The following is a 57,671-nucleotide window of genomic DNA, read 5'->3' on the forward strand; positions in this document are numbered from 1 at the left end:
CTGACCGCAGAACTCGAAGGCTCCGGCGTCGAAAGTGCTCACCTGCTGGCGGCTACGGAACCGAGCATTCCCCGGTTCCGTAGCTCCCATTAGGCATCGATCCGAGCCTTGAGAATCTCCGCGCCGCCTGGGACCGCAGGCATCCAAGGCCCACGACCCTACGGACATCTCCCGTTGCCAACGATCACCGCATCGGGTGAATCCTGGCGGCACAACACGCACGGCACGCAGTTGTGGCCGGCTCGCTCCGCGGTCAGGGCCCGCGGTGACCGGCACGTTGAACATCCACCGCTGTCAGTCCGTATCCCCTGTCGTAGCCGCACCCCTGGCCGCTGGTGCGGACAGAAGGAGACCGGATACGGAGAGGCGGCGCGTGCCCCAGCAACCCGAGCAGTCAGAACGACCGCAGGAAGGACGTGCCGTCCGCGACCTGACAACAGTCCGCCGGGCACGGGACGTTGTACTCGCTTCCACCATGGTTCTGCTGGCCACGGCTTGCGGCGGCGGTGAGGACGGGCGTTCGGCGAACAGTGTCCCGTCGAAGATGTCCGCCGCTCCCGCCGTCGGCGTGGTGGCGCCCGCGAAGGTCGAGGTGATCGCCGGCCTGACCGGCTGCAAGGCCAATATCCGCGTCGAAGCGGACGAACTGCGCGAGGGGCTCTGCCACACGAAGCTGGGCGACTACATCATCACCACCTTCCCCGAGGAGAAGTACCAGCAGAGCTGGCTGGAGACCGCCGCCATGTACGGAGGCAGGTATCTCGTCGGTACGCGCTGGGTGGTCGCCGCGAAACCCAAGGTGCTTGAGCAGTTCCGCTCCAAGCTCGGCGGCGCCATCCAGCAGATGCGAGGCATGGGCCCCGCGGCCCCGTCCCCTGACCAGGTCCGACCCGGCCGACGTCTCCGTTCTCAAAACCGCCCCGGGACAGATCACCCTCACCTTCAACGAAGACGTCAGCCTGGCGACGGTTCCCTGCGCGTCCTGTACCCGAAGAGTCGGCGAGTCGACCTTGGACAGGTCAGCTCCTCCGAAAGTCACCCGATCTCGGGAGCGTTCACCTTCTCTGTCGGCCGTCCCTCCGTCGCCGCCCCGGTGGCGACGGAGCTCAGCTCCTCGCCCTCAAGGCCATCGCCGTACTGTCCGTGCTGACCGTGGCTTCCTTCTCCCGGCAGTGACTGCCCAGCTTGTGCACGAGGGAGTGCCGGATTCCGTGTCGGCAGTCGCGCCCCAGCGGTACGCGTCACGCAGGGCGCGGGCGTTGGCGCCTCCATGGGCCGATACACGGGTGAGGTCACGGACGATGCCGCCGGACGTCGGCTGCGAGCCGTCCGGCCGGCGGCCCCGCCCGCCCGGCTCCCCGTTCGGGTCCGGCAACCGGCGAGGTCTGCGCCGATCGGTCCTCGCCGAGGCCGTCCTCGGTGCCGTGGTTCTGGCGCTCACCACGCTGCGACACGGTGGAGGCCCTGGTGTACGGGTCGGACGGAGGCGTCACCGCGGTGCCCGAACTCCGTCTCACGCTCACGCAACAGGCCCAGGAGATCGGCCCGCTGGACGCGAGGCTCGTAGACCGAGGAGGCTACTGGTCCGCCGACCGCATGCGGCTTCCCTACCGCGGCACCTGGACCGTGCGTGTCACCGTGCGCCTCACCGACATCGACCAGGCCACGGTCAGCAAGAACATGACCATCAAGCCGCCGCCCCAGAGACACGACAACCCAGGATCAGCTCGGCGACGGGGCGGAGCGTCGCTTCAACAGCCACCACGCGCCGCCATCCAGGGCGAGCAGTGCCACGACGATCCCTCCGATGATCAGACCCGTCGAGCTGCCGTCCTCCTCACTGGCTTTCGCGTCGGTGTCGGAGCCTGCGGCTGCGATGTCCGACTCGGTGGCCGACGGGGTCGGGCTCGGGGCCGCGCTGTCACTGGGGCTCTCGCTGGGGCTGGGGCTGGGGCTCTCCGGCTCGGCGCCCGGGGCCGTACCCATGGTCGGCGTCCTGACCAAGTGCATCCGTACCGACATGGACTGCGCCGACGTCTGCGACGCCACCCCGTCGGTCCTGTCCCGGCACACGGGCTACGACGCCAACATCACGCGGGCCGTCCCGCAGGCGTGCGCCACCGTCTGCAAGGCGTGCACCGACGAGTGCGCCGCGCACGCCGACATGCACGAGCACGGCAGGGTCTGCGCCGATGCGTGTCGGCGCTGCGAGCAGGCGTGCAACGAACTGCTCGCCGGCCTGGGCTGAGACAACGGCAGCACCACACCCAGGCAGCACAATGCCGGGCGGCTCCCAGGTCTTCTGGGGGCCGCCCGGCGTTGCAGCGGCGGTGCGGGTCAGTGGTAGGCGTGGACGACGGCGTGGCCCTTGCCGCGGCCGATCATCCACTTGTTGACCGGCGTGGTGATCACGAACGCCACGGCGAAGCCGCCGAGCAGCGCGTACCAGAACAGCCCGTCCGACAGGTGCGCGTCCATCGCTCCCGGCGTCAGCGCGATGATGCCGTTGTCGACCGATTCCATTACGTGCCCGTGCCGGTCTTCGTGCTGGACCAGATCGGGTCCGCCTCCGCCGGGCGGCTCGGTGCGCGGTGTCAGGGTGGCGGCCTGCCAGGTCGCTGATCTCCAAGGGATCGGCGCGGGTACCGGGCTAGGCAGTGAGGGGCCGTCGCGCCGACGGCATCGGGCAGCCGTGCGCGGAGCGTCCGCTCCAACAGTTCCGGATCCGCCGTCGGGGCCGGCACGCCCCGGGCACCGGATCGGGAGAACACCGCCAGGGCTGGGGAACTGCGCCCTCGACCAGTTTGAGCGCCCCCAGGTGCGCGTTGCCGATGCCGGACTCCACGGCGGCCTCGGTCCAAGCGGCGGAGCATGGTCTTCCCGGTCGGCGAGATCTTCGCCGTGAACGAAATGTTGTCGACGCCGGCGTCCACGAGCGCCCCCCGTACCCGTGTCACCACCTCGATCTCGTCCCGTATGTCCTCGACCCGGTCGGCACGACCGGGCGGCGGCACGCTCCGCCGCGGGGGCAGACTCCAACTGTTCCGCCCGAAGCGTCCCGTCACACGAGCAGCCCGTCCCGTGGCACCGCCGTCCCGCAGCAGCCGCAGGACGGGCTCCCAGGTCCCGAAGTCGCACACGGAGGGCACGTCGGCTGCCGGCGGCGCAGCAGAGTTCCGGTCAACCATGCACAGGCCGTACGCGGCCCCACTGGCAACGGCAGGGTCAGGACGGTGCTTTCGGTGACGCGAACACGGGCGGGGGCCACCGCGTTCAGCTCTCGCCCGGTTTGAGCACCACGAAGTCCGCGTTCCCCGGGCCGAGGCAAACGGCCACCCGGCCGGCGCCCTCCCCGTCCTCCGGACCCATCTGCACAGCCGCCGTCCTCGGCGACCTTGGCGACGGCGGCGGTGACACTGTGAGCGGCTCGGCACTCAGCTGCGATGCGCCGTCACGGCGATGGCGGGCAGCACGGCCAGGGCGAGGATGCCGCCGGTCAGGGCGAGGACGGGGTAGCTCGCGGCGCCGACGACGATGCCGGAGGCGAGACCGCCGGCGGCCCCGGCGACGGCGATGGAGACGTCGACCAGGCCCTGCGTCCTGGCTCGGTTGGCCAGGGGCACGGTGTCGGTGATGATCGCGGTGCCGGAGACGAGGCCGAGGTTCCAGCCCAGCCCGAGCAGGGCGAGCGACAGGGCGAGCAGGGCAACGGACCCGGCCGGCGACATGGCCGCGAGGAGACCCGCGGCCAGCAGGGTGACACCGGAGGCCGCCGCGACCCTGAGGCGCCCACACCGGTCGATGAGCCAGCCGGTCAGGGGCGAGGGCAGGTACATGGCGGCGACGTGGATCGCGATGACCAGGCCGGAGGCGGCGGTGCCATGCCCGTGGTCGTGCATGTGGATCGGCGTCATCGTCATGATCGCGACCATGACGAGCTGGGTGAGGATCATCACCAGCGCACCCAGGACCACTCCGCCGTCTGGTGCCGGCGTGGTGGCCGTGCCGCCCGTGGGCTGTACCTCGGCGGCGAGGGTACGGGCCAGCAGCAGCGGGTCGGGACGCAGCCAGAGGGCGAGGACGAGGGCCGCGAGGGCGTAGGCGGCACCGGAGAGCAGGAACGGCCCGGCCAGGCTGGGGATGCCGAGGCCATCGGCGAGGTCGCCGGTGGGGGCGGCGAGGTTGGGTCCGGCGACGCCGCCGAGGGTGGTGGCGACCAGGACGGTGGACACGGCCCGGCCGCGGCGGTCGGAGGGGGCGAGGTCGGCTCCGGCGTAGCGGGCCTGGAGGTTGGTGGCGGTTCCCGCGCCGTAGACGAACAACGCGAGGAACAGCAGTACGGCGTTGTCGGTGGCGGCGGCGGTGATGACGCCGGCGCTGCCGATCGCGCCGGTGAGGTATCCGGCGGCCAGTCCGGGGCGGCGGCCACGGGCCTGGGAGATGCGGCCGACGGCGACGGCGGCGAGCGCGGAACCGGCGGTGAACAGGGCACTGGGCAGACCGGCAAGCCCGGTGGAGCCGAGCATGTCCTGGGCCAGCAGCGCACCGACGGTGATACCGGCGGCCAGACCGGCACCGCTGAGGACCTGGGAAGCGACCAGGACTCGCAGGATGCGGCGCTGTGCCGGGGCGACGGCGGGGGGTATGCCGGTGGTGTCGGGGGCGGTGCTCGTCACGTGCCTGCTTCCGGTAGGACGGCTGCCCTGCCGGGCGGTATGCGTGGGGAAGTACCCTGCGCGCGTTTCGAAAGGTCAGCTTTCGAAAGGTCTGTGCCCCTCTGCGCCATGCCGGTCAGCATACTTTCCCGGGCAGGACGGCAGGCCCGGAGAACTCTCACAGAGCCGGTACGTCGTCCCACAGGCCCGGCAGCGCGTCCCCCGGGGCCGGCTTCCCGACGCCGTCCGCGTCGTCCGCCGCACCGGGGTGCAGGACCTGCTCGGCCCAGATGATCTTGCCGTCGGAGGTGTGCCGCGTCCCCCACCGCTTGGCCATGTGGGCGATCAGGAAAAGTCCACGCCCGCCCTCGTCCGTCGTGGCCGCCCGTCGCAGATGCGGTGAGGTGCTGCTGCCGTCGGCCACCTCGCAGATCAGGCTGCGATCGTGCAACAGCCGTACCCGGATGGGCTCGGAGCCGTACCGGACGGCGTTGGTGATCAGCTCGCTGAGGATGAGCTCAGTGGTGAACATCACCGCGTCGAGTCCCCACTCCTCCAACTGCCGGGCGCACGAGGCGCGTACCCGGCCGACCTCCGCCGGATCCTTCGGTACGTCCCACTGGGCGACCCGGCCCGGATCCAGCAGCCGGGTGCGGGCCACCAGCAGCGCGATGTCGTCGCTGCGGGCGGCGGGCGGCATGCCGGCGACCACCGCCTCACAGGTCGCCTCCGGGCTCCGTTCCGCCCCCTCCGGCCCCACGCCGGACAACGCGTCGCGCAACCGGTCAAGGCCGGCGTCGATGTCCTGGTCCGGGCCGGCGATGAGACCGTCGGTGAAAAGAACCAGACTGCTCCCCTCGGACAGTTGCAGCTCCGCGGTTTCGAAGGGCAGCCCGCCCAGGCCCAGTGGCGGGCCGGCGGGAATCTCGGGGAAGTCCACGGTGCCGTCGGGACGGATCACACCAGGGCCGGGGTGACCGGCCCGGGCCACGGTGCAGCGGCCGGTGACCGCGTCGTACACCGCGTACAGACAGGTGGCCCCGGTGATCGGCGCGCTGTCACCGACCGCGGGCTGGTTCTCGTCGCTCCGGATGACCAGATCGTCCAGGCCGGCCAGCAGCTCGTCGGGCGCCATGTCCAGGGCGGCGAAATTGTGGATGCCGGTGCGCAGCCGGCCCATCGTGGCCACGGCCTGCAGACCGTGGCCGGTCACATCGCCGACCACCAGGGCGACCCTGGCTCCCGGCAGGGGAATGACGTCGAACCAGTCGCCGCCGACCGCTTTGGCGGGCAGATAGCGGTGTGCGACCTCCAGGGCGTCCTGCTCCGGCAGGCCGCTGGGCAGCAGACTGTGCTGCAGCGTGACGGCCGTGGTGTGCTCCCGGGTGAAGCGGCGGGCGTTGTCGATGCTCACCGCCGCGAGGGTGACCAACTCCTCGATGAGGGAGACATCCTCCTCGTCGAAGGGCTCGGGCTTCTCCGAGCGCCAGAAGGAGGCCATGCCGAGGATGATGCCCCGGGCCCGGATCGGCACGGTGATCAGGGAGTGGATGCCATAGCCGACGATCACCTCCGCCAGAGCCGGGTCCTGCTCCTGCCATCCGGAGTACGCGGGCAGCTCCGCCTCCAGCACCGTCCGGCCGCTCGCGAAGCCGAACGCCTGCGCGGTGTTGGGTGCGAGGCTGATCAGCCGGCCGAGCGGATAGAGGGGGTGGCCGTCCCGGATGCCGCTGAGGGCGATCCTGCGCATGTCCAACCCTACCGGCTCCTCGCCGCGCAGTACGGGCTCCAGCAGATCGACGCTGGCGAAGTCGGCGAACCGGGGGACAGCCGCCTCCGTCAGCTCCGCGGCGGTGCGCACCACGTCGAGGGTGGTGCCGATCCGTACACTGGCGTCGTACAACAGCCTCAGCCGTGTCCGCGCCGCCTCGGCCCGGACGGCGAGCGCCTCCAGCTCGGTGGTGTCCCGCAGCGTCGCCACGCTGCCCAGACCGCCGTAAGGGCTGGTCGGCCGCACACTGACGGCCAGCAGCCGATCCCCGGACGCGTGGAGCTCGTCGGTGGGACTGCGGCCGGAGGTCAGCAGCGCGACGAGGCCCTCGTCCAGGCCCAGCTCGGTAATGCCGCGCCCCTCCGCCTCCGCGGGCAGCCGCAGCAGCCGCCGCGTCTCGTCGTTGGCCAGCAGCAGCCGGCCGTCCTCCCCCACGATGAGCACGCCCTCCCGGGCCGCGTGCAGGACCGCGTCATGGTGCTCATACATCCGGGCCATCTCGGCGGGATCCAGATTGTGCGTCTGCCGCCGCAGCCGCCTGCCCACCAGCGCCGAGCCGACCGCGCCCAGCGCGAGCACCACGGCCGCGCCCCCCAGCAGGGCCGGGAGCTGGCGGTTGACCACGGTGCTCACGCTTTCGACGGTGATCCCGACCCCCACGGTACCGACAGCCCTGCTGTCGGCCGTGGTGACGGGGACCAGCGAGAGCACGGAGAGCCCCTCGGTGGTCTCCTCGACCTCCGTTATGGGCTGCTTCGGTACCTCGCCGCTGCCGAGGACGGGCTCTCCGATGAGGTCCGGGTCGGGGTGCGTGTAGCGGATCCCGTCCGGGGAGTACGCGACGATGAGATCCACGCCGGTCTCCTGCCGGATCTCCTCGGCACGCGGCTGCAGCGCCTCGCTGGGTTCGGCGCCCGTCATGGCCGCCGCCGTCCCAGGAGCGTGCGCGAACGTCTCGGCGACGGCCAACGACCGGTCCCGGGCCTCCCGCGTGTTCTCGCCGCGGGCCTCGAGCACCAGCGTCACGACGGCGGCGACGATCAGCAGTACGACGACCACCAGCTGCAGCAGCAGCACCTGACCGGCGACACTGCGCACCCCGAGGATGGAGCGCCGGGAGTGCCCCCGGGATGCTTGGGACGACGGGTCCGCAGGCCGACCCAAATGCCCGTACATATCCTATTTGTATCACCAGGGCGGTGGCCGTTCATGACGATACGGAAGCGTCCCGCTCGGGTGCTCAGGGCGTGTGAGGCGGTCGCAGCGCACTGAGCGCAGGAAGATCCGACATCAGGGGAGACAGCACCTGATCAGGGCTTGGCTGCGGTCCGGGCTCAGCGGCGGGAGTCTGCGGGGTGGCGGGTGCGGCCCAGAGCCAGCCCGCCGAGGATCGTGGCGGTCAGCCCCACCACCAGGGCCACGAGTGCTCCGCCCAGTCCGTTGCCGGTTCCGAGCCCACCGTTGGAGGTGGCCACGACCAGCCCTCCGAGTGCCATGGCGATGGGCCCCGCGACCAAGGCCACGATGGCCCCGCGCCGCCCGGGGCCGGTGCTGGTCCGGCCGGCGTAGCGGGCCAGTGCCCACCCGCCGATGATCACGCCGGCCAGCGCCACCAGAGCGGCTGTGGTGGCACCGAGCCGACCGGCGCTCATGTCGAGAACGCCGGCGGCAGCCGGCTGGACGGAGGCGTGCACGGTGGCCGGTGCGGCAAGCACGAAGGGGACTGACATGAGGTGCTCCTGCTTCTCCTACGACGGGGTGTGGCCTGAGCATGTGCGCCTGACCCGCCGCTGGTCGTCCCGCAGGCGCAGGCACTTCGCGCTGCCGCCGGCGGCGCAACCAGCTGCCGCGGATGCCGCAGGCGCTGCGTGGGTACTGCGGGCGCAGTAGAAGAGCGTTCGTCCGTGAGCGGGACTCGCTCGTCGCGGCATCTGGCTAGGGTGCGCGCATGGACAAGGGACGGTTCGGTGTTCCGGCCGGTGCCAGAGACTGGGCGGTCGCCGTCGGCGTGGCGGCGGCGCTGCTGGTTGCCGGGCTGTCGGGGCAGCGCTCCGCCACGAACCTCGACCTGCTGCTCGGCTACGCGCTGCTGGCCGGCGGCGGTCTTGCACTGGCCGCCGGCCGGCGGGCTCCGGTTGCCGTGCTGGCCGTGACCGGGCTGTGCGCGGTGGGCTATCAGGCAGCCGGTTTCGACGTGCCTGTCGTCGCGTACCTGTTCGCGGTGTACGCCGCCATGCGGGCCGGCCACCGCATCATCACGCTGGCGGCGAGCGTGGCCATGCTCGCCGCTCTCCCGCTCGCGGCCCTCGCCTCCCTCCACGACATGGGCGAGGCGTACGCGCAGTCCCGCGGCGCCCTCGAGCTGGCCTGGCTGGTCGCCGCCGGCGCCGCCGGGGAGGCTCTGCGGCAGGCCGAGTGGCGGGCGGACGAGGCCGAGCGCACCCGGGAGGAGACCGCGCGACGCCGCGCTGATGAGGAACGCCTGCGCATCGCACGGGAGTTGCACGATTCACTCACTCACCAGATCTCGATCGTCAAGGTGCAGTCCGAAGTCGCCGTCCACGTCGCTCGCCGGCGCGGCGAACAGGTACCGCACGCGCTCCTCGCGATCCAGGAGGCCGGGCGTGAGGCGACCCGGGAGCTGCGCGCCACCCTGGAGGCACTGCGCGACGACGACACCACCCCGCCGCACGGGCTCGACCACGTCCCGGAGCTGGTGGAGCGGGCCGGCCGAACCGGCCTGGAGGCGACGCTGACGATCGAAGGGCAGCGGCACGACGTACCGGCGGCGGTGAGCCGGACCGCCTACCGGGTCGTCCAGGAGTCGCTCACCAACATCGCCCGGCACGCCGCCGCCGCTACCGCGTCGGTCCGGATCGACTACCGGCCCGATGCCCTGGTCGTCCGAGTCGATGACGACGGCACAGCCAGGCCGGGCACCGCGCCGGTGCCCGGCGTCGGGCTTCTCGGGATGCGCGAACGCGTCACCGCCCTCGGCGGCCGGCTGCGGGCCGAACCGCGCAGCGAGCGCGGCTTCACCGTCCAGGCCGAACTCCCCATGGACCAGACGTCATGATCCGTGTCCTGCTGGTCGACGACCAACCGCTCATCCGCAGCGGATTCCGCGCGCTCCTCGACCTCGAGGACGACATCGAGGTGGTGGCCGAGGCCGGCGACGGACAAGAGGGCCTGGCCCTCGCCCGGAGGCACCTCCCCGACATCGCACTCATCGACATCCAGATGCCGGCCATCGACGGCATCGAGGCAACCCGGCGCATCGCCGCGGATCCGGCGCTGGCCGCGGTGCACGTCGTCATCCTGACCAACTACGGCATGGATGAGTACGTCTTCCACGCCCTGCGCGCCGGAGCCGCCGGATTCCTTGTCAAGGACATCCTGCCGGAAGACCTCCTGCACGCCGTACGCGTCGCCGCCCGCGGCGACGCCCTCCTCGCGCCCTCCCTCACCCGCAAACTGATCAACCGGTACCTCACCCAGCCTCCCCACGCTGCCGCCGGGTCGGGGCTGGACGAGCTGACCGCCCGCGAACGCGAGGCCGTCGCCCTGGTCGCGCGGGGCCTGTCCAACGGCCAGATCGCCGAGCACATGGCGATCAGCCCGCTGACCGCGAAAACGCACATCAACCGGGCCATGACCAAGCTCCACGCCCGCGACCGTGCCCAGCTCGTGGTCCTCGCCTACGAATCCGGCCTGGTCACCCCGCCCAACCGCTGACGTCGCCGGTCGCCGCACGCAGCCTGCCTGGCAGCAGCGGAGCGGTGTCGAAGCCCGAGCCGGGTTCGACGGCCGTACGCAGGGATGCCGACAGCGACGGCGAGATCGGCCAGGGTTGGCAGGGGCGACGTGCGGGGCGAGCCGCAAGCTGAGCCGTCGCCCCGTAGGCACGCCCCTCCGAAGCCGCCCGAGAGGGTCACGCATCGTCCTCCGATATCGACTTCCGTGGGGTGCGCGGCCCTGCCGCCGAGAAGTGAGCCATGAGCAAGCCACCGACCGCCACCGGCACGCCGGACGAACGGAATCGGCGACTGGGGGTGTCCGACGCCGTCGTGATCGGCTTGGGGTCGATGATCGGCGCCGGGATCGGTATCAGGCCCACATGGTGTGGGCGAGGGCGGTGCCGGCGAACGCCGCCCCCAGCGCCGCGGGTCGCGGCCGTCGCACACCACACCGCGCCCAGCGCCGCGAGCAGCGTCAGCCGCCCAGACACCGGTGCCGAAGAACGGGCGTACCAGCCGGTGGGCGGCCCGCACCTCGGTGACGGCCACCATGAACACGCCTGTCACCGCGCAGCCGGCCACGTTGATGCCCAGCGTCGTCCAGGGGAACGCGTCCGGCGCGGTGAGCCACAGCAGTTCGGCCCGTAGCGGGCGCAAGCCCCGAGCGCCCCGCCGGCCGCCACCACGGCCAAGACCGGCCCCTGCCCGGGCAGCAGCGCGCTGGGCCGCGGGCAGGCACAGACGGTCCGGCGACAGAGGCGCCGGCCGTATGAGGGTCGGAGGCTGACATGGGCTCACCTCTCCTACTCGTGTGGCGGCGCCCGGAGTTCGTGGGCGCGCGTGGTCACGAGCAGGGACCATTGGCGGCAGCGGCACCGCGCTTTCGGGTACGGCGGAGGCCACCGCAGCTCGGCCACCCATCCGGGCTGCCCGCCGCTCACCAGGTGAACCGGCAGCGTCGTCCAGCCTGGCCGGCCACGGCCTCCGGAGCCCCGCTGTGAATGGTTGGCGGAACAGGGGGCCGGGCAGAAGGAGCAACGATCCACCAGGCCGTGTGCCCGCCGAATCACCGAAATCCTCCCGCCCCGGACCCCGACAGCCACCAGGCCGCAAGAACGCCCTGCCAACCCCACGCCACGACGTGCATACAGTCCGCAAGACAGGCGCCGCGAAACCGGGAAGGAAGAAGGCCGCCCCCGCCACCGCGGCGGAAGGCGGCTGTCGGCCGTGCGGGATCAGCGCGGGTACATCGACGCGCCCGCCGTGCGGCGGATCTCCGGCAGTGCCGAGTAGAGCGTGGCACCTGGGCAGAGCGTGGCGTAGCCGTCGCGGTGACCGGAAATCGTGTTGAGCGTGGCCTTGTCGCCGGTGTTCCAGACGCCGGTGTCACCCGCGGCGGTGAGCGTCACCTTCGCCTCCGGGTCGACGCCGTGCAAGCCGAGCTTCCACGCGGAGATGTCGGCGATCGCCTGCTTGGCCGCAGCCGTCGGCGTACCGCCGTTCTCGTAGTCGCCGAGGAGCGAGACGCCGGACGAGTAGCCGTTGAAGCCGTAGGTGTGGGCTCCGCGGACGGGCTTGTCGACGCCGCCCGCGCGGCCCTCGAAGACCGTGCCGCACTTGTCGACGAAGAAGTTGTAGCCGAGGTCGTTCCAGCCGTTGGTCTTCACGTGGTACGTGAGGATGGCCCGGATGATGGCCGGCGACTCGGCGCAGTCGTAGTCGTTCGTGCCGGCGGTGTGGTGGACGAAGACCGCGTCGACCTTGTCCAGGTAGGAGGGCGGGTCCGCGACGAGCGACTCGTCCGCACCCCAGCCGGCCCGGCTGACGATCGTTGGTTCGGCAGGGGCGGTCGGCTCCGGCGGATCCTGTGTGGCCGTCTCGGAGGGCGCCGGTGTCGTGGGTTCGGCGGTCGGGGCGGTGCTGGGTTCGGCGGTCGGCTCCTGGCTCGGGGCGGGAGCGCTCGGCTCGGCGGTCGGCTCCGGCGGATCCTGTGTCGCCGTCTCGGAGGGGACCGGGGGCGTGGGCGAGGCCGGCTGTTCGGTGGCCGGGGCCACGGCCGACTCCGTGGGGATTCCGGTCGGTTCGGGCGCGGTGCTCGGCGCGGTGTCCTCGCCGGGGACCGTGGGGCTCGGTGCGGCGGTGTCCGTCTTCTCTGGCTTGGCGGACGGCTTGCCCTTTCCGTTCCCCTTGCCGCCCTTCGTCCCGCCCGGGTCGATCATGTCGAGCCGCAGCGCGTCCGGCACCGCGGTCTCCTTGCCGCCGGCCACGACTCGTGCTTCGACGGCGTCCGACGGCCCCACCCACAGCGGCTCCGAGGCGCCGCGGACGCCTGAGGCGTCGCCCTCCCTCGTCTCCGGGGCCCGGATGCCGAAGTCGAGATCGCGCCAGTCGGTCCAGGCGCCGTCGTCCGCGCTGCGGGTGCGTATCTGCGCGGTGCCCTCGAAGTCGTCGGCGCTGTCCTCCCATGAGACGCCGACGAGTGAGAACAGCTGCGTCTCAGTGCGGGGCAGTTCGCGCTTCTTCGCGTCCTTGCCCGCCAGCGCCAGCGTGTGCGCCTTTGCTGGTCGGGAGCTGTCACCGGTCCCGGTGTCCCCGGAGCCGCCCGTGACGGTCACGGCCGTCACACCGGTGCCGGCCAGGACCACGGCTCCCGCCGCCAGCCAGATGGTCCGCTTCGACGTGCTTGCCCGCCGCGCGCGGGTCCCTCTCGGACTCATGCCCATCCCTCGTGAAGCTGCTGTGTGATGATCAGTTGTCGGTGGCGGGCAGTTCGCCCGCGCAGGTGGCGCGCCCGAATTCGCTCATGGCCGTAGCCCTTTGGACGTGCTTGCCGCGGATCGCGAGCGTGCAGGCCGCCTGTCCGCCCTTCTCGCCGAGGACGATGGCCACGGTCGGGGCCTTGCCCAGCGGCACCTGGACGGTCTGCTTCCACGGCAGTTCGGCGTCCCGGACGACCGTCACCTTGCCGTCCTCGTCGCGGCCGAGGTACGAGATCTCGACCGGGCCCTCGCCCGTGACCTCGTACGTCACGGCGGCGGTCGGCACGGTGGGTGCCTTCGGCTTCTCCTCCGTGTCGAGCACGCCGTAGCCGACGAGGCCGCCGCAGGCGAGCAGCAGGACGGCGGCGATCGCCACCCCGGCCCGGCTGTCGCCGGTGCCCTTTTCCGGGCTCTTGTTCGCCGTCCCGGTGTCTGCCGTTTCCGTGTTCGTCGTTTCCGCAGCCGCAGGTTCCGCAGCCGCAGGTTCCGCAGCCGCAGGTTCCGCATCCGCGGGGTCCGCGTCTGCGGCTTCCGTATGAAGCGTCTCGACGGACATTTCCTCCGGCTCTGGGCTCTCCGTGGATTCCTTGGATGGCATGACCGAGTCCCGGCTTTCGGTGGGTCGAATCGATTCTGTGGTCGAACCGGGCGGTTATACACCACGCGGAGAGAACCGCGCGAACGACGGGACAAAAGGGGTGAAGTGAGCGCCTTTCAGGGTCGGGTTGCCCACAATGTCCATGGGCTTGACGGGGTGTCACTCACGTGGTCAATAATCCGCTGCCGCGCCCGTGAACTGGCCTTTCGGCTGCTCGCATGCGGCTGCACAGCCATGCTCAAGGCCGGGCCGGGACTCTCCGCTCCGGCTCGTTCGGCGTGCCCGTTTCGCGCTCGTCGGGGGTCGGCCGCCGATGTCGAAAGGTAATGACGTGAAGGTCCCCTACAGGAGATATCTCTCCTGTCTGGTGGTCGCGGCGGTGGCAGGCACGCTACTGCCGCAGGTCGCTTACGCGGCCCCGCCATCAGAGCCCGAAAAGGACGATGGTAAGGGAATTGTCGAAACCGTCACCGACTGGTTCGGAGAAGACGGTAACGAAAGCAAAGAACTGCCCTCGTACGGCAACCACGGAATAGCCGACCGGCAGAAGCTCGCCAAGGGAAAGAACGATCCGAAGGCGAAGCGGGTCAAGGAGCTGACCTCCCGCCGGACGCCCACGGCACGCTTCTGGCAGCTCTCCGACGGCCGGGTCGAGGCCGAGCTGTCGGCCGCGCCGACCTCGTACAGGGAAACGGCCTCCAAGACCTGGAAGAACATCGACACCCGGGTCGCGGAGACCAAGGCCAAGGGTTTCGAGTTCGCCAACACGGCCAACACCGGCCGCAGCTGGTTCGGGTCCGACCCGGACCGGCTGCTCCGCTTCGAGGCTGGTGACGGCGGCCGGTCGGTCACGCTCGGGCTGGAGGGCGCGGGAGCCCGCCTCAAGCCGGAGGCGAAGGGCGCCACCGTCACCTACAAGGGGGCGGCGAACGGCGCCGACCTCTCGTACCAGGTCGGCCCCGGCCGGGTGAAGGAGAACATCACCCTCGCCGAACGGCCCGCCGGCCCGGTGAAGTACACCTTCACCCTGAACACCGAGGGCCTGACCCCGAAGGCCCGCAAGGACGGCTCGATCGCGTTCTTCGGCGAACTGCCGAACACCCCGGTGCTGGTCATCCCGGCGCCGTACATGACCGACGCGAAGAAGTCGGCCTCGTCGCCGTACGGGTACGAGTACAGCGCAGCCGTCACCCAGAAGCTCTCCCGCGACGGCGATGGCGCCGGCTGGAAGCTCACCGTCACGCCGGACGCGAAGTGGCTGGCGGCGAAGGAGCGCCAGTACCCGGTCGTCATCGACCCGACCATCACCATCGCGCCCTCGCCGTCCGGTTCGCAGGACACGATGGTCCTGTCCGACCAGCCGGGCGTGAACTTCAACTCCGCCTGGAACCTGTCCACCGGCAAGACCTCCAGCACGGCCCAGGCCCGTTCGCTGCTGAAGTTCCCGCTGGACGAGATCCCGGCCGGCGTGAAGGTCGACGGGGCGCGGCTGGGCGTCTACTTCGACCAGTCGCACACCACCAACGGCAACGATGTGACGATGGAGGCGCACCGGGCGACCGGCGCGTGGGACGAGTCGACGGCGACATGGTCCAACACCTCGGGACTGTTGGGCGAGCTGTCCGGCACCAGCGTCCAGGCCGACGACGGCGACGCGGGTACGACGGCGGCCACCGGCACCTGGCCCGCCTCCGGCTCGACGCTGACCCAGTACGCGATCGGCCAGGACTACCACTACAACAAGGACGCCGTCGCCGGGGACAAGTACACCTGGCAGCCGAAGGTCACCGACACAGCCTCCTACCGTGTCGACGTGCACTACGTCGCGGCCACCGACCGGGCGACGAACGCCCCGTACACGGTGACCCACCGCGACGGCACCCAGACGTTCACCGTCGACCAGTCCGCCGGCACCAACGGCGTGTGGACCTCGCTGAACGGCGGCACGCAGCTGCCGTTCGACAAGGGCACCGTTGGCAAGATCGTCCTTGGAGACGGTCCCGCCTCCGCCTCGACCTCCGTCATCGCGGACGCCGTCCGCCTGGTGAACCCCGCCCAGATCGTCAAGAACAAGGGCGAGTACAACCAGTGGCACGAGTTCCCGGTCGCCGACACGGTGCAGAAGTGGGTCGACGGCACCGCGAACCACGGCTTCATCCTGAAGGCGAAGGACGAGTCGTCCACCGGGCCGCTCGGCGGCCCCCGCTACGAGGCCGGTGACGGCTACTACGGCGGCGAGACCTCAAGCATTCCGCGGCTGACCGTCACCTGGGGCCGCGTCGGCACCGCGCTCGACTCGCCGACCGTGGTGCACTCCACAGGCCCCGAGCTGCACTGGCCGACGTACAAGAACACCGCCGGGGACACGGGCGCGGACATCGTCGAGTACCAGCTGCACCGCTCCACGCAGCAGGACTTCACGCCCTCCGCGGCGACACTGATCGCGCCGATCGACAAGGCGGCCACCGCGTACACCGACACCACCGCGGTGCCCACCCCCGACTCCTCGTCCAGCGAGATCGGGAAGTCGTACTACTACCAGATCGTGGTCAAGACCGAGGACGGCGACCTGCTCGGATCCCCGACCCGCGTCGTGGGCATCCCCAAGGCCGGCCGGACGATGAAGATCATCCAGGGCAGCCAGGGCGGCGTCACCGACACCACCCTCTCCTCACAGCAGCCCACCACCAACCAGGACACCATCCAGTCCTGGGACGTCGGCCAGAAGTGGCTGAGCGTCGGCAACAACTCCGGCACCTACGGCAAGACCCGTGCCGTGCTGAAGTTCCCCACCAGCGACATCCCGGCCACCGCCACGGTGCTCGACAACCGGATGTACATGTGGGGCGCCGAGACCACCACGGGCAGCAACGGAGCCATCTACGAACTCCACGCCCTGACAAGAGACTTCGCCGAGACCAGCGCCACCTGGAACAACGCCACCTCCACCACCGCCTGGACCAGCGCCGGCGGTGACATGAACGCCGCCGTCTCCGACACCGTGGCCAACATGTCGGACGTCGGCCGGCACTGGTGGGACGCCACCAGCCTGATGCAGAGCTGGGTGAAGACCCCGGCCGGCAACAAGGGCGTCGCGGTCAAGCTGAAGGACGAGTCCACCACCGGCCCGCAGGAGCGCAGCCTGTTCCTGTCGGCGGAGGCCGCCGACCCGCAGCTGCGCCCGTACATGCAGGTCATCTACGTCGACTCGACCACCTCCTCGACGTACTACGCCCCCACAACCCCGTCCCGGATGACCCCGAACACCACCTACACGGTGGACTTCACGGTCACCAACACCACGTCCTCGGCGTGGGCAGCGGGCGAGCGGGAGCTGTCCTACACCTGGAAGCTCCCCGACGGCACGGACGTCACGACCGGCGGCAACCAGCTGGAGACCCCGATCCCGGCCCTGCTGCCGGGCAAGTCGGCCACCATCCAGGCCCAGGTCGCCACCCCGATCAACTCGGACTCCGGCAACAAGCGCAACGAGTACGTCCTCGGCTGGGACGTCCGCGAGGTCTCCGACGGCAGCTGGCTGTCGGCGGGCACGGGCGGCATCCCGGCGCTGAAGCAGAACGTGGCGGTCGAGGACCCGACCTCCAACCAGCTCGGCCTGGAGAAGTTCTACTCCTACACCGGCAAGAACACGGGCGCCGGGTCGACGGTGATGACCAACCTGGCGTCGGGCAACAGCGTCTGGTCGTACAACGCGTTCACGAACCCGGGACGGGGGCTCACCACGTTCGCCCGGTTCGCGTACAACTCGCAGGACACCTCGGACACGGTTGCCGGACATGGCTGGTCGTTCCAGGCCGCCGGCCCGATCCGGCTGGGCGCGCCCCTGGACTTCCACCCGAATCCGAACCCCACGGAGATCCGACTTCCGGACGGTGACGGCACGACCCATGTCTTCCGCTGGGACGCAACGAACAGCGTGTGGAAGGCGCCGGCCGGTGTCCACTACAAGCTGGAGGCCAAACCGGCCCTGGACTGCAAGCCCACCAAGGACCCGGTCCCGGACGCCTGGACGCTGACCCGCCCGGACGGCACCCGCTTCCTCTTCGGCTGCGACGGCTACATGACGTCGACCGTCGACAAGAACGGCAACACCCAGACGTTCACCTACGAGGAGCGCAAGTCCAACAACAAGCCGACCAAGTTCCTGAAGTACATCACGGACCCGGCCGGCCGCACGTCGCTCACCGTCGAGTACTACAAGAAGGGTGACGCGTCCTACGAGTACATCGACGACTCGGGCGCGAAGGTCACGGACTCGAACCTGACCAACTCCAAGATCTACGACCACGTGAAGTCCATGACGGACATCTCGGGCCGCAAGATCGCCTTCTACTACACGGACAAGGGCCTGCTGGGCCAGTTCACCGACGGCCTGGGCTCCAGCCAGCCCAAGGACTTCACGTTCACCTATGACGCCACGCAGGGGAACAAGAACGTCAAGCTCGTCAAGGCCACCGACCCGCGCGGCAACGGCACGGCCCTGGCGTACTACGCCCCGCAGGCCGGTGACGACCCGAAGTACCACTGGTGGACGAAGACGATCACCGACCGTCTTCAGGGCACCACCGGCTTCGCCTACGCCGTGAACGCCACGAATCCCAAGTTCACCGACACCAGGGTCACCGACTCCGAGTCGCACGCCACCGACTACGTGGCGGACGACTTCGGCCGCCCGGTCCAGACGACCAACGCCAAGTCGGAGACCACGCGGATGTCGTGGGACGCGGACAACAACGTCACCTACCTGGAAGAGGACAACGGGGCCAAGACCGCCTACTGCTACGACCAGAAGACCGGCTACCCGCTCTGGTCACGCGACGCGGAGAACAACAAGGCGGGCGTCCCATCTGCCGCTGACTGCGCTCCGGGCGTCTACCCCGCAAACTCCTCGCAGTACACGTACCAGACCCGCGCCGACGGCTTCGCCGCCGATCTGGCCACCAAGACCTCACCCGAAGGCCGCAAGTGGCAGTTCGGCTATGACGCCTTCGGCAACCTCAAGACGGTCACCGACCCCAAGGGCGTCGCCACCACGACGGCGGGTGACTACACGACGTCGTACGACTACAACACCCACGGCCAGATGACCAAGGCGACCGACGCCAACGGCAGCCCGACGACGAACAGCGACTTCGGCCCCACCGGTTACCCGGCCACGATCACCGACGCGCTGAACAAGTCCACGTCGTTCGTGTACGACGAGCGCGGCCAGGTCCGGGAGACCACCGACGCACTGGGCAAGAAGACCACGCAGGCCTACGACACCTTCGGGCGTCCGCTGGCCAAGGTGGTGCCGAAGGACCAGGCGGCCGGTGACCTGATCACGTTGGCGGCGCCTGAGTACGACGCCAACGACAACGTCACCAAGGCGACCGCACCCAACGGCGCGGTCTCGACGGCGGTCTACGACGCGGCGGACCAGATCACCTCGGACACAGCGCCGAAGGACACGGCCACCTCCGCCGAGCGCAAAACCGTCTACACCTACGACAAGGTCGGCAACCTCAGAACGACGACCGAGCCCAAGGGTGTACTGACAACGGCGGACACCACCGACCACGTCACCACCAACTTCTACGACGAGATCTACCAGCTCACCTCCGTGGTGAACTCCGCGCAGCACAGGATCTCCTACGAGTACGACAACGTCGGCAACGTCACCCGGATCGTCGATCCCAGGAAGAACGCCACGACGGACACGGCCGACTACCTGACCAAGACCGCCTATGACCTGAACCACCGGGTCACCACGGTCACGGACGCCGCCGGCAACTCCATTTCGACGACCTACGACAAGGACTCCTTGGCCGTCCAGTCCAAGGACGCCGAGGGCAACATCACCTACACCGACTACGACGAGCGAGGAAAGCAGAAGGCGGTCCGGGCCCCTCACGAAGGGACCACGTTCCGCGAGACGCAGTACGAGTACGACCAGGTCGGAAACACCACCAAGGTGATCTCACCGCGTGGCGCGGCCACGGCCACCGCGGACGACTTCACCCAGCGGACCGAGTACGACGCGCTGAACCGCCCGGTCAAGCAGTTCCAGCCGTACGACCGGAACGACCCCCGTTACAACGACCCCAACGTCTATACGCAGACGGTGTACGACGCCGTGGGCCGTGTGTCGAAGAAGTCGCTGCCGCCGTCCGAGGGCCAGACGGTCCGCAACGACACGGCCCTCGAGTACTTCGACAACGGCTGGACGAAGAAGTCCACCGACCCGTGGGACATCACCACCACCTACGACTACACCGAGCTCGGACAGCAGAAGGCACGCACGCTCACGTCGGCGGGCGGCTCCTCGGACCGCACCATGACGTGGTCGTACTACCCCGACAGCAAGCTGAAGTCCAAGGCGGACGACGGTGTCCCCGTGGGCAAGTCGGTGGTCCTGGTGGACAACTCCGACAGTCACCACACCTCGGCCACGGGATCGTGGGCCAAGGGCGACACCACCGGGCAGCAGGGCTACGACCACCGGACGCACGCGGTCGGTACGGGGACGGACGCCTTCACATGGACGCTGAACATCCCGAAGGACGGCTCGTACACCGCGTACGTGAAGTACCCGAAGGTGACCGGCGCCGCCACGACGGCGAAGTACACCCTGTCGCAGGGCGCCACCACGCACCCGGCGGTTACCAAGGACCAGAGCGCCGCCACCGGCACATGGGTCTCGCTCGGTTCCTACAGCCTCAAGCAGGGCAACGACGCCAAGCTGAAGCTGGACCAGAACAGCGCCGGGACGGTCGTAGCCGACGGCGTGAAGCTGGTGCGGGACACAGCCGGCGAGACGGACACCGAGAAGAAGTCCTTCGCCTACGCCTACGACGTCAACGGCAACCTGACCTCGATCGACGACACCTCCTCCGGTGCCCGGATCGACGCCTACACGATCGCCTACACCGGCCTGAACCAGGTCGACCAGATCACTGAAGCGCTCGCCGGGACTGAGAAGAAGACCACGTCGTACACCTACGACAGCAACGGCAAGCCGGAGACGATCACCCACCCCGACCAGTTCTCCAAGTACACCTACGACCTGCGGGACCTGGTCAAGACGGTCTCGGTCGGCAAGTCGTCCTCGGACACTTCGCCGAAGCTGACGTCGTACACGTACACCGACCGGGGCCTGAAGCTCCAGGAGACCAAGAACAACAAGAACACCGTCGACTACACCTACTACCTCAGTGGTGCGGTCAAGACAACCTCGGAGAAGAAGCCGAACGGCACCCTCGTCTCCTCGCACACCTACACCTACGACCCCAACGGGAACAAGGCGCAGGACGTCGCGAAGAAGATGAACGCCGACAGCAACTCGGCCTATCTCGAGTCGACCACGGACTACACCTACGATCCCGCGAACCGGCTCGCCAAGTCGGTCAAGACCGGTAGCGGCGCGGGCACCGAGACCTACGTCCACGACGACAACGCCAATGTCGTCAGCCAGACGGTGAAGGGCACGTCGACGACGTACGCCTACGACCGCAACAGGCTGGTCTCGGCAACGGTCGGCGGCTCGACCGCCACCTACAACTACGACCCGTTCGGCCGTCAGGAGTCCGTCACCGGTGGCGGAAAGGTCATCGAGCGTTCGGTGTACGACGGCTTCGACCATGTCGTCGAGTCGCAGAAGGCAGACGACAGCGGCACGCTGAAGTCGACCAAGTACTCCTTCGACCCGCTCGACCGGACGGCGTCCAAGACGGCCGACGGCAAGACCACCGACTTCACCTACCTCGGTCTGTCGACCGAGGTGCTCGGTGAGGAGGTCTCCGGCGAGCTCACCAAGTCGTACCAGTACAGCCCGTGGGGCGAGCGTCTGTCTCAGGTCAAGCACAACACCGACGGCACCAGCGAGGACAGCTACTACGGCTACAACTCGCACACCGACGTCGAGACCTTGACCGACAAGGACGGCAACTCCAAGGCCACCTACGGTTACACCGCCTACGGGTCGGACGACGAGTCCGAGTTCACCGGTATCGACAAGCCCGACGCCGGCGACCCGACCAAGGAGGCGTACAACCCCTACCGCTACAACTCGAAGCGGTGGGACGCCCACTCGGCCACCTACGACATGGGCTTTCGGGACTACAACCCCGGACTCAACCGGTTCACCAGCCGGGACATGTACAACGGCGCCCTCGCCGACATGGGGCTCGGTTCCGATCCGTACACCGGGAACCGGTACGCCTTCACCGGTGGCAACCCCACCAGCTTCGTCGAGTTGGACGGCCACATCTTTGGCTGTGACTGGTGCGGCGACGTCATCGAAACGATCGGCGACGCCGTCGTGGGCGGCGCCAAGAAGGCGAGGGGCGGCTGGACCTCTGTCGTCGACACCTTCCTGACGGGGATCGGGTGGTACAACGAGACGGCCCCCAACGGCTACGAGTCCGAGCCCACGGACGACCTCAGCAAGGGGCGGCTCATCACGCCCGAGGAGAAGTGGGACTGGGTTCCGGGCGTGGCACGGTTCCCGTTCACACAGGACAACTGCACCGACGACCAGAGCGCGGTGTTCTACCAGCCGCTGGACAAGTACGACCGGGCACAGGGGGTGCGAGCCTGTCTGAACAAGGGCGACTTCAGCTGGATCAACGACGCCGGCCAGACGATGGGAGACTCCGACTCCATGATCGCGGGATCTCCGGTTCCGCGGCCCATGAGGAACCACCCCGAAACCAGGCCTCCCGGTTTCGTGGATGGTGTGGGGATGAACCGCGGCCACCTGCTCGGAAACCAACTGGGTGGTAGTGGTACGGACCGCCGGAATCTCGTCTCCCTGTACGGCAGGCCCAACAGATCCCAGATGAAGAAGGTGGAGGACCAGGTCGCCGCGATGGTGAACAGTGGCCAGACGGTTTACTACGAGGTGACCGCCCACTACACCGGACGCAATGGTGCCCCCGACCACCTGACCATCAACTGGCTGAACATGGACACCGGAGAAATTCCAGCCGAACCAATAACGATTTGGAATACTCCCACAGGGATGAAACCCTGAGCTAGTATGCCGAATCGGTAAGCCTACAATGGGCGTAGGTGACTGGGTGTAAACGAAAGTCACCTACGCCCTCACTCTTGAAAGGTATTCCTATGTGGGTACAGCGCCTGATCGAGTTGACCCGGTGGGAGCCGCTGGGGCTTTCCGTCGGCTGGGAGTCGATCGAGTCAGAGCTCCAGCTCCCGCTGCCGGCGGACTACAAGGAGCTCGTCGAGGCATTCGGTGGAGGTACGTTCTGCGAATCCGTATTCTTTCTCGCGCAGTCGGACTCCCCCGCCTTCGACTTCGTCACCCAGTGGCGAGCTTCTCTTTCGGCGAGCGAAGCCGATGATCCGCACCCCGCCTACTCGCCGGGACGCAATGGGGTCATCGAGTGGGGGGCGACGGAGTGGGCCGATCAGTACTGCTGGCTTGTCGATGCTCAACATCCCGGTAAATACCCGATTCTCGCCCGAGGTGACGCCGGGGAGTGGCGTAAATTTGAGATGTCGACTTCAGAATTCCTCTACAGGGTCCTTACGGATTCCGATTTCAAGCCCTTCGGGATCGTGCAGTACGCCCTTGAGCCGGAGTTCCAGCCGGGCCGCTCGGTCGGAGACATGTGACCATCAGCGTAGTCGCCGGTTTCTCAGGGAGCAGTGATGGAGGTGGCGTTGGTGCGGCAGCGAAGTGAAGGTCGCGGACTGAGCGTCGCCGGCTGGGTGCTTGTGCCGGTCGGGCTGGTACTGCTGCTCGGCGGCATCGGGTATGACGGTGGCCTCGCAGACGAGCAGGTCACTATCACGGGCGACGCGATGCAGCCCACCTATCGTCCGGGCCAGCGGTTGGCCATCGAGCGCATCGACGAGGACGAGATAGGCCGGGGCGATGTCGTTCTCGTCAGGGTGCCGGGCCGGTACGGGGGTGCACCGGTCGTGCAGCGGGTGATCGGCCTGGGCGGAGACCACGTGGAGTCCCGCGACGGTGCGCGGGTCGCGGTGAACGGCAGGCAGATCGACGAACCGTACGTGATGCGCGACAAGTTCGGCCGGGCGGGAGCACAGTACGACGTGACCGTCCCGGAGGGGCGACTGTTCCTGCTCGGGGACCACCGGGCCAGCGCGAATGACTCGCGCTACTTTCTCAGCGAGCAGTCGGGCAGCGTCGCGGCCTCCGACGTGCGCGGCCGTGTCCGGGAAGTGCCGGCCCTGCCGTGGGTGATGCTGGCCGTGGGGGTTTTCGGAGCCCTGCTGACGCTGGTCGGGACCGGGCTGGGAATCGGTGGGTACGTGACCGGGCGGCGTTCCCGAAGAGCAGGTGCGGCGGTGCCGTCATGGCCCGTGGACTACTGATCGTTTCAGAATGCGGTTCGGGGGCGTCTCCAACAGATGATGCTGCAGGCGAGTGCGAGGAAGCCCGGATGCAGGTCGGCGCTACCACCCAGCGGGTCTTGCCCTGTCCGGAGCCGTGCGGGGCACCTGGACGGGCGATCTTCGGTGTGATCCCTCGGCCGCGAAGAAGCCTGCGGTACTTGTCGAAGTCGTAGCCGCGGTCGGTGAACAGCCGACGGGGCCGTCCGCGTTGGCTCCGGATGCCTGGAATGGCATCGAGCAGCGGGATGAGCCGACTGACATCGTGACGACGCCCGCCGGTCAGTGACACCGCGAGCGGGGTGCCGTGCCGGTCGACGATCAGATGCTGTGGACCGCGCTGCGAGCGAGTCGTGCGACAGCCTCCCGGAGGACTACGTGGCGGTCATGAAGGAATTCCCCGGCGGGGTCATCGCGGGCGTGCGGGTGTTTCCCGTCGTGCAGACAGGCGCCGACAGCGCAGCGAGCCGGGCGGCCCCGGCTCTGCGCCGGCTGAACGAGGATCGGCGGTTCCTGCAGTGGGGAGAGGTGGAGGGCCGAGCGGCCGGTTGGCTCACTGCCAAGGACGATCCTCAGGACTGGCGCGTCGGCTACATCGAGCCGGACGGCTCCGCCCTCATCTGCCTGGAGGACGAGACCTTTGCCACCTTCCTGCAACGCCGACTGCAGGGCAACACACGCGACTGAGCCGCGCCCGTTCGACCCGCCGGGATCGGCGGCCTTGCCTGATGCGCGCGTTCCTTGCGAGCAACCGAACAACCGGAGGAGACCGTTGCCCTCGAGACATGACTTCGCGACCTGGGAGCCGTTGCTGCGGCTCGTGCAGTCCTCCAACGCGGAGCAACTTGCCGTGCCGGGCGGCCATGTGACGGGCCAGATCAGCCACGGCAGTTGGAGTGTGCCCGTGTGCCAGCCCCTCCCCCTGCCAGGACGTGCCGCCCAGGTCGATGACATGCAGGACGAGTTCACCGCAGTGGAGCGCGTGCAGAGCGCGCTCAAGGCCGACGGCGTGGACACCGTCTCCTTCATGGTGGAGAGCGCGCCGGACGGGAAGACTGTGCTCAGCGTGTTCGACGCGGGTCCGGCCGTGGAGCCGGGCTTCGGCAGTCCCTACCTGGGTGCGCTGCTCCTGATCGAGGGAGCCGTCCCCGAGCCCTGGCGCCGCCTTCCCGAACCGGCGCCCGCCACGGGGCCGTCGGCGTCGGTGGACCTGGCGCTGCTGGAGCGGACACTCCGCGAGCGGATGCCCGACGCCATCGGAGCGACGGAGGCAGAGATCGCCGAGGCGGAGGCGCGTCTCGGCATCGCGCTGCCCGAGGAGCTCAAGGTGCTCTTCCGGGTGACACGTGCGCGGGGGGAGGACGGGGAGGGAGCCTACGAGGCGATGGAGCGCATCGGCCACGCGGTCGGCTGCGAACTCTTCGCACTGGACCGGCTGTATGTCGCGGATGTGAAGTCCCGTCCCTGCCCCTGGCGGTTCGCGGCGATGGACGCGGTCGTCACGGCTCCGGACGCCGCGGTACAGGATCTGGTCGGCTCTCCCGGCTGGATAGTCTTCGGCGACAACGGTGGAGGCGACCGGGTGGCGGTCGATCTGACACCGGGGCCGAGCGGGCACGTCGGGCAGATCATCATGCTCGACCACGAGCGGAACATCGGTGCCGAACTGCGCGCCGACTCCCTGACCGACATGGTGGTGAACCGCCGCAACGACTGGTACTCGGGACGTGCCTGGGACCATCCGCCGGTGGTGGCCAGGGTGAATGTCCGAAGCCTGGACAGCGTGGAGGCCGCCGCGCACCCCGATCTGGAGGTGCTCGGCATCGGCGTATGGGAGGGCGAGCCGCTCAGCCTCGAGCCGGTCGTCGGTCTGCCTCGGCTGCGGACCCTCAGCGCCTACCCGGGTACGCTCGCCGACCCCGCTGAGATCGCCCGGCTGACCGGCCTCGAGTACCTGGAGCTCGGGCCCGAGGAGTGGCGCGCCCTCCTCGACGCCGACGCCGTCCCACGGGGCCTTTCGGCCGCCGCCATCGAGGTGCAGGGCGAACGGCACCCGCTCCCGATCGTGGCGCTCGCCAACGAACTCCTCGCCCTGTGGGGCCGCCCGCTGATCACCAGGACCGTCCTCGAAGGCCGCCTGGGCACCGAGGGGTAGCCAGTGCGCCGCCCCGGCCGGTCGATCACCTTTCGGCCAACGGGGTCCGTAGGGTAACCCCTCGCGGACCCGTTCTCGTGTCTCATTCCGAGGTGATCATGACAGGTGCTGGTGGAGAATTCTCCTGGATTTTCGAACTGGAGGAGGATTACATTGTCCCGACGATTTCCCTCATCGAGGCAGTCGATCGTGACGATGTGATCCGGCGCCTGGGTGGAGATTTGGCTGCGACGCGGAGCCTGACGGCTCTGGAGGCGCTGGAGTTGGCCGACGATTCCGAATTCGCGGGTGTCGGGCAAACGGGAAATATTGCCTACACAATCGAAAGCATCGGATACGTCGCAGCGGTTCCCGGGGCTTTACGTGACTTGTCGCGAGGTGGCCGATGTTTCAGCGTGCGTTTCGATGTGAATGGAGCCGACAGCGTCCACTATGCGGTCGACGGCGACCTGGTCGTGTACGAAGAGTACGACGGGTCAGTGAATGCGCTTCGCGCTGATGACCCTCGTTGGAGGGCCTCCTGGTGTGACGGGCTTCTCGATGCGGAGGGCCTGTGGGGTGCGAACATCCTTGCTCTTGCGGAGAAGGTCATGGGAACATCGGTTCGGCGGTCCTGGTTCAGCGAGCCCCTGATGACGGTCGAACTCCCGTCCGCTACACGGTACGTGGGCACACCGTACTGGGACATCCCCTGATGGGGGTTGATCGGGTGATTTGGAAACAAGCCCTGACCAAGAGGCAATAGGTTCGGTTCGTAAGCCGCGCGGAGGGGTGCAAATGGAGTGGGTTGATCGTCTGGTGGCGGTGACGGGTTGGAGCGCCGAGCCCGGCGACCCCGACTGGTCCGGCACCGAAAGTGCCCTGGGTACTCCTCTGCCGGCTGACTTCAAGGAATTGCGCCGCCGCTTCGCGCCATGGGGTGCCTTCAGTGACCATGTTCTGGTGCTGGCGGCGCAAGGAGACACGGAATCGGTTCTCTCGAATCACGAGTCGCTGCTCAGGTCCGTGCGCGGCAACCCCGAAAACCGGCGGGTTTTCGAACCGTTCGGGGTTCTCGGCGTGGACGCTGAGCACAAGGGAAGCGGTCTTGTCCAGTGGGGTTATTCCTTCATCGAGGAGGAGTGCTTCTGGCTGGCCGACGCCTCTCAGGAGCCGTCGAGCTGGCCCGTGGTGGCGCGAGTGGATCCGTTGGAGCCCTTCCAGCGTTTCGACATGACCGCCTCGGAGTTCGTCTACCGGGTGCTCACCGAGGAGCATTTCTCTCCATTCAGCGTTGCGGCGACGGTCGGGACGCCGTACTACCGATCCTTCTGAGCGGTCCGGCATCGACGGAATATGCTCCGGCACAACGGCAAAGGCACATACCTTCGAAGATCTGAAGAATCTGCTCGGGGAGCCAGCGCTTCATGTCGTCCGCCCCGGCATGTTCTGCGGATCGGGCTGAGCGTGGTCAAACGCAGCGACGACACGATGGGCTTCACGGTGCTGCCGAAGAGGTGGCTGGTCGAGCGAACGTTCGCGTGGCTGATGCGCTCACGCCGACTCGCCCGTGACTACGAAGGCCGCACCGACACCTCGGAAGCGATGACCCGGTGGTCGATGAGCATGGTCATGAGCCGCCGACTCGCCCGGCGAACACGCTGATTCCACCCTATTCAGGTTCAGGACAGGGGTTCGTAGAACGGACGGTCAGGCGCGAGGTTGCGCGAACACACCGTCACGTCCTCACCTCTGAGATACGCCAGCAGCCATTCAATGAACGTCATCTCATGGAGAGTCCAAGCCGGACTGTCAAGCTCCTGAACCAGGATACGCCAGGGCGATGAGGGTCCATCTGGAACACGAAGGAAAACCCATTCTCCCGTCGTCGCCGACGCCACCGGCATCAACTCCCCGGGACCCGCTCCTGCCGGACTGGGCAGGAACTCTGCCATGTCCTCCTCCCGCCACATCTCGAGATCCCCCCTGATGGTTTCTCCTAGGCTGTGCAGAAGATGGCCGGCGGGGTGCTCCAGGTACAGCTGCCCGTTGATCTCGATCGAGCCGTAGGCGTTCACTATCTCGCGGAAGTCGGCAGGGAATTCGATGCCGAACTCCCGCTCCATCTCGATCCATGGCGCCGGATCCGACCAGTTGAACCAGGGCTCACCCAACAGGGCCTTGACCTCCGAAAGCGTTGCCACCACCGAGCCCCTTCTCCCAGGTTCCGGGCGTCCCGGCCGGAACCCCGCCCCGGTAGCCTACGAGCCACCGAGCTGCCCGGCGACCATGCTGAACGCCCCCGGGCGCTCCTCGGCCAGCCGGCCTCGCGCGACCAGGCGCTTCGCCTTCGACCGCACCCCCTCGACCTTCGCAGGGACCGCGTCCAGCCCGAGCGCCACTGCCAGCTGCCGACAGTCCATCGTCTCCCCACCCCCGGTCCCGCCAGCCAGGACATCCACGAGTCGGCGGTAGTCCGGCGCAAGCACACCGACATCGAGGCCGTCTCTCCACACCGGCACGACCGATCCCGGCACAGCCGCAGCGGTCCGCACCGGCCGCTCGCTTGCCACGACCGGCGGCACCTCATTGCCTCCGCGCGCCTCAGTTAGTACCAGTCCGACCGTCTCCCGGGCGATCACGAACCGCTCCCACACGGCTTCCGCCTCGCGCAGCTCGGCCTGAAGAGCTTCCACCCGCTGCCGAGCGGCACGCTCGCGCTCCTGCAACAGCCCCACTACAGACGGCATCCCGACACCTCCACCGCACAGACGACATGGCACTTCGTTTCTGCCGCCGGCGTCACGGCTCTATGCCTCACCAGCGGGAACACACCCGCCACTCCCGGAAAGACAACGGCTTCTTAGCCCGGCTTCTGTCAAGGCCCGCCGGCCCGTGTGTCGGGCCGTGAAGCGTCTCAAGGTTCATGCTGCTCCGAAGGAATGGAGCAGGAGCGTGGGTACTCGTTGCGAATGCGCCGCGTTCATGTCCGAGAGGTGGAGAAAGGGGTGGATCACCTGGAGCAGGGATTCGCCGGGCGCTTGGACAACGAGCGGTATCAGGAGGAGGTCAACCCTGGGGTGCTGTGCAGCCTCGGCGAGGACTGGCAGATGGTGAACGTCCTCCTCACGTGTGATGAGGACTTCCCGCCGACGGGGGCCGAGTGCCTGCCGGTCCTCGGCGGGGAACACGTCGCGCCTCTGGGCGAGCACGTCGACCTGCTGCTCGAGAGCCCCGAGAGGGTGAGGGCCGCGTATGAGTTCCTCGACGGCGTCGACGACCAGGACCTGCTCCGCCGGCACCGGTCCCAACTGGACGGCAGGGTGGTCGGCACGGCGCCGGACTGGATGGTCGAGGGCCTCTTGGGACGCATGGCGTACTTCGCCGGTTCTACCAGAGGGCCGCCGCCGCGAACGAGGTCCGTGGCCAAGCAGGTCTACGCCTGATGCGCAGCGGGGAGCGCTGATCACCCGGGCCGTCGTCGAAGGTTCGCTCGGCGAGTGAAGTGCCGGGTAGGTACCGGGTAGGGGAGGTCAGCGCGGATGTGCGGAGCGCGTTGCAGGTTGCGAGGAATGTCACGTTAGTCCGCTGGTTTGACCGTCGTCTGTTTGTGCGACTAAAGCTTTCCTGGTCAGGGCGGGGTGCGTCGGTTCACACCGGGCCGGGAGGTACATGAGACCGCCGAGCGCCTGGGGCCGTCCGGGCCACCCGTACGATTCATCGGCCCGCCGCACCGCACAGTGCCGCGCAGCGCCGTTCAGCCAGGGAGGACGGTCTGCCGTGGGTCGGCAAGCACCGCGTCGGCGCAGATCGGTCCCATCCGGCGATCGCGGCCGAAGACGCCGCGCGCGTGCCGGCAGCAGACACGCGGGCAACGGCGGTGCGGCACGCGGGGTGTTGATCGGCGCATTCCTTTGCGCCATGCTGGGCGGGGGAGTAGCCGTCGCGCACTGGCAGGACACGCAGGCCGAGTCGGTGGCCGAGGACACCACCTCCCCCCTGACGGCCCGGCCGGGCTCTTCCGGCAGCGCGTCCCCGAGCAGCAGTCCCAGCCCGTCCCTCAAGAGCAGCCCGTCCCCGAAGGCCGCTGCTTCCACGTCGCCGTCACCGTCGTCCTCCCCGGAGGACGACACTGTCGACGTTCCCGCCACCGGCCCCGGTACGTTCACGACGGCCCGCACCGACGGGGCGGCCATCGGCAGCGGAAGCCGGGTGGTGCGCTACAGGGTGATGGTCGAGGACGGCATCGACATCCGGGCCGCCGACGCCGCCGCCGAGGTTTCCTCGATCCTCGCTGACGAGAGGGGCTGGACCCGCAGCGGTACGCACTCGTTCCGGCTGGTGAGCTCCGGGTTCTACGACCTGGCGGTGAAGATTGCCACGCCCGGCACGGTCGACCGGATATGCGGGGCCGCCGGTCTCCAGACCAGGGGTGAGGTGAACTGCCGGGTCGGGGAGAACGTGGTCGTCAACCTCAAGCGCTGGGTGCTGGGTTCGCCGGAGTTCGACGGGCCGATCGGCGACTACCGCGCGCTGATCATCAACCACGAGGTCGGCCACGGCATCGGCCGGGGCCACGAGACCTGCCCGGGGCCGGGCGAGCCCGCCCCGGCGATGATGCAGCAGATCAAGGGCCTGAAGGGTTGCGTCGCCAACGCATGGCCCTACAACCGGTCCGGCGCGTACCTGGGCGGCCCAGCGGTCCCGTGACCCGCGGACACGGCGCCGGTGAGTCGGTTCTCGCTCTCAGGAGCGAGTCTGTCGCGCCTGGGCGCTGTGCCTCGTGCAGGGTGACTGATCCGCCCGGCCGGTGGCGGCCCTGGCCGACCCCGATACGTACCTTCCTTGCGATCAACGGAATGAAGGAGGTCACCGATGCCCTGGAGGCATGAATTCCCGACCTGGGAGCCGTTGCTGCGGCTCGGGCAGTCCTCCAACGCGGAGCAGCTCGCCGTGCCGGGAGGCTATGTGACGGGCCAGATCGGGCACGGCGGCTGGAGTGTTGCCCGTGCAGCAGCTCCGCCTGGCAGAAGGGCTCCTCCGGCTGGAAGGCGCAGTTCTTCACGAGCGCCGACAGGGTCGGGTCGAACGGCGTCGTCCCCGGCTCGACGCGCAAGCAGAGCACGGACACCACGCCGTCGGGCACATACACGATCACCGAGGGCTTCGGCGTAGCGGCCGGCGGCACCGCTATGCCGTACACGAAGGTCAGCGACAGCCACTGGTGGGTCCGAGATCCGAAGTCGAAGTTCTACAACTCCACGCATACCGAGCCAGGGCGCGCAGACTTCCCGCTCACCGAGTCCGGCGAACGTGGCAGCGAACACCCCGCCAACTACGCGACGCAGTACGCCAAGGCGTTCGTCATCGAACTCAACCGCTGACCCGCCATGCCCGGCCGCGGTGCCGGGATCTTCCTTCATGTCAACGGCAAGGACCCTACTGCCGGTTGCGTGTCCGATCCAAGCGCGACGATGGACCGGTTCATCGGCTGGGTCGCGCCATCGGCGCAACTGCGTATCGCCATCGGGTGAGCCGGGAGCAGGCGGAGTGACTGGTGTCACATCCGCTGCCCGTGATGTACGCCCCGCGCAGGTCGCTGGGATCTATATGGATCTGGACTTCAAAGAGTTGCCCGGCGCGTCCGGCATGCGCGTGTACGTGAACACGGTCGTGGGCGGCCTGGCGGCCCGCGGTCGACTTCCTTTCGACTATTCCGTCACCAGCCTGCGCCTCGTCGACTTCATCATCGACGGCGCGCGACGCGGCAGTTCCGACCGTGTGGTGCGGCCGATCGGTCTCCTGCAGAACCTCGGCGCGTACACAGGTGAGGTCATCGTCCGCAGGGCCGGCGCGCAGTGGGTGGATCTGAGCCCTCAGCAGCGGGAACTGTTCGGGCAGCCCGTCGGCGTCCGGATGCCTGACGGGCGGGTGTGGAATCCACTGGGGAAGGTGGTCAATCGCTTCGAGACAGGCGGGCCCGAGGAGTCGGTCCAGCGGTTCTACCTGATGCTGCACGGCCGTCGGACCGTCACAACGGCCCGAAGATCCTGCCCCGTGTGACGTTTTCGTGTCGGTGTACGCAGATCTCAAGGGGGCTCGCCCTGCGACACGGGCACGGTGTGCGGTGCCGAGGCAGCACGAAGAGGGAAGCGTGGGGGAGTACGACGCGGAGCTGGGCACGGCTGTCGAGCGTGCGCAGCGCGGCGACGAGGACGCGTTCGCGACGGCATACCGGCTGGTGCAGCCAGGACTCCTCGGTTACCTGCGCGGGCTGGTCGGCGACGAGGCCGAGGACGTGGCCGGGGAGGCGTGGCTGGAGATCGCCCGCGACATCGGCCGGTTCCGCGGCGACGGCGCGGGGTTCCGGGGCTGGACGGCGACCATCGCCCGGCACCGGGCACTGGACCACCTGCGAAGACAACGGCGGCGCCCGCAGATCTCGGTGATCGAGGCGGACGTGCTCGAGGTGCCGGACGTGAAGGACACCGAATCGGCGGTGTTGGAGACCTTCTCCACCCGCCAGGCGCTGGACCTGATCGGCGGCCTTCCGCGCGATCAGGCCGAGGCCGTACTGCTACGGGTCGTCGTGGGTCTGGACGGCGTCTCGGCCGCGCGCGTGCTAGGCAAGCGCCCCGGCGCAGTACGATCCGCAGCACACCGCGGACTCAAGAGGCTGGCGGGACGAGCGATGAGCCGCCGCGAAGGATGAGCATGGCACCGGAACGGGAAGACCCCACAACCCCAGAATTGACCGCACTCCTGAAGTCGGCGGCCCGCGGCGGTGAACTCGACCCCGCGGCGCATCAGCAGGCGCTCAGGGCCTTCCGTGCTGCGCGGGACGACGGCAGCCTGTTCGATCGTGCTGTGGACGTGCGGCCCCAGGACGACTGGCGGGCTGCCGAACGGCGCCCTCTCGCGGCCGGTCCCTTCCGCATGCCCTCGCTCAAGGTGCTGCTCGCGGCGGCGGTCGCCGCCCTCGCTCTGGGAGGCGTGGCCGTCGCGGCCGGGACAGGGGTGATTCCCTCACCCTTCGAGCGCGGCGGTGGCGCGCGGCAGGACGCGCCCACGACACAGCAGCCAAGTGACCCACCGTCCCGGACAGTTGCACCGGAGGGTCGGCTGCCCGCGCCACCATATCCCGATCCGTCGGTGGGCCGCTCGCGACACCCGGGCCCGGGGCCCGATGCCGAGCACGCTGACACGCGCGCCCATTGCAAGGTGTACCTGCGTGCAGTGGAACGCCAAGGCACCGCGCCTCGCGGCCGGTCCATGGCGCGCCTCGAGGAGAAAGCCGGCGGCGCGGCGGAGGTCCCCGCTTACTGTGCCCGGCTGACGGGAGACACGGCCAAACCGGCAGGGCCGGACAAGGGCAAGTCTGCGGATGCCGCGAAGAAGAACGAAGGAGCGCCGGGGCAGTCGCTTGACAACGGGTCGCAGCAGGACCGCCAGGCGCCGAAGAGGATCGAGGACGAAGAGGAATGACGGTGCCCGTGCGAGCAGCACGGAGGACAAGCCCGGCCGGGCCCGGACATGAAGGACGACCGGGGCCGCCACCCCACACGGCATGCAGGGCCTCCTGTGCCGGGCTTCCCGGAACACCGACGCGGTGCGAGGCGACGTTCCGGGTCATCAGCGGTGCCGAAGGTATGCAGAGCCACTTCACGCAGCAGGGTGTATGAGGCCACGCCACCGGTGCCGGCGATCGCCTCCCGCCGTTCGGCGGTGTACCACGCGGAAACCCTCCGATACTGGTCGGCGGTGTCCACGCTGATGCCACGCCCCCGGACGAAGTCCTCCAGGGCCTGACGCGTGTTGGCCGCACCACCCGTTGACCCCATCGGCACCTGCGCCAAGACGAGGTCGCCCTTGGACAGCCTTGCGGCGCACACCGCTGCCACGCCAACTGCCTCGGCAGGTCGAGCTGATCTCACGGTGCCGCCCGGGCCCGCATCGCCGACGGTACGGATCTCAGAGGGTCCGCATGAATTGACCGGGCAGCCGGGGACTCCCTCGGCCGTGAGGGGGTCGCCGCTGCTGCTCTATGCGTTCACGCTCCGATTCCGGGAACGACAGAACCGCCAGGACACAGAGTCACCGAAGAGACGCCTGCGCCATACATCGTCATTTAGTACCCGACGGAGGGGAAAGAGTGACGACCCACCTGACCGTGTGCGTTTCGGTGTGGCGTCCGCCACATTCAGGCAGGTCACGCGCGGTGGACGCAAAGGACCCTGATCTGCATTCCTGCAGGTCAGGGTCCTGATCCGAAGTGCCCCCGGCAGGATTCGAACCTGCGCACACGGCTCCGGAGGCCGTTGCTCTATCCCCTGAGCTACGGGGGCGTGTCCGTCGCGTTCGGTGTTGCTCGCGGCGACGGGTAGAACACTACCAGCTCCCCCGGAGTGGTCATGAACGGGTTTTCGCGGGTCGTGGGGCCTGTCGGGGCACACGCGCGGGGCGTTGTCCCCCGCAGGGGTGGAAGTGGGGAAAAGCCGGACGCGGTGGCCGGTCCGGACCTACTCTCGAGTGGTGCCTAGGGCGTCCGGCCGGGTTCTTGTTGTGGACGACAACAAGGTCATCCGGCAGCTGATCAGGGTCAATCTCGAGCTGGAGGGCTTCGAGGTCGTGACCGCGGGCGATGGTGTCGAGTGTCTGGATGTCGTCCATCAGGTGCGGCCCGACGTCGTCACGCTGGACGTGGTCATGCCCCGCCTGGACGGGCTCCGGACCGCCGCGCGGCTGCGTGCCGATCCGCGTACCCAGGAGCTTCCGATCGCGATCGTGAGTGCCTGTACGCGGTACGAGGTCGACGCGGGGTTCGCCGCCGGGGTCGACGCCTTCCTCTCCAAGCCCTTCGAGCCGGCCGAGCTCGTGAGACTCGTACGGCAGTTGGCCGAGCGGACCGTCACGGGGGTCGGGGTGGCGGGTGGTGACGGGGCCGCCTCGTCCCCCCGCGCGGGGGAGAGCGAGTCGTCCGCTCAGGCGTGATCGCCCTGCCATCCCCCTCTGGCCTCACCCGTCCATATCCCGGGACTCCCCGAAACCGGTTGGCCTCCCCACCCCCCTCCTCCCATACGCTTGACCCGTGACCCCCGTAGAGCTCTCCCGTACCGTGCTGCGCGCGGTGCGTCGCGCTGTCGACGGCGGGGAGCTGGACGTGGACGTGCCGGTGCGGGTCGGGGTGGGTCCGCCGGGGCCCGGCGGGTGTGGTGACTACGCCACCGGTATCGCCCTGCAGCTGGCCCGGCCGGCCGGGCAGCCGCCGTACCGGGTCGCCGAGGTGCTGCGGGTGCATCTCGCCGCCGTCGACGGCATCGCCGACGTCGTCCTCACCGGGCCCGGGTTTCTCAACATCAGCCTCCACCGCACCGCCCCGGCCGAGCTGGTCGCCGAGGTGCTGCGGCGCGGGCCACGGTACGGCTACGTCGACCGTAAAGACGGAGACGGAGACGGAGACGGACACGGAGACCGCGACCGCCGCGTCGTGCAGCTGCACTGCGCCCACCACCCCCGCGCCGTCGTCGTCGCCGACGCCACCGCCCGCATCCTGCGCTCCCAGGGCGCCCTCGTCCGCACCAGCTGTGCCGCGCCGCTCGCGGCGGAATGGAGCGCCGTCCTCGGTGTGCGCGTCGACGCCGACGGGACCGCGACCGAAGGGCTGTCCGTCGAGGTCAGGCCCGTGCCCGCGCCGGGCGATCCCCTTGCGCTCGGGCGGGACGCCGGCCGCTGGGCGCTGCTCCACCCCGCCGCCCACGACCGGCCCCGGATCGACGGCGAGCACCTGGTCCAGCGCGAGAGCAACCCCCTCTTCCGCGTGCGGTACGCCCACGCCCGGACCCGCGCCCTCGCCCGCAACGCCGCCGACCTCGGCTTTGCCGCCGAGCCGGGGCCTGTGGAGGCCGCGGGCGCGATATACGTCCTGCTCGCCGACCACCCCCGCGTACTCGCCGCCGCCGCGGCCCACCGCGCTCCCGACCGCCTCGCCCGGCACCTCGTCACCGTCGCCGATGCCGTGCTGCCCTTCCTGCCCACTGTGCTGCCGCGCGGTGGGGAGAAACCCTCGGCCGCCCACCGTGCCCGGCTCGCCCTCGCCGAAGCCGCCGGGACGGTGCTGGCCGGCGGCCTGACCCTGCTCGGTATCGACGCACCCGACCACCTGTGAAGCCAGCGAGAGAGCCAGCGAAGAAATGAGCCGTTCCGCACACCCCGCCGGGCCCCGTCACGCCGATGTCCTCACCGAGGGGCGTTACGCAGCAAACACAGCTCCGCCCGCCGACCTCAACGCCCTCGACCCCAAGGTGTGGGCCCACACCGTCGGGCGGGACGCGGACGGGGCCGTCACCGTCGGGGGGATCGCCGTCACCCAGCTCGCCGAGGAGTACGGCACCCCCGCCTACATCCTCGACGAGACCGACTTCCGGGAGCGGGCGCGGGCCTGGCGTACCGCCTTCGGGACCGACGCCGACGTCTTCTACGCCGGCAAGGCCTTCCTGTCGCGCGCCGTCGTGCGGTGGCTGGACGAGGAGGGGCTCAATCTTGATGTGTGCTCCGGTGGCGAGCTGGCCACCGCGCTGTCCGCGGGCATGCCCGCCGAGCGCATCGCCTTCCACGGCAACAACAAGTCGCCGGAGGAGATCGAGCGGGCCGTCGCCGCGGGCGTCGGGCGGATCGTGCTCGACTCCTTCCAGGAGATCGTGCGCGTCGCCCACACCGCCGAGTCGCTGGGCAGGCGGCAGCGGGTGCAGATCCGTATCACCGTCGGCGTCGAGGCACACACGCACGAGTTCATCGCCACCGCCCACGAGGACCAGAAGTTCGGCATTCCGCTCGCCGGCGGGCAGGCCGCGGAGGCCGTGCGGCGGGCCCTCCAGCTCGACGGGATCGAGCTGATCGGGATCCACTCCCACATCGGGTCGCAGATCTTCGACATGTCCGGGTTCGAGGTCGCCGCGCACCGGGTCGTCGGGCTGCTCAAGGACATCCGAGACGAGCACGGGGTCGAGCTGCCCGAGATTGACTTGGGGGGCGGGCTCGGGATCGCCTACACGAGCGACGACGACCCCCGCGAGCCGCACGAGATCGCGAAGGCGCTGACCGAGATCGTCACGCGGGAGTGCGAGAGCGCCCGGCTGCGGACGCCGCGCATCTCCGTCGAGCCCGGGCGGGCCATCGTGGGCCCGACCGCCTTCACGCTCTACGAGGTCGGCACCGTCAAGCCCCTCGACGGGCTGCGGACGTATGTCTCCGTGGACGGGGGGATGTCGGACAACATCCGCACCGCGCTGTACGACGCCGAGTACAGCGTCGCCCTCGCCTCCCGCACCTCCGACGCCGAGCCGATGCTGGCGCGCGTCGTCGGCAAGCACTGCGAGAGCGGGGACATCGTGGTCAAGGACGCCTTCCTGCCGGGCGACCTGGCACCCGGTGACCTGATCGCCGTACCCGCGACGGGCGCGTACTGCCGTTCCATGGCCAGCAACTACAACCACGTGCTGCGCCCGCCCGTCGTCTCCGTGCGGGACGGCGAGGCGCGGGTCATCGTGCGGCGGGAGACCGAGGAGGACCTGCTGCGTCTCGACGTCGGGTGACGGCGAGGGCCGGGGAAAGCGCGAGGCGGGCGCGGGCGAAGATCTTTCGTTCCGCACTCGTCCGAAAATGAAATAAACGTCTCACGATCCGGACGAAAGGCAGAAAATACCGTCCGGTGCGTGAGACTGGTCCAACCGTAGACGGTATGAGGAAACGAGGTCGGATGATGCGTACGCGTCCGCTGAAGGTGGCGCTGCTGGGCTGTGGTGTGGTCGGCTCAGAGGTGGCGCGCATCATGACGACGCACGCCGACGACCTCGCCGCCCGCATCGGGGCACCGGTGGAGCTCGCGGGCGTTGCCGTACGGCGACCGGACCGGGTGCGCGAGGGCATCGACCCCGCCCTCGTCACCACCGACGCCACCGCCCTGGTCAAGCGCGGGGACATCGACGTCGTCGTAGAGGTCATCGGCGGCATCGAGCCCGCCCGGACCCTCATCACCACCGCCTTCGAGCACGGCGCCTCCGTCGTCTCCGCCAACAAGGCCCTGCTCGCCCAGGACGGCGCGGCCCTGCACGCCGCGGCCGGCGAGCACGACAAGGACCTCTACTACGAGGCCGCCGTCGCCGGTGCCATCCCGCTGATCCGGCCGCTGCGCGAGTCGCTCGCCGGTGACAAGGTCAACCGGGTGCTCGGCATCGTCAACGGGACGACCAACTTCATCCTCGACGCCATGGACACCACCGGGGCGGGCTACCAGGAAGCGCTCGACGAGGCCACCGCCCTCGGGTACGCCGAGGCCGACCCGACCGCAGATGTCGAGGGCTTCGACGCCGCCGCCAAGGCCGCCATCCTCGCCGGGATCGCCTTCCACACACGCGTGCGCCTCGACGACGTCTACCGCGAGGGCATGACCGAGGTCACCGCCGCCGACTTCGCCTCCGCCAAGGAGATGGGCTGCACCATCAAGCTCCTCGCGATCTGCGAGCGGGCCGCGGACGGGGCGTCGGTCACCGCGCGCGTGCATCCCGCGATGATCCCGCTCAGCCACCCGCTGGCCAGCGTGCGCGGTGCCTACAACGCCGTCTTCGTGGAGTCCGACGCCGCGGGGCAGCTCATGTTCTACGGGCCCGGCGCCGGCGGTTCACCGACCGCGTCCGCCGTACTCGGCGATCTCGTCGCCGTCTGCCGCAACCGGCTGGGCGGGGCGACCGGACCCGGCGAGTCCGCGTACGCCGCGCTGCCCGTCTCGCCGATGGGCGAGGTCGTCACGCGCTACCACATCAGCCTCGACGTGGCCGACAAACCGGGCGTGCTCGCCCAGGTCGCGACCGTGTTCGCGGAGCACGGTGTCTCCATCGACACCGTGCGGCAGTCCGGCAAGGACGGCGAGGCATCCCTCGTCGTCGTCACCCACCGTGCGTCCGACGCCGCCCTCGGCGGTACGGTCGAGGCGCTGCGCAACCTCGACACCGTGCGGGGTGTCGCCAGCATCATGCGGGTTGAAGGAGAGTAACCAGCAATGACCCACCAGTGGCGCGGAATCATCGAGGAGTACCGGGACCGGCTGCCCGTCTCCGACAGCACGCCCGTCGTGACGCTCCGTGAGGGCGGCACGCCGCTCGTGCCCGCACAGGTGCTCTCCGAGCGCACGGGCTGCGAGGTCCACCTCAAGGTCGAGGGGGCGAACCCGACGGGGTCCTTCAAGGACCGCGGCATGACCATGGCGATCAGCAAGGCCAAGGAGGAGGGCGCGCAGGCCGTCATCTGCGCGTCCACCGGCAACACCTCCGCCTCCGCCGCCGCCTACGGCGTGCGCGCGGGCATGGTGTCCGCCGTCCTCGTGCCCCAGGGCAAGATCGCGCTCGGCAAGATGGGCCAGGCCCTCGTGCACGGCGCGAAGATCCTCCAGGTCGACGGCAACTTCGACGACTGCCTCACGCTGGCCCGCGCGCTCAGCGACAACTACCCGGTGGCGCTGGTCAATTCGGTCAACCCGGTGCGTATCGAGGGGCAGAAGACCGCCGCGTTCGAGATCGTGGACATGCTCGGGGACGCGCCCGACATACACGTCCTCCCGGTGGGCAACGCGGGCAACATCACCGCATACTGGAAGGGGTACCGCGAGTACGCCGCCGACGGCGTCAGCACGCGGAAGCCTCGCATGTGGGGGTTCCAGGCCTCCGGCAGTGCCCCGATCGTGCGCGGAGAGGTCGTCAAGGACCCGTCGACCATCGCCACCGCCATCCGCATCGGCAACCCGGCCTCGTGGGACCTCGCGCTCGCCGCGCGGGACGAGTCCGGCGGCGCCATCGACGAGGTGACGGACCGTGAGATCCTGCGCGCCTACCGGCTGTTGGCCTCCCAGGAGGGCGTCTTCGTGGAGCCCGCGTCCGCCGCGTCGGTGGCCGGTCTGCTGAAGGCCGCCGAGCAGGGCAGGGTCGACCCGGGCCAGCGCATCGTGTGCACCGTCACCGGCAACGGTCTGAAGGACCCGGACTGGGCCGTCGCCGGTGCCCCGCAGCCGGTCACCGTCCCGGTCGACGCGGCGACGGCGGCCGAGCGGCTGGGCCTCGTCTGAGGCCACGCCACCCATACCGCGCCCCTCCCGCCGGCGTACGGGGGCGTAAGCGACGTCCGGCCGGGCAAGTCACTTATGGGGGGTGCACAGGGGGCTTGCGACACGCATCGTGCGCCTCCTGTGCGCCCTATGTCCCCACGGAACCTTCCTTCGATAGGCTGTACCCGAACCCGCCTGCCGCATATGCCGCCCAGCCGCGCCGGCCGCGGCGGCCACCGAGGGTTCTCCGTACGTCATCGAATGTCATTCGACAACCCACGCAGCTCAAGGAGAGTCATCGAGAGATGGCCGGTCCAGCGTTCCGCGCCGCCGCCGTCAGGGTGCGCACCCCCGCCACCAGCGCCAACCTCGGCCCGGGCTTCGACGCCCTCGGTCTCGCGCTGGGCTTGTACGACGACGTGGTCGTCCGGGTGGCCGACTCCGGGCTGCACATCGACATCGCGGGTGAGGGCAGCGAGACGCTGCCGCGCGACGAGAAGCACCTCCTCATCCGCTCCCTGCGCACCGCCTTCGACCTCCTGGGCGGACAGCCCCGCGGCCTGGAGATCGTCTGCGCCAACCGCATCCCGCACGGCCGCGGCCTCGGCTCCTCCTCCGCCGCCATCTGCGCCGGCATCGTCGCCGCGCGCGCGGTGACCATAGGTGGCGAGGCCCGCCTCGACGACGCCGCGCTGCTCGACCTCGCCACCGAGATCGAGGGCCACCCCGACAACGTGGCGGCCTGTCTGCTGGGCGGCTTCACCCTCTCCTGGATGGAGTCCGGCGCCGCCCGCGCGATCAGGATGGAGGCCGCCGATTCCATCGTTCCGGTGGTTTTCGTGCCCGGAAAGCCGGTACTGACCGAGACCGCGCGCGGACTGCTCCCGCGTCATGTCCCGCACGTCGACGCCGCCACCAACGCCGGCCGCGCCGCGCTGCTCGTCGAGGCCCTGACCAGGCGCCCCGAGCTGCTGCTTCCGGCCACCGAGGACCGCCTCCACCAGGAGTACCGCGCACCGGCCATGCCGGAGAGCGCGGCGCTGGTGGAACGGCTGCGCGGCGACGGCATCCCCGCGGTGATCTCGGGTGCCGGACCCACCGTGATGGCCCTCGCCGACGCCGACACGGCCGACAAGGTCGAGGCGTTGGCCGGGACGGACTGGGCGGCCAACCGGCTGAGCCTGGACCAGCAGGGCGCGAGCGTGCTGCCTCTGGCAACCTCCAGTGACATTTAGACGCGGAGGGTTGCCGGATTTCGAGAGGGGGAATGTTTGTTGGATCCGGTAGTGTTAACCTCAAGTCTGCACCCGACCCCACCATGGCGAGGTGCCTCGTGTCCCCGTCCGGGACAGACATCCTTCCGGGAGCCCCCCAAGTCGCACTGTGTGGTGGATGTCGTACGTGAACAGTACGGCCGACACGGACACTGAGCGGCCCGCCGGGCACGCTTCGGAACCGGTGCGACCACGCCGCGTGTCACAGACATTGGGTGCCACGGCCAGGGGGCGCGCCATCACCAGATATCTCTTCCGCCGTTCAGGCGGACCACCGCCCCGGCACGGTTCGCACAGCAAGGACCGAAGCCGGACAGCACAACCGGTCGCCGAGCCAGACAGGCCGACGTCCGCTCCAGGGAAGGACCCTTCGTGAGCGACACCACCGATCTGATGGGCGCACGTGTCGAGGAGACCGCTGCCGCGCCCGCCACGGACGCCTCCGCGCCTGCCACCGGTGCCGGCTCCCGGCGGCGCCGCGGTACCGGCCTCGAGGGCATGGTGCTGGCCGAGCTGCAACAGGTCGCATCCGGCCTCGGCATCAGGGGCACCGCGCGTATGCGCAAGAGCCAGCTGATCGAGGTCATCAAGGAGGCGCAGGCCGCGGGGGGAGCCCCCGCCAAGGCCGCGCCCGCCGCCGCGGACGCCGCCGGCGAGACCAAGCCGAAGCGCCGCAGCACCTCCCGGTCCCGTACGGGCGACGAGGCCCCCGCCGAGAAGGCGGAGAAGGCCGGCAAGGCCGAGAAGAAGGCGGACAAGGCGACCGCCGACCAGGCAGCCGCCCAGCAGCAGATCGACATCCCCGGTCAGCCGTCCAAGGTCTCGCCCGCCGCCGACCAGTCCGGCGCCGCCGGTGACGACGCCCCCTCCGAGCGCCGTCGTCGCCGCGCCACCGCCGACGCGGGCAGCCCGTCCGCCGAGACGGTCGCCGTCGAGACCCGCGAGCCGAAGGGTGACGCGTCGGCTCAGCAGTCGCAGGGCCACCAGCAGGGACAGGGCGACGGCCGTTCCGACGGCGATGGCGGCGAGGGCCGCCGCCGCGACCGCCGTGAGCGTGGCGACCGCGGTGACCGTGGCGACCGCGGTGACCGCGGGCGCGACCGCGACCGCCGCAACAAGGGCGACGACCAGCAGAACCAGGGCGGCGGCCAGCAGCGCCAGCAGCAGGGCGGCGGCCGCCAGGACCGTCAGCAGCACGACGACGACGATTTCGAGGGCGGCCGCCGGGGCCGTCGCGGACGCTACCGGGACCGCCGGGGCCGTCGCGGGCGCGACGAGATCCAGGAGCCGCAGATCAACGAGGACGACGTCCTCATCCCGGTCGCCGGCATCCTCGACATCCTCGACAACTACGCGTTCATCCGGACCTCCGGCTACCTGCCCGGCCCGAACGACGTGTACGTCTCCCTCGCCCAGGTCCGCAAGAACGGCCTGCGCAAGGGTGACCACCTCACCGGTGCCGTGCGCCAGCCCAAGGAGGGCGAGCGCCGCGAGAAGTTCAACGCGCTGGTCCGCCTGGACTCGCAGAACGGCATGGCGCCCGAATCCGGCCGCGGGCGGCCGGAGTTCAACAAGCTGACGCCGCTCTACCCGCAGGACCGCCTCCGCCTGGAGACGGACCCCGGGGTCCTCACCACCCGCATCATCGACCTCGTCGCGCCCATCGGAAAGGGCCAGCGCGGTCTGATCGTGGCCCCGCCGAAGACCGGCAAGACCATGATCATGCAGGCGATCGCCAACGCGATCACGCACAACAACCCCGAGTGCCACCTGATGGTCGTCCTCGTCGACGAGCGTCCGGAAGAGGTCACCGACATGCAGCGGTCGGTGAAGGGCGAGGTCATCTCCTCGACCTTCGACCGCCCGGCCGAGGACCACACCACGGTCGCCGAGCTGGCCATCGAGCGCGCCAAGCGCCTGGTGGAGCTGGGTCACGACGTGGTCGTGCTGCTCGACTCGATCACCCGTCTGGGCCGTGCGTACAACCTCGCCGCCCCGGCCTCCGGCCGCATCCTGTCCGGTGGTGTCGACTCGACCGCCCTGTACCCGCCGAAGCGCTTCTTCGGTGCGGCCCGCAACATCGAGGACGGCGGCTCGCTGACCATCCTCGCCACCGCGCTGGTGGACACCGGGTCCCGCATGGACGAGGTCATCTTCGAGGAGTTCAAGGGCACCGGCAACGCCGAGCTGAAGCTCGACCGGAAGCTCGCCGACAAGCGCATCTTCCCCGCGGTGGACGTCGACGCGTCCGGCACCCGCAAGGAGGAGATCCTGCTCGGCAGCGAGGAGCTGGCCGTCACCTGGAAGCTCCGCCGGGTGCTGCACGCCCTCGACCAGCAGCAGGCGATCGAGCTGCTCCTCGACAAGATGAAGCAGACCAAGTCGAACGGCGAGTTCCTGATGCAGATCCAGAAGACGACCCCCACTCCGGGCAACGGCGACTAGTCACCGCCGGCCGTCTTCGGCACCGGAAGTCCCGCTCCGTCACACAGGTGATGGAGCGGGACTTCCGCCTTGTAGGATCAGCGCACCGCAGTGGGGGGGAACGTATTTTCGGATACGCCCACGGGGCGATCTGTGCTGCCTTCACGGGCCCGCGCCCGCCGGGGTCATCTCTCCTGCCTGCGTTCACAGCGACAGGAGACCTGAGTGACCTCATCCCCTCGAAGACGCCGCCTCGCTCTTCCCGCGGCCGCCGCCGCACTCGCCCTGTCGGGCGCGGTCCTCTCGACCGCCCCCGCGCAGGCCTCCGGCACCACTCCGGTTCCGCCACAGCCCGCCCTCACCGAGCGGCCCACCGCCTCCGACGCCGACCTGGTGCGGCGGATCCAGGGCTCCGGGGCCGCCCTCAAGGACGACACCGCCACCGCCCCCGAGGCCACCCCGGAGGCCGGGGCCCCGTCCGGCCGCGTCGACCCGAAGATCATCGGTGGTAAGGACGCGACCATCGCCGAGGCGCCGTGGATGGTGCAGCTGCACTACAGCGACGACAAGGGCACCTCCGACACCGCCGACGACGAGGGCTACTTCTGCGGCGGCACCCTGGTGGCCCCCGCGAAGGTCCTGACCGCCGCGCACTGCGTGTACGGCCTGGACTGGAAGGCGAACGGAGCCGTCCTCGCCGGTACGGCCCAGCTGCCGGCCCGCGACGACCTGCACGGCGGCCGGGTCGCCGGCGTGTGGCGCCAGTGGGTCAACCCGACGTACCGGCCGAGCACCACCTCGGGCGGTGACCTCGCGGTGCTCACGCTGACCGAGGCGCTGCCGTACAAGACGCTCCAGCCCACGTCGAGCGGGGACAACGCCTCGTACGAGAGCGGCACCCCGGCGACGGTGTACGGCTGGGGGCGCACCAGCTCCACCAGCGACGCCATCTCGCCGACGCTGAAGAAGGCCACCGTGCCGATGCGTACGGACGCCACCTGCGACGCGTACTGGGGCGCCGACTTCGTGCCCGGCCAGATGGCTTGTGCCGGGAATCCGGCCGGCGGCCAGGACGCCGGCACGGTCTCGCCGTGCAACGGCGACTCCGGCGGCCCGCTCGTGGTCAACGGCCGGATCGCCGGCGTCGTGTCCTGGGGCGTCGAGGACTGTGTCGCGTCCGGCGCCTACGGCGTCTACGCCAAGACCCGCTCCTACGTCTCAGAGATCAACGCGCGCGTCGACGACGGCGACCTCGACTTCGACGGTCTCGCGGACCTCTTCGCCCGCACGCCCGGCGGCGAGGCCTACAAGTACTACTCGCGCGGCGACCAGTGGCCCTACCTGGCCGACCGCGTCGGGCTCGGGGACTGGGGCGGGGTGAACCTGGTGCGCCAGGCCGACCTGAACCGCGACTTCTACCAGGACTACCTGTACCGCACCCCGGACGGTGTGCTGTACGACTACGCGTTCAACGGCGACGACCGCTACGAGCCGATCCGCGTCGGCGGCGGCTGGAACGCGATGGCGGACCTCCGCGTTCCGGGCGACCTCTCCGGCGACGCCCTGCCCGACCTGGTCGCCAAGGACAAGTCCGGCGTCCTGTGGCTCTACCCGGGCAAGGGCAACGGACTGTTCGGCACCCGCGCCCGCGTCGGCGGCGGCTGGGCCAAGTACACGATCACCGGCAAGGGCGACTACAACCGCGACGGCAGGCCGGACCTGCTCGCGCGGGACGGCTCCGGCGTCCTGTGGCTGTACCCCGGCACGGGGAAGGCCGCGAAGGCCCTCGGTACCCGCGTCCGGGTCGGCGGCGGCTGGTCCGTGTACAACGCCTTCGCCACCGCCGGTGACGTCACCGGTGACGGCAGGTCCGACCTGCTCGCCCGGGACCGCTCCGGGGTGCTGTGGCTGTACAAGGGCACCGGTGGCACGGGCTCGGCGACGTTCAAGGCCCGCGTCCGGGTCGGCGGCGGCTGGGGAGCGTTCAACCTCCTCGGCTGACCCCGCGACCGTCCGCGGCCTTCAGGGGGCCGCCTCCGTTCGGGGGCGGCCCCGTTTGGGTTGCGACCTTCGCATCGCGGCCATGGCGTCGCGGCCTTCGCGTTGCGGCCTTCGCGTCGCGGCCTTCGCGTTGCGACCTTCGCCACACGGCCCGGCGCCGAGGCCGCCCCGGGGCCTCGGGGCGGCTGTTCGCGGATCCCCAGGTCAGCGACGCGAGCCCGGCCGGGCCTAACACATTCCGTGACGATCGGCCCACCCGGCCACCACAGACCGTTGTGCAACCCTGTCCCGAGTTCCGCCGTCTCAGCTACGGGGGGACGATGGTGAGGTACCGGTGGAAAACTGCCGGAGCCGACCGACCCCGACCCCGAGCGCAGGGGGTGGACGACCGGACGAACACCGAGGAGCCCATGTCAGCCGAGAGCACGCCGGACCACGCGATACCCGGCCCCGGAGAGTCCCGCGGTACAGGACCCGGCGCCCGGGTCAAGGGCCGCCGCCGCAAGCCCCGGGCCAGGCGGCGCAAGGCCCTGCTCGTCGCCGCCTGGAGCGCCGCGGGCATCGTGGTCCTGGGCGGCACCGGCGCCGGAGTCCTGTACTTCAAGCTGAACGGCAACCTCACGAGCGTCGACATCGACCAGGCACTCGGTGCCGACCGGCCCGAGAAGACCGACAACGGCTCCCAGAACATCCTGGTGCTCGGCTCGGACACCCGCTCCGGCGGCAACGAGAAGCTCGGCGGCGGCACCGACGACGGCACCGCGCGCTCGGACACGGCGATGATCGTGCACGTCCAGAAGGGCCACAAAAAGGCCAGCGTGGTCTCCATCCCGCGCGACACCCTCATCGACCGCCCCGCCTGCACCGGCACCAACGGCGGCGAGCAGCCCGCCGCCGACGGCGTCATGTTCAACTCCGCCTACTCCACCGGTGGCGCCGCCTGCGCCGTGAAAACCGTCGAGTCGGTCAGCGGCCTGCGCATGGACCACTACCTGGAGGTCGACTTCAGCGGCTTCCAGAACCTCATCGACGACCTCGGCGGCGTCGAGGTCACCACCACCGAGAAGATCAAGGACCCCGACAGCCACCTGGACCTCACCGCCGGGACGCACACCCTCGACGGCGAGCAGGCGCTAGGCCTGGTCCGCACCCGGCACGGCGTCGGCGACGGCTCCGACCTCGGCCGCATCCAGCTCCAGCAGGCCTTCGTCAAGGCCCTGGTCGAGCAGGTCAACGACGTCGGCGTGCTCGGCAACCCGAAGAAGCTGTACGACCTCGCCGACACCGCCACCAAGACCGTGACCACCGACTCCGGGCTGGGCTCGGTGAACTCCCTGATGTCCTTCGCGAGCGGCCTCAAGGGCATCAGCCCGGAGGGCATGAACATGGTCACCCTGCCGGTGATCTACGACCCCGCGGACGCCAACCGGGTCCTGATGCAGAAGGACAAGGCCCAGCAGGTGTGGACGGCCCTGAAGAACGACCGGCCGATCCCCGCGAGCGCCACCGAGGGCACGGCCGCCGGCGGGGCCAAGGGCGTCGTGAACGCCTCGTGAACACTTCGGAATAGATGACGGCGGCCCCCGGTTTTGGGGAGTGACCCCAGTCCTGGCAGACTGGTACGTCGGCCCCGGTTCACGCTCCCGCATCCCGCGGCGGCGACCCGGCGCCCTCCCGAACCTAGGAGACACCTTGAAGCGCGACATCCACCCCGAGTACGTCGAGACGCAGGTCAGCTGCACCTGCGGCGCGTCGTTCACCACCCGTAGCACCATCGAGTCCGGCACCGTCCGCGCCGAGGTCTGCTCCGAGTGCCACCCGTTCTACACGGGCAAGCAGAAGATCCTCGACACCGGTGGCCGTGTGGCCCGCTTCGAGGCCCGCTTCGGCAAGGCTCCCGCCGGCTCCAAGAAGTAGCGAGCCTCCAACCGCCGGTCCACGGCCGCATCCCCCGCCGGGGGAGCGCCGGGACCGGCGTTTTTGGTCGCCCGCCTTCCCCTTCCCCCGCAGTGCAGGAGCCCAAGATGTTCGAGGCCGTCGAGGAACTCGTCGCCGAGCACGCCGACCTGGAGACGAAGCTCGCCGACCCGTCGGTCCACGCCGACCAGGCCAACGCGCGCAAGCTGAACAAGCGTTACGCCGAGCTGACCCCGATCGTCGCCACGTACCGCTCCTGGAAGCAGACGGGCGACGACATCGGGACCGCGCGCGAGCTGGCCGCCGACGACCCCGACTTCGCCGCCGAGGTCAAGGAGCTGGACAAGCAGCGCGAGGAGCTCACCGAGAAGCTCCGCCTCCTGCTCGTCCCGCGCGACCCCAGCGACGACAAGGACGTCATCCTGGAGATCAAGGCCGGCGCCGGCGGCGACGAGTCCGCCCTGTTCGCCGGTGACCTGCTGCGCATGTACCTGCGCTACGCCGAGCGGGTCGGCTGGAAGACCGAGGTCATCGACGCCACCGAGTCCGAGCTGGGCGGCTACAAGGACGTCCAGGTCGCCGTGAAGACCAAGGGCGGCCAGGGCGCCACCGAGCCCGGCCAGGGCGTCTGGGCGCGGCTGAAGTACGAGGGCGGCGTGCACCGGGTGCAGCGGGTGCCCGCGACCGAGTCCCAGGGCCGGATCCACACCTCCGCGGCCGGCGTGCTCGTCACGCCCGAGGCCGAGGAGATCGACGTCGAGATCAACCCCAACGACCTGCGCATCGACGTCTACCGGTCCTCCGGACCCGGCGGCCAGTCCGTCAACACCACCGACTCCGCCGTGCGCATCACGCACCTCCCCACCGGGGTCGTCGCCTCCTGCCAGAACGAGAAGAGCCAGCTGCAGAACAAGGAGCAGGCGATGCGTATCCTGCGCTCCAGGCTGCTCGCGGCCGCGCAGGAGGAGGCGGAGAAGGAGGCCGCGGACGCCCGGCGCAGCCAGGTCCGCACCGTCGACCGCTCCGAGAAGATCCGCACGTACAACTTCCCGGAGAACCGCATCTCGGACCACCGCGTCGGCTTCAAGGCGTACAACCTGGACCAGGTCCTGGACGGCGACCTCGACTCGGTGATCCAGGCCTGCGTCGACGCGGACTCGGCCGCCAAGCTCGCCGCCGCGTAGGCACCGCCGCACCACCCACACCGGACCACAGCTCAGCCCCGGAGGACCAGCGTGCAGCAACATCACGGGGGGCGACCCCCGAACCCCCGCAGCGTGCTGCTCATGGAGGTGGCCCAGGCCACCCAGCGGCTGGCCGACGCCGGCGTGCCCTCACCGCGCACCGACGCGGAGGAACTCGCCGCGTACCTGCACGGCGTCAAGCGGGGCGAGCTGCACACCGTGCCGGACGCGGAGTTCGACGCCCGCTACTGGGAGGTCGTCGCCCGCCGTGAGGCACGCGAGCCGCTCCAGCACATCACCGGCCGCGCCTACTTCCGCTACCTGGAGCTCCAGGTCGGCCCCGGCGTCTTCGTACCCCGCCCCGAGACCGAGTCCGTCGTCGGCTGGGCCATAGACGCGGTGCGCGCCATGGACGTCGTCGAACCCTGCATCGTGGACCTGTGCACCGGCTCCGGCGCCATCGCGCTGGCGCTCGCCCAGGAGGTGCCCCGCTCGCGCGTGTACGCCGTGGAGCTGTCCGAGGACGCCCTCAGGTGGACGCGCAAGAACATGGAGGGGTCCAGGGTCGAGCTGCGCCAGGGAGACGCCCTGGCGGCCTTCCCGGACCTCGACGGACAGGTCGACCTGGTCGTCTCCAACCCGCCCTACATCCCGCTCACCGAGTGGGAGTACGTCGCCCCCGAGGCCCGCGACCACGATCCGCAGCTGGCCCTGTTCTCCGGCGAGGACGGCCTCGACCTGATCCGCGGCCTGGAACGCACCGCGCACCGCCTGCTCCGCCCCGGCGGCGTGGTCGTCGTCGAGCACGCCGACACCCAGGGCGGCCAGGTGCCGTGGATCTTCACCGAGGAGCGGGGCTGGGCCGACGCGGCCGACCACCCCGACCTCAACAAGCGCCCGCGGTTCGCGACCGCCCGCAAGGCACTGCCATGAGCACCGCCCCCACTTCCATCCCGCAGTACGTGTACGAGGAGGCCCTCTAAATGGCACGGCGATACGACACCAACGACGCGACCGACCGAGTGACCGGTCTGCGCGAGGCCGCGTCCGCCGTCCGCCGTGGCGAGCTCGTGGTGCTCCCGACGGACACGGTGTACGGCATCGGCGCCGACGCGTTCTCCGGGGAGGCCGTCGCCGACCTGCTGGACGCCAAGGGCCGCGGTCGCAACATGCCCACGCCCGTCCTCATCGGCTCCCCGAACACCCTGCACGGCCTGGTCACCGACTTCTCCGAGCTGGCCTGGGAGCTGGTCGACGCCTTCTGGCCGGGCGCGCTGACGCTGGTCGCCAAGCACCAGCCGTCCCTCCAGTGGGACCTCGGCGACACCCGCGGCACGGTCGCCGTCCGCATGCCGCTGCACCCCGTCGCCATCGAGCTGCTCACCGAGTTCGGCCCCATGGCCGTCTCCTCCGCCAACCTCACCGGCCACCCGGCGCCGGAGGACTGCGACGCCGCCCAGCAGATGCTCGGCGACTCCGTCTCCGTCTACCTCGACGGCGGCCCCACCCCCGGCAACGTCCCGTCGTCCATCGTCGACGTCACCCGCGAGGTGCCGGTGCTGCTGCGCGCGGGCGCGCTCTCCGCCGAGGAACTGCGCAAGGTGGTACCCGACCTCGAGGTGGCGAATTGACGGCCCCTGGGACGGGGCGTGGCATAGGCAACGGGGAACGTGCCGCGGAGATCACGACGACGTTCGTCGGGCTTCCGCGCGACAGCTTCCGCATCCTCCACGTCAGCACCGGCAACGTCTGCCGCTCGCCCATCACCGAGCGGCTGACCCGGCATTTCGTGACGGAGCGGCTCGGCGTGCTGGGCGGCGGCCTCATCGTGGAGAGCGCGGGCACCTGGGGCCACGAGGGCGCGCCCATGGAGGCGAACGCGGAGACGGTCCTCGCGGACTTCGGCGCGGACGCGGCCGGGTTCACCGGCCGCGAGCTCCTCGACGAGCACGTGATCCGCGCGGACCTGGTGCTCACCGCCACACGGGACCACCGGGCGCAGGTCATCTCCATGGGCCACTCGGCCGGACTGCGGACCTTCACCCTCAAGGAGTTCACCCGCCTGGTCAACGCCATCGACCCGGCGACGCTGCCGTCCCTGGACGAGGGCGTGGTCACCCGCGCACGCGCCCTGGTCCGCGCGGCAGCCGCGCTGCGCGGCTGGCTCCTGGCGCCCACGGCGGAGGCGGACGAGGTGTACGACCCGTACGGGGCGCCGCTGCCGTTCTTCCGGTCCGTCGGCGACGAGATACACCAGGCACTGGACCCGGTGGTGACGGCGCTGACGGGGGTCGCGGCGCGGGCGTAGGTGCCCCTGCCGTGGGCAGTCGTCCCGCAGAGCGATGGGGGCACCTCCCATGCCCTTCAGGCAACGGGGGAGGGTGGGCACGGCCCGCGACGCCGTGCGCCGTCCCGGCAGGCGTCAGCTGGACGTACACCGACGCCGGGCGCCTTTCGCCCCCCGGGCCTACATTGGTCGTACGTCACCGTCGACGCACGCCCGGAGCACACCATGTCGGTCACCCACGACGTCCCCCTGGCCGAAGACAGCACGCTCGCAGGACTGGGCCGTCAGGACCCCGAGCTGGCCGAGATCCTGTTCGCCGAGCGCCGCCGGCAGTCGACGACCCTCCAGCTGATCGCCGCCGAGAACTTCACGTCCCCCGCCGTGCTGGCCGCGCTCGGCTCCCCGCTCGCCAACAAGTACGCCGAGGGCTACCCGGGCGCCCGGCACCACGGCGGCTGCGAGATCGTGGACGTCGCGGAGCGGCTCGCCGTGGACCGGGCCCGGGAGCTGTTCGGCGCCGAGCACGCCAACGTGCAGTCCCACTCCGGCTCCTCCGCCGTGCTGGCCGCCTACGCCGCCCTGCTGCGCCCCGGTGACACCGTCCTCGCCCTCGGCCTGCCGTACGGCGGCCACCTCACCCACGGTTCGCCCGCCAACTTCTCCGGCCGCTGGTTCGACTTCGTCGGCTACGGGGTGGACGCGGAGACCGGGCTCGTCGACCACGACCAGGTGCGCACCCTGGCCCGTGCGCGCCGGCCCAAGGCGATCGTGTGCGGTTCCATCGCCTACCCCCGCCACCTCGACTACGCCTTCTTCCGCGAGGTGGCCGACGAGGTGGGCGCCTACCTCATCGCGGACGCCGCCCACCCGATCGGGCTGGTCGCGGGGGGAGCGGCGCCCAGCCCGGTGCCGTACGCCGACATCGTGTGCGCCACCACACACAAGGTGCTGCGCGGGCCGCGCGGCGGCATGATCCTGTGCGGGAGCGAGCTGGCCGAGCGGGTGGACCGGGCCGTGTTCCCCTTCACACAGGGCGGTGCGCAGATGCACACCATCGCCGCCAAGGCGGTCGCCTTCGGGGAGGCGGCGACCCCGGCCTTCGCGGCGTACGCCCATCAGGTGATCGCCAACGCCCGGGTCCTCGCCGCCCACCTGGCCGCCGAGGGCCTGGTCGTCACCACCGGCGGCACCGACACCCACCTGCTCACCGCCGACCCGGCCCCGCTCGGCGTCGACGGCAGGACCGCGCGGGGTCTGCTGGCGGCGGCCGGGATCGTGCTGGACTGCTGCGCGCTGCCGCACGCGGACCTCCGCGGACTGCGCCTGGGCACGGCGGCCGTCACCACGCAGGGCATGGGGGAGCGGGAGATGCGGGCGGTCGCCACGCTGCTCGCGGGGGTGCTCCGCGGCGACACCGACCCGCCCGCCGCCCGGGACGACGTGCGCGCCCTGGTCACGGAATTCCCGCCGTATCCGGACTGAGGTGGGGTGGGCGTACACGCGTGCACAGCCACTCGTGCAACCATCGTCGATACCCGGAAGTCCTCAACCGTATGCGTGCATCGCTTGCGTGCATCGTTAGGGTGTGGGGCTGAGGATGGCCAGCGAGACCTGTGGGGAAGCCCGTGCGTGAATACCTGCTGACGCTCTGCGTCACGGCCGCGGTGACGTATCTGCTGACAGGGCCGGTACGGAAGTTCGCGATCGTGGCAGGGGCGATGCCGGAGATCCGGGCACGTGACGTGCACCGGGAACCCACTCCGCGACTCGGCGGGATCGCCATGTTCTTCGGGCTGTGCGCGGGCCTGCTGGTCGCCGACCACCTCACCAACCTCAGTGAGGTCTTCGAGAAGTCCAACGAACCGCGTGCCCTGCTCTCCGGCGCGGCCCTGATCTGGCTGATCGGTGTCCTGGACGACAAGTTCGAGATCGACGCCCTGATCAAGCTGGGCGGGCAGATGATCGCCGCCGGCGTGATGGTGGTGCAGGGTCTGACCATCCTGTGGATCCCGCTGCCCGGCATCGGCACGGTGGCGCTCACCCAGTGGCAGGGCACCCTGCTGACGGTGGCGCTGGTGGTCATCACCATCAACGCGGTCAACTTCGTGGACGGCCTCGACGGCCTCGCGGCGGGCGTGGTGTGCATCGCGGCGGCGGCGTTCTTCATGTACGCCTACCGGATCTGGTACTCGTACGGCATCGAGGCCGCGGCGCCCGCCTCGCTGTTCGCGGCCATCCTGATGGGCATGTGCCTGGGCTTCCTGCCGCACAACATGCATCCCGCCCGGATCTTCATGGGCGACTCGGGCTCGATGCTGATCGGGCTGGTGCTGGCGGCCGGCGCGATCTCCGTCACCGGTCAGGTCGACCCGGACGTGATGAAGCTGTTCTCCGGCTCCGAGCGCAACGCCGTGCACCAGATGGTGCCGGTCTACATCCCGCTGCTGATGCCGCTGACCATCATCGCCATCCCGGCCGCCGACCTGATCCTGGCGATCGTCCGGCGCACCTGGCGCGGCCAGTCGCCGTTCGCGGCGGACCGCGGGCACCTGCACCACCGGCTGCTGGAGATCGGCCACTCGCACAGCCGCGCGGTGCTGATCATGTACTTCTTCTCGGCGCTGATCGCCTTCGGGGCGCTCGCCTACTCCGTGAACGCCGCCTCCATGTGGATCGTGCTGGGTGTGGTCTTCCTCAGCGCGATCGGGCTGGTCCTGCTTCTGCTGCCGCGCTTCACGCCGCGCGCTCCGCGCTGGGCCGAGCACTTCGTGCCGCCCCGCTACCGGCGCCGGGGGGCCGGCGCGGAGGCCGGGGCCGAGGAAGAGGCGGCGGTGGTCGCGGACGAGGCCGCCGAGGAGCGGGTGCCGGTCGCCGCGGGTGTCTCGGGCGTCAACGGGGCCACCGCCGTCGGACCCCGTTCGCGCACAAGGTAAGAATCTGAACTAGAGCATTGCCAAGTCGTGGTGGAGCGAATCGCCCCATTACCAGACAACTGGGTGCAGTGATTGCACATACGCGCGCCGTCACTCTCATGTGTGACAGCAAGCACACCCACAGGTAAAGACCTCATCAAATAGTTTGTGATACGGTTCACGAGAACCCCCGGGTAGAGCCTAAGGACCGTAGTGCGACGGTCTCTTGGGCGTGAGGACTCCGTTCGGCCCGGGACTACGCTCGTCCATGACGACACCCTGCCCCCTGTGAAAAGCGGAGTTGCCGCCATGCCGTCCAATGACGTCCGGACCTTGCTTCAGGCTGCCGTGCCCACGGCTGCCGTCGGCGCAGTAGCCGCCGTCGTCAGCGCCGTGGCCGCCGGCGGCAAGGGCGCGGTCGGAGCCGTCGTCGCGACCTTGGTGGCGATGCTCTTCATGGGGATCGGTCTCTACGTCCTGCAGCGCACCGCGAAATCGCTTCCGCACCTTTTCCAGGCGATGGGCCTGATGCTCTACGCGGCACAGATCCTGCTGCTGTTCGTCTTCCTCGCCGCGTTCAAGAACACGACGCTGTTCAACCCCCGGTCCTTCGCGATCACTTTGGTCGTCGTCACACTCACGTGGATCGCCGCCCAGACGCGGGCCCACATGAAGGCCAAGATCCTCTACGTCGAGCCCGACTCTTCGAGCGAAAAGCCCGAGAAGACGGGCCACTCGTCGTGAGGGGTAGGGCCGCGATAAAGAGGCATGTGAAGTCCTGCTATCGTCCGGTGCCAACTGCGGCATCGCGGGCGCGGGCACCTCAGCTGACGCCTGCTCAATCGCGAGGCGAGATGCCCCACAGCCGCCCCCACATCCGTAACACCAGTCCCGTGCCGAACTGCGGCCCCGCGCCGCGCCGACACAACGAGGTTGCCGTACCCATGCGCCACGATGAAGGAGCCCGCGGTGAGTGCTGACCCGACGCAGGTGCTCGCCTTCGAGACCGACTGCCACATCTTCGACGGTTGTGGCTTCCCGGCTCCCGGCCTGCACTCGTTCCTCTTCGAGCCGCTCTGGGGCGAAGCGAACAGCAACCTGTACTTCAACAAGCCGATGCTGCTTGCGTTGCTCGGCTCGGTCATCATCGTCGGGTTCTTCTGGGCCGCCTTCCGCAAGCCGAAGGTCGTTCCGGGCAAGCTCCAGATGATCGCCGAGACCGGTTACGACTTCATCCGGCGAGGCGTCGTCTACGAGACCATCGGCAAGAAGGAGGGAGAGAAGTACGTACCGTTGATCGTCTCCCTCTTCTTCTTCGTGTGGATGATGAACCTCTGGTCGATCATTCCGGTCGCCCAGTTCCCGGTCACCTCGATCATCGCCTACCCGATGGTCCTGGCCCTGATCGTCTACGTGCTGTGGGTGTCGCTGACCTTCAAGCGTCACGGCTTCGTCGGCTTCTTCAAGAACGTCACCGGTTACGACAAGTCCCTGGGCGCGGTGCTGCCGCTGGCCATGCTCATCGAGTTCTTCTCGAACCTGCTGGTGCGGCCCTTCACGCACGCCGTGCGTCTCTTCGCGAACATGTTCGCGGGCCACACCCTGTTGCTGCTCTTCACGATCGCCAGCTGGTACCTGCTGAACGGCATCGGCATCGCCTACGCCGGCGTCAGCTTCATCATGACGATCGTCATGACGGCCTTCGAACTTTTCATCCAGGCACTTCAGGCGTACGTCTTCGTTCTCCTCACGTGCACGTACATCCAGGGCGCGCTCGCCGAGCACCACTGAGCGTCCCGCACCACACCCCCTGATCGTCCGGTGGCCAACCCCCACCGGTCCGTAAAGAAAAGGAAGAACTGGCATGTCCCAGACCCTTGCCGCTGTCTCCGGTTCGCTCGGCTCCATCGGCTACGGCCTCGCTGCCATCGGCCCCGGCGTCGGCGTCGGCATCATCTTCGGTAACGGCACCCAGGCCCTCGCCCGTCAGCCCGAGGCTGCCGGCCTGATCCGCGCCAACCAGATCCTCGGCTTCGCCTTCTGTGAGGCGCTTGCGCTGATCGGTCTGGTCATGCCGTTCGTCTACGGCAAGTAATTCCGGATCCACATCCAGCCGACTAGACGAAAGGCAAACCAATGAGCCCGATGCTTCAGATCGCGGCAGAGGAGATGGAGAATCCCCTCGTCCCGCCGATCCCCGAGCTCGTCATCGGCCTGATCGCCTTCGTCATCGTCTTCGGCTTCCTCGCCAAGAAGCTGCTCCCGAACATCAACAAGGTTCTGGAAGAGCGTCGCGAGGCCATCGAGGGCGGTATCGAGAAGGCCGAGGCCGCGCAGACCGAGGCCCAGAGCGTCCTTGAGCAGTACAAGGCCCAGCTCGCCGAGGCCCGTCACGAGGCCGCGCGCCTGCGCCAGGAGGCGCAGGAGCAGGGCGCCACGCTCATCGCCGAGATGCGCGCGGAAGGCCAGCGGCAGCGTGAGGAGATCATCGCCGCCGGCCACGCCCAGATCCAGGCCGACCGCAAGGCCGCCGCGTCCGCGCTGCGCCAGGACGTCGGCAAGCTGGCCACCGACCTGGCCGGCAAGCTCGTCGGCGAGTCCCTTGAGGACCACGCCCGCCAGAGCCGCGTCATCGACCGCTTCCTGGACGAGCTGGACGACAAGGCGACGACGGCTGAGGCAACCCGATGAGTGGGATGCACGGCGCGAGCCGCGAGGCCCTGGCCGCCGCACGTGAGCGTCTCGACGCGCTGACGGACTCCACGTCCGTCGACGCCGGCTCGCTCGCCGGGGAGCTGGCGGCCGTCACCGCGCTGCTCCACCGCGAGGTGTCGCTGCGTCGGGTCCTCACCGACCCGGCGCAGGCCGGTGACGCCAAGGCCGACCTCGCCCAGCGCCTCCTCGGCACCCAGGTCAGCGGCACCGCCGTAGACCTGGTCGCCGGCATGGTGCGTGCCCGCTGGTCGCAGTCGCGCGACCTGGTGGACGCGCTGGAGGAGCTGGCGAACACCGCCGACCTCACCGCGGCCCAGAAGGCGGGCCGGCTCGACGACGTCGAGGACGAGCTGTTCCGGTTCGGCCGGATCGTGTCCTCGAACACCGAGCTGCGCGCCGCGCTGACCAACCGCTCGGCCGGCACCTCGGCCAAGGGCGAGCTGCTGCGCAGCCTGCTCGGCGGCCGTGCGGACGCGAGCACCGAGCGTCTGGTCACGCGTCTTGTGACCGCGCCGCGGGGACGTAGCCTGGAGACGGGACTCGAGTCCCTGTCCAAGCTCGCTGCCGACCGGCGGGACCGGATGGTCGCCGTGGTCACCTCCGCGGTGCCGCTGAGCGACACGCAGAAGCAGCGCCTCGGCGCCGCCCTCGCGAAGGTCTACGGCCGCCCGATGCACCTCAATCTCGACGTGGACCCCGAGGTCGTCGGAGGCATCCGGGTGCAGGTCGGTGACGAGGTCATCAACGGTTCCATCGCGGACCGTCTGGAGGAGGCCGGCCGCCGCATGGCGAGCTGACACCCCGCGCCACAACAGCACAGCAAGCAGT

Annotated in this window: 46 protein-coding genes, 1 tRNA gene and 3 pseudogenes; 39 read left to right on the forward strand and 11 right to left on the reverse strand. The window is 69.7% G+C overall.

What is annotated here, in order from left to right:
- Positions 1-803: 803 nt before the first annotated feature.
- Together ACFWR9_RS16975 and ACFWR9_RS16980 are read left to right on the forward strand one after the other, a co-directional pair.
- Positions 804-1,811: a copper resistance protein CopC gene (locus tag ACFWR9_RS16975; RefSeq protein ID WP_383842432.1), complete on the forward strand. Its 1,008-nt coding sequence runs from the start codon at positions 804-806 to the stop codon at positions 1,809-1,811.
- Positions 1,808-2,248 (forward strand): four-helix bundle copper-binding protein, encoded by a 441-nt coding sequence (locus ACFWR9_RS16980; protein ID WP_383842183.1) that lies wholly within the window; start codon positions 1,808-1,810, stop codon positions 2,246-2,248. Before ACFWR9_RS16975 ends, ACFWR9_RS16980 begins: the two co-directional genes overlap by 4 nt.
- 89 nt (positions 2,249-2,337) lie before the next feature.
- Here ACFWR9_RS16980 and ACFWR9_RS16985 read toward each other — a convergent pair.
- The 4 genes and pseudogenes from ACFWR9_RS16985 to ACFWR9_RS17000 form a co-directional block, all read right to left on the reverse strand.
- A pseudogene (locus ACFWR9_RS16985) lies at positions 2,338-2,526 on the reverse strand (DUF4396 domain-containing protein); the annotation flags it as partial.
- Between the two features lie 908 nt (positions 2,527-3,434).
- Positions 3,435-4,676 carry an MFS transporter gene (locus ACFWR9_RS16990; RefSeq protein ID WP_383842186.1) on the reverse strand — a complete coding sequence of 414 codons (1,242 nt, stop codon included), beginning with the start codon at positions 4,674-4,676 and terminating at the stop codon, positions 3,435-3,437.
- Between the two features lie 157 nt (positions 4,677-4,833).
- A complete protein-coding gene (locus ACFWR9_RS16995; protein ID WP_383842189.1) occupies positions 4,834-7,602 on the reverse strand; it encodes a SpoIIE family protein phosphatase in 2,769 nt (922 codons plus the stop codon).
- Positions 7,603-7,760: 158 nt separating this feature from the next.
- Positions 7,761-8,156, reverse strand: a complete 396-nt coding sequence (locus ACFWR9_RS17000) for a DUF6223 family protein (RefSeq protein WP_383842192.1) — start codon at positions 8,154-8,156, stop codon at positions 7,761-7,763.
- A gap of 218 nt (positions 8,157-8,374) precedes the next feature.
- Here ACFWR9_RS17000 and ACFWR9_RS17005 point away from each other — a divergent pair, with 218 nt between their 5' ends.
- Together ACFWR9_RS17005 and ACFWR9_RS17010 are read left to right on the forward strand one after the other, a co-directional pair.
- A complete protein-coding gene (locus ACFWR9_RS17005; RefSeq protein ID WP_383842195.1) occupies positions 8,375-9,502 on the forward strand; it encodes a sensor histidine kinase in 1,128 nt (375 codons plus the stop codon).
- Entirely contained in the window at positions 9,499-10,161 is a 663-nt protein-coding gene (locus ACFWR9_RS17010; RefSeq protein ID WP_383842198.1) for a response regulator, read from the forward strand. Before ACFWR9_RS17005 ends, ACFWR9_RS17010 begins: the two co-directional genes overlap by 4 nt.
- 488 nt (positions 10,162-10,649) lie before the next feature.
- Here the strand turns inward: ACFWR9_RS17010 and ACFWR9_RS17015 are convergent.
- The 3 genes and pseudogenes from ACFWR9_RS17015 to ACFWR9_RS17025 all read right to left on the reverse strand — a co-directional run.
- Positions 10,650-10,879: pseudogene (locus ACFWR9_RS17015) on the reverse strand (CrcB family protein); the annotation flags it as partial.
- Positions 10,880-11,398: 519 nt separating this feature from the next.
- Positions 11,399-12,880, reverse strand: coding sequence for an N-acetylmuramoyl-L-alanine amidase (locus tag ACFWR9_RS17020; RefSeq protein ID WP_383842201.1), 1,482 nt, complete (start codon positions 12,878-12,880; stop codon positions 11,399-11,401).
- A 31-nt stretch (positions 12,881-12,911) separates the two neighbouring features.
- Positions 12,912-13,298, reverse strand: coding sequence for an MmpS family transport accessory protein (locus ACFWR9_RS17025; RefSeq protein ID WP_383842204.1), 387 nt, complete (start codon positions 13,296-13,298; stop codon positions 12,912-12,914).
- Between the two features lie 535 nt (positions 13,299-13,833).
- On the opposite strand from ACFWR9_RS17025, the gene ACFWR9_RS17030 reads away from it, so the two are divergent.
- The 3 genes from ACFWR9_RS17030 to lepB all read left to right on the forward strand — a co-directional run bounded on the left by ACFWR9_RS17030 (position 13,834) and on the right by lepB (position 23,885).
- Positions 13,834-22,554, forward strand: coding sequence for a DNRLRE domain-containing protein (locus ACFWR9_RS17030; RefSeq protein ID WP_383842207.1), 8,721 nt, complete (start codon positions 13,834-13,836; stop codon positions 22,552-22,554).
- Between the two features lie 92 nt (positions 22,555-22,646).
- Entirely contained in the window at positions 22,647-23,159 is a 513-nt protein-coding gene (locus tag ACFWR9_RS17035; protein ID WP_383842210.1) for an SMI1/KNR4 family protein, read from the forward strand.
- 51 nt (positions 23,160-23,210) lie between these two features.
- Positions 23,211-23,885 carry a signal peptidase I gene (lepB, locus tag ACFWR9_RS17040; protein WP_383842213.1) on the forward strand — a complete coding sequence of 225 codons (675 nt, stop codon included), beginning with the start codon at positions 23,211-23,213 and terminating at the stop codon, positions 23,883-23,885.
- 5 nt (positions 23,886-23,890) lie between these two features.
- Here lepB and ACFWR9_RS17045 read toward each other — a convergent pair.
- Positions 23,891-24,231, reverse strand: a pseudogene (locus tag ACFWR9_RS17045) (transposase); the annotation flags it as partial.
- 50 nt (positions 24,232-24,281) lie between these two features.
- Between ACFWR9_RS17045 and ACFWR9_RS17050 the strand changes: the two are divergent.
- The 5 genes from ACFWR9_RS17050 (at position 24,282) to ACFWR9_RS17070 (ending at position 27,702) form a co-directional block, all read left to right on the forward strand.
- Positions 24,282-24,590, forward strand: a complete 309-nt coding sequence (locus ACFWR9_RS17050; RefSeq protein ID WP_383842216.1) for a hypothetical protein — start codon at positions 24,282-24,284, stop codon at positions 24,588-24,590.
- Between the two features lie 85 nt (positions 24,591-24,675).
- On the forward strand, positions 24,676-26,058 hold the full coding sequence (locus tag ACFWR9_RS17055; RefSeq protein ID WP_383842219.1) for an SMI1/KNR4 family protein: 1,383 nt from the start codon (positions 24,676-24,678) through the stop codon (positions 26,056-26,058).
- Positions 26,059-26,150: 92 nt separating this feature from the next.
- Entirely contained in the window at positions 26,151-26,753 is a 603-nt protein-coding gene (locus ACFWR9_RS17060) for a DUF6461 domain-containing protein (protein WP_383842222.1), read from the forward strand.
- An 82-nt stretch (positions 26,754-26,835) separates the two neighbouring features.
- Positions 26,836-27,372 (forward strand): hypothetical protein, encoded by a 537-nt coding sequence (locus ACFWR9_RS17065; RefSeq protein ID WP_383842225.1) that lies wholly within the window; start codon positions 26,836-26,838, stop codon positions 27,370-27,372.
- Between the two features lie 21 nt (positions 27,373-27,393).
- On the forward strand, positions 27,394-27,702 hold the full coding sequence (locus tag ACFWR9_RS17070) for a transposase (RefSeq protein ID WP_383842228.1): 309 nt from the start codon (positions 27,394-27,396) through the stop codon (positions 27,700-27,702).
- Positions 27,703-27,719: 17 nt separating this feature from the next.
- On the opposite strand, the gene ACFWR9_RS17075 is transcribed toward ACFWR9_RS17070, so the two are convergent.
- Together ACFWR9_RS17075 and ACFWR9_RS17080 are read right to left on the reverse strand one after the other, a co-directional pair.
- Entirely contained in the window at positions 27,720-28,244 is a 525-nt protein-coding gene (locus tag ACFWR9_RS17075; RefSeq protein WP_383842231.1) for an SMI1/KNR4 family protein, read from the reverse strand.
- A 54-nt stretch (positions 28,245-28,298) separates the two neighbouring features.
- Positions 28,299-28,787, reverse strand: coding sequence for a hypothetical protein (locus ACFWR9_RS17080; protein WP_383842234.1), 489 nt, complete (start codon positions 28,785-28,787; stop codon positions 28,299-28,301).
- Positions 28,788-29,045: 258 nt separating this feature from the next.
- On the opposite strand from ACFWR9_RS17080, the gene ACFWR9_RS17085 reads away from it, so the two are divergent.
- The 6 genes from ACFWR9_RS17085 to ACFWR9_RS17110 all read left to right on the forward strand — a co-directional run bounded on the left by ACFWR9_RS17085 (position 29,046) and on the right by ACFWR9_RS17110 (position 33,522).
- Entirely contained in the window at positions 29,046-29,483 is a 438-nt protein-coding gene (locus tag ACFWR9_RS17085; RefSeq protein WP_383842237.1) for a hypothetical protein, read from the forward strand.
- Positions 29,484-29,958: 475 nt separating this feature from the next.
- Positions 29,959-30,747 (forward strand): DUF3152 domain-containing protein, encoded by a 789-nt coding sequence (locus ACFWR9_RS17090; RefSeq protein ID WP_383842240.1) that lies wholly within the window; start codon positions 29,959-29,961, stop codon positions 30,745-30,747.
- A 482-nt stretch (positions 30,748-31,229) separates the two neighbouring features.
- Positions 31,230-31,421 carry a hypothetical protein gene (locus ACFWR9_RS17095; protein ID WP_383842243.1) on the forward strand — a complete coding sequence of 64 codons (192 nt, stop codon included), beginning with the start codon at positions 31,230-31,232 and terminating at the stop codon, positions 31,419-31,421.
- Positions 31,422-31,647: 226 nt separating this feature from the next.
- Positions 31,648-32,100, forward strand: coding sequence for a hypothetical protein (locus ACFWR9_RS17100; RefSeq protein WP_383842246.1), 453 nt, complete (start codon positions 31,648-31,650; stop codon positions 32,098-32,100).
- Between the two features lie 91 nt (positions 32,101-32,191).
- The gene (locus tag ACFWR9_RS17105) at positions 32,192-32,749 is read left to right on the forward strand and encodes an RNA polymerase sigma factor (RefSeq protein WP_383842249.1); all 558 of its coding nucleotides are present in this window, start codon (positions 32,192-32,194) and stop codon (positions 32,747-32,749) included.
- A gap of 38 nt (positions 32,750-32,787) precedes the next feature.
- The gene (locus tag ACFWR9_RS17110; protein ID WP_383842252.1) at positions 32,788-33,522 is read left to right on the forward strand and encodes a hypothetical protein; all 735 of its coding nucleotides are present in this window, start codon (positions 32,788-32,790) and stop codon (positions 33,520-33,522) included.
- A 788-nt stretch (positions 33,523-34,310) separates the two neighbouring features.
- Here the strand turns inward: ACFWR9_RS17110 and ACFWR9_RS17115 are convergent.
- Positions 34,311-34,382, reverse strand: a tRNA-Arg gene (locus ACFWR9_RS17115).
- Positions 34,383-34,569: 187 nt separating this feature from the next.
- On the opposite strand from ACFWR9_RS17115, the gene ACFWR9_RS17120 reads away from it, so the two are divergent.
- The 21 genes from ACFWR9_RS17120 to ACFWR9_RS17220 all read left to right on the forward strand — a co-directional run bounded on the left by ACFWR9_RS17120 (position 34,570) and on the right by ACFWR9_RS17220 (position 57,640).
- Positions 34,570-35,028: a response regulator gene (locus tag ACFWR9_RS17120; RefSeq protein WP_383842255.1), complete on the forward strand. Its 459-nt coding sequence runs from the start codon at positions 34,570-34,572 to the stop codon at positions 35,026-35,028.
- 97 nt (positions 35,029-35,125) lie between these two features.
- Complete coding sequence (gene nrtL / locus ACFWR9_RS17125) at positions 35,126-36,202, forward strand: ArgS-related anticodon-binding protein NrtL (protein WP_383842258.1); 1,077 nt, start codon at positions 35,126-35,128, stop codon at positions 36,200-36,202.
- A 25-nt stretch (positions 36,203-36,227) separates the two neighbouring features.
- The gene (lysA, locus tag ACFWR9_RS17130) at positions 36,228-37,628 is read left to right on the forward strand and encodes a diaminopimelate decarboxylase (protein WP_383842261.1); all 1,401 of its coding nucleotides are present in this window, start codon (positions 36,228-36,230) and stop codon (positions 37,626-37,628) included.
- Between the two features lie 164 nt (positions 37,629-37,792).
- Positions 37,793-39,085 (forward strand): homoserine dehydrogenase, encoded by a 1,293-nt coding sequence (locus ACFWR9_RS17135; protein WP_383842263.1) that lies wholly within the window; start codon positions 37,793-37,795, stop codon positions 39,083-39,085.
- A gap of 6 nt (positions 39,086-39,091) precedes the next feature.
- On the forward strand, positions 39,092-40,150 hold the full coding sequence (gene thrC / locus ACFWR9_RS17140; RefSeq protein ID WP_383842266.1) for a threonine synthase: 1,059 nt from the start codon (positions 39,092-39,094) through the stop codon (positions 40,148-40,150).
- 284 nt (positions 40,151-40,434) lie between these two features.
- On the forward strand, positions 40,435-41,364 hold the full coding sequence (gene thrB / locus ACFWR9_RS17145) for a homoserine kinase (RefSeq protein WP_383842269.1): 930 nt from the start codon (positions 40,435-40,437) through the stop codon (positions 41,362-41,364).
- Positions 41,365-41,775: 411 nt separating this feature from the next.
- Positions 41,776-43,848 (forward strand): transcription termination factor Rho, encoded by a 2,073-nt coding sequence (gene rho / locus ACFWR9_RS17150; RefSeq protein ID WP_383842272.1) that lies wholly within the window; start codon positions 41,776-41,778, stop codon positions 43,846-43,848.
- A gap of 204 nt (positions 43,849-44,052) precedes the next feature.
- Positions 44,053-45,828: a trypsin-like serine protease gene (locus ACFWR9_RS17155; protein ID WP_383842275.1), complete on the forward strand. Its 1,776-nt coding sequence runs from the start codon at positions 44,053-44,055 to the stop codon at positions 45,826-45,828.
- Between the two features lie 410 nt (positions 45,829-46,238).
- The gene (locus tag ACFWR9_RS17160) at positions 46,239-47,384 is read left to right on the forward strand and encodes an LCP family protein (RefSeq protein ID WP_383842278.1); all 1,146 of its coding nucleotides are present in this window, start codon (positions 46,239-46,241) and stop codon (positions 47,382-47,384) included.
- 136 nt (positions 47,385-47,520) lie between these two features.
- Positions 47,521-47,745 (forward strand): 50S ribosomal protein L31, encoded by a 225-nt coding sequence (rpmE, locus tag ACFWR9_RS17165; RefSeq protein ID WP_383842281.1) that lies wholly within the window; start codon positions 47,521-47,523, stop codon positions 47,743-47,745.
- Between the two features lie 107 nt (positions 47,746-47,852).
- Positions 47,853-48,929: a peptide chain release factor 1 gene (gene prfA, locus ACFWR9_RS17170; RefSeq protein ID WP_383842283.1), complete on the forward strand. Its 1,077-nt coding sequence runs from the start codon at positions 47,853-47,855 to the stop codon at positions 48,927-48,929.
- Positions 48,930-49,031: 102 nt separating this feature from the next.
- Positions 49,032-49,862, forward strand: a complete 831-nt coding sequence (gene prmC / locus ACFWR9_RS17175; protein ID WP_383842435.1) for a peptide chain release factor N(5)-glutamine methyltransferase — start codon at positions 49,032-49,034, stop codon at positions 49,860-49,862.
- Between the two features lie 50 nt (positions 49,863-49,912).
- Positions 49,913-50,560, forward strand: a complete 648-nt coding sequence (locus ACFWR9_RS17180; RefSeq protein WP_122616247.1) for an L-threonylcarbamoyladenylate synthase — start codon at positions 49,913-49,915, stop codon at positions 50,558-50,560.
- The gene (locus tag ACFWR9_RS17185; RefSeq protein WP_383842286.1) at positions 50,557-51,237 is read left to right on the forward strand and encodes a protein-tyrosine-phosphatase; all 681 of its coding nucleotides are present in this window, start codon (positions 50,557-50,559) and stop codon (positions 51,235-51,237) included. The genes ACFWR9_RS17180 and ACFWR9_RS17185 overlap by 4 nt, the downstream gene beginning before the upstream one ends.
- 204 nt (positions 51,238-51,441) lie before the next feature.
- On the forward strand, positions 51,442-52,698 hold the full coding sequence (gene glyA / locus ACFWR9_RS17190; protein ID WP_383842289.1) for a serine hydroxymethyltransferase: 1,257 nt from the start codon (positions 51,442-51,444) through the stop codon (positions 52,696-52,698).
- A 143-nt stretch (positions 52,699-52,841) separates the two neighbouring features.
- Positions 52,842-54,149, forward strand: coding sequence for an MraY family glycosyltransferase (locus ACFWR9_RS17195; RefSeq protein ID WP_383842292.1), 1,308 nt, complete (start codon positions 52,842-52,844; stop codon positions 54,147-54,149).
- 288 nt (positions 54,150-54,437) lie between these two features.
- A complete protein-coding gene (locus ACFWR9_RS17200; RefSeq protein ID WP_383842294.1) occupies positions 54,438-54,872 on the forward strand; it encodes a hypothetical protein in 435 nt (144 codons plus the stop codon).
- Positions 54,873-55,082: 210 nt separating this feature from the next.
- A complete protein-coding gene (gene atpB / locus ACFWR9_RS17205; RefSeq protein WP_383842297.1) occupies positions 55,083-55,919 on the forward strand; it encodes a F0F1 ATP synthase subunit A in 837 nt (278 codons plus the stop codon).
- Between the two features lie 73 nt (positions 55,920-55,992).
- A complete protein-coding gene (gene atpE / locus ACFWR9_RS17210; RefSeq protein WP_024884520.1) occupies positions 55,993-56,223 on the forward strand; it encodes an ATP synthase F0 subunit C in 231 nt (76 codons plus the stop codon).
- 41 nt (positions 56,224-56,264) lie between these two features.
- Positions 56,265-56,819, forward strand: coding sequence for a F0F1 ATP synthase subunit B (locus ACFWR9_RS17215; RefSeq protein WP_383842300.1), 555 nt, complete (start codon positions 56,265-56,267; stop codon positions 56,817-56,819).
- Positions 56,820-56,824: 5 nt separating this feature from the next.
- Positions 56,825-57,640 (forward strand): F0F1 ATP synthase subunit delta, encoded by an 816-nt coding sequence (locus ACFWR9_RS17220; protein WP_383842438.1) that lies wholly within the window; start codon positions 56,825-56,827, stop codon positions 57,638-57,640.
- Positions 57,641-57,671 lie beyond the last annotated feature (31 nt).

Source organism: Streptomyces sp. NPDC058534 (assembly GCF_042717365.1).
Classification (GTDB): Bacteria; Actinomycetota; Actinomycetes; order Streptomycetales; family Streptomycetaceae; genus Streptomyces.

Coding starts and splice junctions, on each gene's coding strand:
- glyA (WP_383842289.1), top strand. CDS start 51,442: ATGTCGGTCACCCACGACGTCCCCCTGGCCGAAGACAGCACGCTCGCA.
- ACFWR9_RS17035 (WP_383842210.1), top strand. CDS start 22,647: ATGTGGGTACAGCGCCTGATCGAGTTGACCCGGTGGGAGCCGCTGGGG.
- ACFWR9_RS17220 (WP_383842438.1), top strand. CDS start 56,825: ATGCACGGCGCGAGCCGCGAGGCCCTGGCCGCCGCACGTGAGCGTCTC.
- ACFWR9_RS17065 (WP_383842225.1), top strand. CDS start 26,836: ATGGAGTGGGTTGATCGTCTGGTGGCGGTGACGGGTTGGAGCGCCGAG.
- ACFWR9_RS17005 (WP_383842195.1), top strand. CDS start 8,375: ATGGACAAGGGACGGTTCGGTGTTCCGGCCGGTGCCAGAGACTGGGCG.
- lysA (WP_383842261.1), top strand. CDS start 36,228: ATGAGCCGTTCCGCACACCCCGCCGGGCCCCGTCACGCCGATGTCCTC.
- ACFWR9_RS17080 (WP_383842234.1), bottom strand. CDS start 28,787: ATGCCGTCTGTAGTGGGGCTGTTGCAGGAGCGCGAGCGTGCCGCTCGG.
- ACFWR9_RS17160 (WP_383842278.1), top strand. CDS start 46,239: ATGTCAGCCGAGAGCACGCCGGACCACGCGATACCCGGCCCCGGAGAG.
- ACFWR9_RS17200 (WP_383842294.1), top strand. CDS start 54,438: ATGCCGTCCAATGACGTCCGGACCTTGCTTCAGGCTGCCGTGCCCACG.
- ACFWR9_RS16980 (WP_383842183.1), top strand. CDS start 1,808: ATGATCAGACCCGTCGAGCTGCCGTCCTCCTCACTGGCTTTCGCGTCG.
- ACFWR9_RS17020 (WP_383842201.1), bottom strand. CDS start 12,880: ATGAGTCCGAGAGGGACCCGCGCGCGGCGGGCAAGCACGTCGAAGCGG.
- prmC (WP_383842435.1), top strand. CDS start 49,032: ATGGAGGTGGCCCAGGCCACCCAGCGGCTGGCCGACGCCGGCGTGCCC.
- ACFWR9_RS17135 (WP_383842263.1), top strand. CDS start 37,793: ATGATGCGTACGCGTCCGCTGAAGGTGGCGCTGCTGGGCTGTGGTGTG.
- atpB (WP_383842297.1), top strand. CDS start 55,083: ATGAAGGAGCCCGCGGTGAGTGCTGACCCGACGCAGGTGCTCGCCTTC.
- atpE (WP_024884520.1), top strand. CDS start 55,993: ATGTCCCAGACCCTTGCCGCTGTCTCCGGTTCGCTCGGCTCCATCGGC.
- ACFWR9_RS17095 (WP_383842243.1), top strand. CDS start 31,230: ATGCCGTACACGAAGGTCAGCGACAGCCACTGGTGGGTCCGAGATCCG.
- ACFWR9_RS17215 (WP_383842300.1), top strand. CDS start 56,265: ATGAGCCCGATGCTTCAGATCGCGGCAGAGGAGATGGAGAATCCCCTC.
- ACFWR9_RS17000 (WP_383842192.1), bottom strand. CDS start 8,156: ATGTCAGTCCCCTTCGTGCTTGCCGCACCGGCCACCGTGCACGCCTCC.
- ACFWR9_RS17070 (WP_383842228.1), top strand. CDS start 27,394: ATGCTCCGGCACAACGGCAAAGGCACATACCTTCGAAGATCTGAAGAA.
- ACFWR9_RS16995 (WP_383842189.1), bottom strand. CDS start 7,602: ATGTACGGGCATTTGGGTCGGCCTGCGGACCCGTCGTCCCAAGCATCC.
- ACFWR9_RS17030 (WP_383842207.1), top strand. CDS start 13,834: ATGTCGAAAGGTAATGACGTGAAGGTCCCCTACAGGAGATATCTCTCC.
- ACFWR9_RS17010 (WP_383842198.1), top strand. CDS start 9,499: ATGATCCGTGTCCTGCTGGTCGACGACCAACCGCTCATCCGCAGCGGA.
- thrC (WP_383842266.1), top strand. CDS start 39,092: ATGACCCACCAGTGGCGCGGAATCATCGAGGAGTACCGGGACCGGCTG.
- prfA (WP_383842283.1), top strand. CDS start 47,853: ATGTTCGAGGCCGTCGAGGAACTCGTCGCCGAGCACGCCGACCTGGAG.
- ACFWR9_RS17100 (WP_383842246.1), top strand. CDS start 31,648: ATGGATCTGGACTTCAAAGAGTTGCCCGGCGCGTCCGGCATGCGCGTG.
- ACFWR9_RS17090 (WP_383842240.1), top strand. CDS start 29,959: ATGCTGGGCGGGGGAGTAGCCGTCGCGCACTGGCAGGACACGCAGGCC.
- thrB (WP_383842269.1), top strand. CDS start 40,435: ATGGCCGGTCCAGCGTTCCGCGCCGCCGCCGTCAGGGTGCGCACCCCC.
- ACFWR9_RS17180 (WP_122616247.1), top strand. CDS start 49,913: ATGGCACGGCGATACGACACCAACGACGCGACCGACCGAGTGACCGGT.